Raw genomic sequence first — 57,671 nt, 5'->3', positions numbered from 1 at the left:
CCTTCTTGTTGCCAATGAGCGATTTTTCGCAACATAGAAGGAGGTGCAATTAAAATAGATGGATTTATTTCATTTAGTCCAGCGATATGTTGATGAAACGAATCTAGTAAATCAAAAAAATGAAACGAAATTCGCTTGTTTTTGGTCGCCTCATATAAATTGCTGTTCGCTCGTAAGAAAAAAGCGATCGTATGTTTATGTAGAATGCTAGAAGGAAGCACTTTACCGATAATAGAACCGGCCCACATCGTTTGTTCTTCCTGAGAAACGAGAAAAACTCCGCGATTTCCACTAGTGCCTGATGATAGCCCAACAGTTATATTACGAATAGTTGGAGAAAAATTTCGGGTTTTTTCCGCTTCAAATGCTACATGAAAGGCTTCCTTTTTTGAAATAGAAGCTGTATTTAATGTATCAAAGTTCTCCATCATTACTTCTTTATTAATGATAGGGAGTGAAGCCCAGTCCCCGTTTTCGATTTCTTTTAAAAAAGGTGTGTATAATTGACGATAGAAAGGTGACTGATCTATAGCAAACAAAAGATGTTTTGTTATTTGTTGCTTATGAAATTGTTCTAATTGCTCACGAGTTGAAAATCGTAAGCGATATTTTGTTTTTAAATATTGCTGGAGAATCCGAAACTTATTCATAGTATACCCCTGCTTTAATTTGATTCCATGTGCGTTCGCAATGAGTTGGAAGAATTTCAATTTTTGGTGATATTTGCGATAAATGATGTAACTTTTCAATGTTGTGGCGATAAGATTTTGCATCCCCGGTTAAAAGGCTGACGATCTTACTTGGAAAGACAAGGTTTTCATACGTTTTACTGAGCCACACTGCGTCTGCACAAAGAAAAACAATTTTATCACTATGTAAATGGACGAATAGGCCAAATTGTCCAATTGCATGCCCCGTTAAATCAACAGCGAGTAATGAACCATCACCAAATACATCATATCCCTCTTCAAATTTTCCATATGTAGGAGATAAACTAAGCGATGGAGTTTGATCAATAAATGTCATCCGTTGTTCTAAATCAATTGGTAATGTATCTTTTAAGCAACCTTTTAATAGGGCACCAAATTTACTTCTCTTTTTAATATCTTCATAAGCTTTCGAGAAGGTTAATACTTTTGCTTTTGGAAAGTCGGGCAGTCCTGCTGTATGGTCACCATGAAAATGAGAAAGAATAATATACTTAATCTTTTCTGGTTGAATACCATCAAGAAGTAGTTGCTGTTTAATAGATTGCTCTTCTGTAAAGTGAACAGGAGTAAGTTTAGCATATACAGAGTAAGGAAATTTTCTTGTCGCTTCTATAAAGTGCCGGGCATATCCGGTATCAAATAAAATATAGCCTAGGATTGGATGTTGAAGTAATCCCACTGTAGCTGGAAAGGAAATTTGTTTCCAACTGCCTTTGGAATATGCAATTTTTTCAGGATGTGTGCAATATCCTGTATCGTAAAGCTTTAAAGATTTAATTTTCATTGTGTTTCCCACCATTCCACAAATTTTGTGATTCCTTCTTCTATGCTAATATTTGGAATATAGCCTAGTTCTCTTTGAGCTTTATCAATACTTAAAGTCTGGCTTTTTGAAAGTACACTAACAGTATATTTTGTGAGAATAGGTTCTTTTCCAAATAAGATAGTTTTTGAAATCCCCTCTAGTATCGCGGCAATTGTAAAAGCAGTTTTGTAGGAAGTTTTTTTATATTGTACCTCCTTGCCAAGGCATTTCATTACATTTTCAATGACTTCATATAAATTTACACGTTCCCCATTTGTTATATTGTATTTTTGGCCTAATGTATGTTTAGGTGAATGCATACAAAGAAGCAGGGCATCTACAACATTCTCGACATATGTAATATCGATAAGTACATCTTTTGTACCGATTCTTGGTAGGGCGCCTTTTTCACATACTTTAATAAGGCGTGGAAGAATAGCGTTATCTCCTGGACCAAATAAAGCACGTGGACGTATCGTGATAACTGGTAAACCATGATTGAACGCTTGATCAATAGCTTGTTCCGCCATATATTTTGTTTTTGCATAATGGTTTACAAATGTATCAGGAAGTTTTGCGTTTTCGACTACATCTTGTCGCTCATCATAATAGAAATAAATACTCGGTGTCGATACATGGATAAGGCGTTTTATGCCAGACTTTTGACTTCCTTCAATAATATGCCTTGTTCCTAACACATTCGCGTTGTAAAAATCTTTGTATTTGCCCCAAGGAGAAGAAAGGGCGCCGCTATGAAAGATATAATCTTTATCTTTACAAACTTGTAGAACACGATGTCTATCTTCAAGAGGACAATGTACAAATTCAATGCCATTTTGTTCTAATAATTTGCCAGTTGTTTTATTTCTCCCGGTTGCTGTTACTTCATAGCCTATACTCGCTAATCGAAAAGCAAGTTTTTGTCCTAGAAAACCAGTTCCACCAGTTACTAGCATTCTCATCAATTTTCACCGTCCCATGATATGTCATATGTTGTTTGCTCCAAAATAGTCCGTTCATTTTTATCACTTTCACGCCATAATTTATACATGCTATAAAACTGATAAAAAAATGGTTTCCAATCAGAGTGACTATAAATGATATCTGGATAGGAACATAGAACTTTCAGCCATTGCTTACGTGTTTGTTTGCTTTTTAAATAAGGAGGTCCATATAAAAGCATTGCTAATCGAATTGCACACTCCGAATTTGGTTTGGGAATTAGCGTATGGTTCACCTTTGTATCAAAAAAAGCTGATAATATTTCCTCATCGAATAAATGTAACCCACTTGTAGTACGTGGATTACATTCAATCGGAATAGCATCTCCGTCCTCTGTAATGATAAAATCAAAGGCAATTTGCCCAGAGAAATTTAGCTCCTTTACGATATGCCCAACAAACTCGTCAATTTTTGGGAGATTAATATGCTCAAACGCAATGGTAGCGCCTAAACCCGCCGTGAATTCTGTTTTATAGACAGAGTGAGCTAACACTTTTCCAGATTGTACAATACTGTAGGAGCAATGCTGTGTTCCTTGTATAAACTCTTGGATGATATAATTTGGCTTGTCCACCATGATGCCCTTTTCAACATCTTCTTTTGTAATAAACGCCACTTTGTCAGAAAAACGAGAGAAAATTGGCTTTAGTACAAAAGGAGTAGTGGCCGATGTTTGGTGAATCATTGCCTGTATGGCTTGTTCGTTATTTGTTTTATACGTTGCAGGAACTTGCCAGCCTAAATTCGTTACGAACTGAATAAATTCCCACTTATTATGAAGTAATGAAAGTTTATGAAATTCGTCTACTAATACATGGCAAAATCGGCTTAATTTTTCTTTATACCTAGATATATAAAATACTTCTTCACAAGTAGGGATAAGTAAATCGACATCATGTTTTTGAATAATTGATTGTAGTGCATCAATACTCTCATTTGTGTTCCATTTTGGAGAAGGAATTTCATAAAAATAATCAATGTTCGTTGAAGCTTTACTTAATGGATAGGAAATACTATCTGCAATAATGACGGTATGTCCGCTTTTCTTGAACAATCTGCATAAATGTAATGCTGCTGGTGCGCGTGCCCCTGTAATTAATACTGTTTTCTTAGTACTCAAGAAGAATGCCTCCAATAGAAAGCCCTGCAGACGTACCCAGTAACAATATTTTATCTCCGCGCTGCACTTTGTTTTGTTTAATTGCTTCGAAAAGAGCGACCGGAATAGATGCAGAAATCATATTCCCGTAGTCTTCAAAAATAGTCATAAAGCGATCCTCATCGACCCCTAATTTTTTACGAATCAGCTTCATAGCTGGTCCACTTGCTTGATGAGGAATAATTAAATCAATATCATCTAGGGAATAACCAGTATGTATAAGTAGTTTCTCGATAAAATTTAACATATATTTAGAAGACAATTTGAAAATAGCTCTGCCATTCATATCGAACAAGAAGTCTTCTTTTCGTTCTTCACTATATTCTCTAGGATGAATCATTGTTCCACCGCCGCGAATTTCTGATAGATGCGCACCAGAGCTATACGTTTCCATATGGGAAGCAATAATAGAAGAAGTGTGATCACTTTTTGTTACCACAACAGCTGCTGCACCATCGCCGAATAAAATACTACTTTCATTTTGTCCCCAATTTAATCCTACAGAAGAAATTTCAGAAGAAATGATGACAACATTTTTGTATCTCCCGCATTCAACTGCGTAAGAAATTGTATCAAGTGCTGTTACGAAGCTTAAGCATGTTGAGTTGATATCAAAACATGGAATACCAGAATGCTGTAGTCCAAGTTGTTCTTGAATAAGTGATGCAGTAGAAGGGATTGCCTGCTGGATTGTTCCACTTCCGCAGATGATACAATCGATATCGTCCCATGTTAGATTAGCATCTGCTATAGCTTTTTTAGCAGCTTCAGCTCCCATATAAGAAGATGTTTCATCATCAACAAAGTATCGTGTTTTCACTCCAGCTTTTTTTAATGTCCAGCCTTCTTGGGCACCTAACATACGATCTATTTCAAAAGAATCTACTTTTCGTTTTGGAACATATACACCAATACCTTTTATTTTAATATATCTTTTCATCCCATATCGCCTCTTAATCTTATTATAAATTTATAAAATTCTATCATATATATATTATTATTATAGAAAAAATAGGGAAAAAAGTTTTTTGTGAAATTTAGTATTTTTATAAATTATCTTCATATTAATTTATGGGGTTGTAAGAAAAGATAGTACGGAATTTATCCTTAAGAGATGTATCGAAAATTTATCCCGCACTAACGGTCAGTAATACTCCCACCTCAAAATTCGGTGGGAGATAAACTGCCCGTAAAGGCCCGATTGGTTCAACTAATAATTAGTGGGGGATGAGGAAAACCCCCACTGATTAAAGTTTCACTTTATGAAGATTCAAAGGAAATAGCAGTTGGAAATGTTTCGGTGCAGATTCAAAAGGGTGAATTTTACTCTAGAAAGAAGGGGAATATATGAAACGAATTCTTGTGATAAGTGATATTCATGGAGAAATGGAGAAGTTTGAAAAGCTGTTAGTAGAGGCAAAATACAATGCGAAAGAGGATCAATTAATTTTAATGGGGGATTATGTAGATCGTGGGTCGAGTGCAAAGGCTGTAATTGAAAAAGTGATGCAATTAAAAGAAGAAGGTGCTTTTGTTTTAAAAGGGAATCATGAAGATATGATGATTAAAGCATTAACGACTAATGAAGAAAGATCGTGGAATCATTGGGTGAAGAGAAATGGCGGGAATAAAACGTTATATAGCTATGGTTTTTCAGAGAGCGATATTGCTATAAATAAAGAAGTATTTAAAAAACCAGTTTTAAAGTCTGATATATTAGAAAAACATTTAAAGTTTATACAAGAACTAGATCATTATATTGAAACAGACGATTACATATTTGTTCATGCAGGTGTAGAACCAACAAAACCAGTTGCTGAATCTGAGCCATACACGTTAATGTGGATACGGAATGAGTTTCATCATGGATACAATGGTGAAAAAACTGTTGTATTTGGGCATACAGAAACCAAAACACTCCATGGCGACGAGGAGAATTGTAATGTGTATTTTGGAAGTAATCGAATTATCGGAATCGATGGGGGAGCTGTATATGGTGGCCAGTTAAACTGTTTAGAATTACCAAGTCAAAATGTATATGTAGTGAAAGAATAATATAAAAAGAGATAAGGGATCAAAACAAAGATCAAACCTTATCTCTTTTATTTGTTTACATAATTTGTGAAATCATTACTGCGATTCATTATCGATTTAACTCCATTGCAACTTGTTTCCCATTTACGAAAACCTCTATCACCGCTACTACAACTTCAATCATTTTTTTCATCTCTTATCTCTCCTTTGTTTATTGTCTCATTTCTTACTTTAAGTATAACGAGCAGCAAGTATTGTAACTATCGAATTAGATGACATGAGGATTACAGTGTTGTAAGAATACAATTTGTATGTTTTTAATGCTTTTTTATTAAGGGGAAGTTAAGAAATAAATTTCATAATAAAGCCCATATGCAGAACGATAAATAGTGAAATTATTAAGGGAATGAAGAATCTAGATAGAAAAAGATATATAAGTCGAATGGATTCGTACACAAGACGGACAAGTATGTCGAGTGCTCTTTTTTTGTTATTATGAAAATGAATATAGGTGAATAGAAAAGATTTTTATGTTGGATGAAAGGTGGGAAAGTGATATGCGCTTATTAGTTGTAGAAGATAATGCACCTTTATTAGAATCAATTACACAAATTTTACTTGATGAGTTTGAAATTGATACAGCGATGAATGGAGAAGACGGATTATTTTTGGCACTGCAAAATATTTATGATGCGATTCTTCTTGATGTAATGTTGCCAGGGATGGATGGGTTTGAAGTAATTCAAAGAATACGGAACGAAAAAATTGAAACACCTGTTTTATTTTTGACTGCTAAAGATTCTTTGGAGGACCGTGTGAAAGGATTAGATTTTGGTGGAGATGATTATTTAATAAAACCATTTCAAGCACCTGAGTTAAAAGCAAGAATTCGTGCCTTATTACGAAGAAGTGGTAGTTTAACAACAAAACAGACGATTCAGTATCGCGGGATTGAATTGTTTGGAAAAGACAAAGACATTCAAGTAGATGGAGAAGCAATGAAATTAACATTAAAGCAATATGAACTTTTAGAATATCTTATTCAAAACAGTGGGAAAATTTTAATGCGTGAGCAAATTTTTGATCGTATATGGGGATTTGATTCGGATACAACGGTAGCTATTGTTGAAGTGTATGTTCATCATTTACGAAAAAAATTAGAGCCATTTGGCTATCAAAAAGATATTCAAACCGTTCGCGGAATTGGATATATATTAAAAGAACAATGAAGAGGGGAAGTATGTTTCAAAAAACACGCATTCGTCTTACAATTTTAAATTCATTAGTGTTTATTATATTAATTGGAGTTCTAGGGAGCATTATCTATGGCTATACATATAATCGCATTTATAGTGGAGTAGATAATTCGCTAGAGATGTTTAAAGCAAAAGAGAAGAAACATTCTAAGTCTAATCCAAAAGGATCCGTTAAGGATATCCGTATTGGAGATCCGAGGATTACTGTACTGTTATGGCATGGAAAAAAAGTAGCCTTAATAGATAAGAATCCTAAATTTATTGATCCTGTTTTTGAAGAAAATCCATTAGCGTTTTTTCCAGAACAATTAGAAGGTTTTCAGAATATTGAAATTAAAGGGAAGAGTTTTCGAGCGTTGGCTTTTCAGCGTAATACTGAATTTGGACAAATGACAGTTCAATTTGTACGCGATACAACGGCAGAAAGGGATATGTTGCATACGTTATTGCTAATTCTTATAGTGGGGTGTAGTGTAGGAAGTTTATGCGCAATTGGGATGGGATTTTTCTTAGCTGGAAGAGCTCTTGTACCAATTCACAATTCTTGGGAAAAGCAGCAACAGTTTGTTTCCGATGCATCCCATGAATTACGAACGCCACTAGCGGTTATTCAATCGAAAACAGATGTACTATTTCAGTCTCCTTCCGCCACGATAGAGGAAAAGGCAATTGATATTTCTACAATTTCCAAGGAGTGTAGAAGGTTATCAAAGCTCGTTGCTAATTTATTATTATTAGCTCGTTCGGATTCGAATCAAATTGAAATGGATAAAAAGGAATTTGCATTAGATGAATTATTAACGGAAGTAGTAGAGCCGTATGCAGAAATTGCTGCATATCAAGAGAAAAAGATGACACTAGAAATCGAGTCTCAAGTATCTTTTATTGGTGATCGGGAGCGAATTCATCAAATGATTGTGATTTTGTTAGACAATGCGATGAAATACACTGACGTTGGTGGAATAATCCAAGTAGCATGTATGCAAACAAATAGTTCAATTATGATTCAAGTAAAGGATAATGGAATTGGAATAAAAGAGGAAAATATTCCAAAGTTGTTTGACCGTTTTTATCAAGGAGATAAAGCAAGAGCGAAATCAGAAGGTGCTGGATTAGGGCTTTCAATTGCGAATTGGATTGCAGAAAAGCATTATGGGAGAATAAAAGTAGAGAGCAAAATAAATGAAGGTGCTTCTTTTGAAGTGACTTTACCTAAAAATCAAAGAGTATAAAGAATTTAGAGACGATCTTGTTTTTACAAGGTCGTCTTTTTTAAGGGAAAGTTAAGAAATGTTTTTCATAATAGAGTTTACACAGAATAAGAAGGGCAAAAGAGAGAAAAGGAAATCACTGTGCATTCTTGTTAAGAATAGCTAGATAGTTGTATTCACAGATGACTCTAATAAGAAATGAATTGAGCATATCTTCTACGATAATGTGGGGGAAATAGAAGAGAAAACAAGTGAAGGCAATTACAATGTCCAAAATGTAAAGGGGAGATGAAATTTGGAAAAGAAAAAGATAGCATCATTATTTGTTATTGGAATGGTGAGCTTAAGTATAATGAGAGGGGCATCCCCTTCTACAATGTCAAAAGGAAAAACTGATTTTGCTCAGTGCAGTAAAGAACAACTTAATGATGGGAAAATGCATGCGGCACAGACAGAGAAAAAAGCAAAGAAACTAGGAATTGCAACAGATGGTAAAGAGCAAATTACGTTAGAAAAAGAAATTCATGAAACAGAAGTTGATCAAGAGGCGAAGCAGCTAGGGATTTCTACTGAGGGAAAAGATGTAGGGACTCTTTCAGAAGAAATCTATGAAACAAAAGTAAAACAAGAAGCAGTGAATCTAGGAATAAAAATAGATCATGCATCTATTGTGGATTTAATAAAGCAAATTAATAAAATTAAAATCAATGATGAAGCAGATAAACTAGGGGTTTCAACAGAAGGAAAAGAAATAGATGAGATTGCGACCGAGATTTATGGAACGAAAGTAAAGGAGGAAGCGGAAAAGCTAGGTATTTCTCAAAAAGGGAAAGATATAGAAAATTTGGCGCAAGAGGTATATGAAGGGAAAATTCAAGATGAAGCAAAAAAACTGCATATTGATTTATATGGTAAAGATATTTACCAAGTGCTAAAAGAAATAAATGAACAGAAAGTCATACAAATTGCAGACGAGCTTGGTATAGATAGTGCAAATTTAAATATTCAACAATTGAAAGAGAAAATAAAAAAGGAACAGCCTAAAAAGGAAAAGGAACTTGTCTTTTTACCTATGGTTCAAACAGATGCGGATGCATTTTATTCGTATTTAACGAAGTAAAAAGGGCGCAGAAACTTTGAACCAGGCATGGGTGCAGTTGGGGAGTCAAGCAATTAGTTATGTACAAAATTCAAATTGAACTAGGAATGAAACTACATATATTTTATATATCGAGTAACAAAATAAGAGAGATAAGGGATCAAAACAATGATGAAACCTTATCTCTTTTTATTGTCTTTTACGGTTTATCATGAATTTTTTTTGTTTCATTATTTGTTTAACTCCATTGCTATTTGTTTTCCATTTACAAAAACTTCTGCTACTGCTACAACTACTTCCATCACTTTTTTCATCTCTTATCTCTCCTTGTTTTTTGTTTCATTCCTTACTTTTAGTATAAGGGAGAGAGGGAGTGGCAACTATCGAAGTAGATGACATGAGAATTACATTGTTGTAAGAATAAAAAATGGATAGAAAATTTTGTGAAAGAATGAATTAAGATAGATGTACTTATTTTGTGAAATGGTTGTATTCCTAAAAAAGAATAAGTAAGATAGATTTCGCGTGTAGTAAAGAGGAAATAAGGGAGACAATAAAGGGATGAGAAAAAGAAAAAAATTGTTAAGTTTATGGAAAACGATTACATTGCTGGTGTGTACTGTTATTGTACTTTCTTTAGTTGTAACAGATATATTAATTAGTCATAATGTCGAACGCACGACCGAAGAAAGCCAAGCTGAAAAAGCAAAAACAATTGCGAGTATTGTAGCGAATTCACCACTTGTCATTGATGCTTTAGCAGGAAGAAAAGATATATCTGAAATTCAAACATATACAAATCGATTGTTAAAAAATACAGATGTACAATTTATTGTAGTCATGGATATGAATGGTATTCGAAAATCTCACCCTGATCCTACAAAAATCGGTCATCATTTTGTAGGAGGAGATGAAGGAATAGCTTTGAAAGGGAAAGAACATGTATCGATGGCAGAAGGGACATTGGGAATCTCTATGCGAGTGTTTGTACCTATTTTTTCTGAAACGAGAGAACAAATGGGAGTTGTGGCTGTCGGTATTTCAGCTGATAATGTGTATGAGAGGGTAAAAGAGAGTAGGCACATTATTTATATTGGTATCGGTGTTGGAATCTTAGTTGGAATTATAGGTGCTATTTTATTAGCTAGACATATTAAGAAAATTTTATTTAATCTTGAACCTAGCGAAATTGCAAAAATTTTAGAAGAACGGAATACGATGTTACAATCTGTTAAAGAAGGAATCATTGCTGTTGATAAAAACGCGAGAGTTACTTTAATCAATAACGAAGCAAAACGGTTGTTTAAGAAAAGTGGTCTCGAAGAAGATTTTATTGGCAAAGATGTTGAGAAGTATATGCCTAACTCATGTATAAAAGAAGTGTTACAAACGGGGGAAGCTCAATTGTATGAGGAACAAAATCTTTATGGAATTACCATTGTTACAAACAGAGTTCCTTTATATGTTAAAGGAGAAATTGTTGGTGCAATTGCAACATTTCGTGATAAAACAGAGATTAGGCAATTAGCAGAACAATTAACGGATATTCGACTTTATGCAGAAGCGCTTAGAGCACAATCTCATGAGTTTATGAATAAGATGCACGTTGTATTAGGGCTTACACATATGAAGCATTATGAACAATTAGAGACATATATTAGTAACATGGTTTCGGAGCATCAATATGAAATTGGTGGTGTGATGCGAAAAATAAAAAATCCTGTATTTGCAGGGTTTATGCTTGGTAAACTTAGTTACGCAAGGGAAAAGAATATACAACTTATTGTAAGCGAGAATTCTTACTTACCAGAGCCATATGACGAACGTATTATTCATGAACTCATTACAATTGTGGGAAATTTAATCGACAATGCATTAGATGCGGTTATGAATTGTGAATATAAGCGAGTAGATATTTCTATTCAATATCAGGATACGTTAATTATCACAGTTAAAGATACAGGAATTGGAATCCAGCAAGAAGAAATTGACAAAGTATTTGTCAAAGGGTATTCCACAAAGGGAGAGAATCGAGGATATGGCTTATATCTTGTAAAGGATAGTTTAAAGCAAATAAATGGGAACATGCAAGTTGATTCATTGTTAGGGAAGGGAACGACCATAACCATTGAAATACCATACAAAAGTAGGGATGAGATAGGGACATGATCAAAGTTTTGATTGTAGAAGATGATCCAATGGTAGCGATGTTAAATAAGCATTATTTAGAGCAAGTAGGAGGGTTTGAACTTGTTCATATAGCAAATTCTGTGGGCGAAGCAGTAGAGATATTAAAGGAATCGTCTATAGATTTCATATTACTTGATATCTTTATGCCTGGTGATACAGGTTTTGACTTGTTAATGCATATTCGGAATCAAGAAAAAGAAATTGATGTTATCATGATTTCAGCTGTGCATGATATGGGGAGTATAAAAAAGGCGCTGCAATATGGAGTCGTTGATTATTTAATTAAACCATTTACATTTGAACGGTTTAAGGAAGCATTAACGGCATATCGCGAGAAATTTATGTTCATGAAAGAACAACAAAATATTAGTCAATCTGAATTAGATACGTTGATTTTACAAAAAGAAAAAGTAGAAACTCATATAAATAAAGAACTGCCCAAAGGGCTAACAAAGCAAACATTACAGTTAATTTGGAAACAAATAGAATCACTTCATGGACAAGTGTTTACAACAGATGAAATGGCGCAATTAGTTGGAATTTCAAGGGTTTCTATTCGAAAGTATGTCATGTTTTTAACTGAAATAGGAGTTTTAGAAAATGAAATGGTCTATCAACATGTGGGGAGACCAGTAAGTAAATTACGATGCATCGATGAAAGGAAAATACGTTTTTATGTATAAGCGGCTTATGTAAGCCGCTTATACTTTTTTTAATTACAAAATCAGTTACAAAACTTACAAAAACTATTTTTAATGTTGAAAGCGTTTTAATATTAAAAACAAGAATATAAGGGGGTGCCTATATGGGGATTCGAAATAATGTGGAAGCGGTATCAATTGCGGAAACAGCAGAGTTAGAACAAAAATCTTTTGTTTCAAAAATCATGAATATTAAAATTGGTGTTATACCTTTACCGTTATATATCGTATTAGCAGCTATTATTTATGGAGCATCTGTATATAACAAGTTACCAGCTGATATGATTGGCGGATTTGCAGTCATTATGATTATGGGGATTTTCTTAGGGGATATTGGGATGCGGATCCCGATTTTAAAAAATATTGGTGGACCAGCAATTCTCTCATTATTTATTCCATCATTACTTGTATTTTTTAATTGGATGAACCCTGCTTCAATGGAAGCTGCTACTGCATTAATGAAAAAGTCGAATTTTTTATATTTATATATTTCTTGTTTAGTAGTCGGAAGTGTTTTAGGAATGAACCGTAAAGTGTTAGTACAAGGGTTTGTTCGCATGTTTATCCCGTTAGTTGTAGGGACATTAGCATCAGTAGTAGTCGGCTTGTTAGTTGGCTCATTATTTGGATTTGAAATGAAGCAAACATTCTTCTTTATCATTGTACCAATTGTGAGCGGTGGTATAGGAGAAGGGATTTTACCACTTTCTTTAGCCTACAGTGACATTCTAAATGAATCTTCTGCGACATTTGTATCACAGCTCATTCCAGCAGCTATTATTGGAAATATGTTTGCGATTGTAAGCGCAGGATATATGAAACGTCTAGGTGAGAAAAGACCCGAGCTTAGTGGTAATGGCGTATTAGTAAAAACAGATAATCAAGCAGAGTTATTAAAAGAACAAAATACAGAAAAACCAATTGATTTCTCATTAATGGGAGCAGGTTTATTAATTGCATGTACATTCTTTATCTTTGGCGGATTTGCTTCTAAATTTATTGGTATCCCAGGAGCAATCATTATGATCTTCTCTGCAGCAATCGTGAAGTACTTTAAACTAATGCCAGCAAAAATGGAGCAAGGAGCATATCATTTATACAAATTTATTTCGAAAAACTTAACATGGCCATTAATGGTTGGATTAGGATTGTTATATATTCCGTTAAAAGATGTAGCAGCTGTTCTTTCAGTTGGATATGTTGTGGTCTGTGCGTCAGTAGTATTAACAATGATAGCGACTGGTTTTCTTGTTGGGAAAGTTATGAAAATGTACCCAGTTGAATCTGCGATTGTAACAGGATGTCATAGTGGATTAGGTGGAACTGGTGACGTTGCGATTTTATCAGCTTCAAACCGAATGGAATTGATGCCATTTGCGCAAATTTCCACGCGTTTGGGCGGTGCCGCAATGGTCGTAACAGCAACGATTTTATTAAAAATGTTTTCTTAAATTACTTACTATCAAACAAGCTAGCTATATAAAGATGTAGCTAGCTTGTCAAATTAAAGGGAGATTGTAACTATGTTAGAAAGTCAAATTAATGAGCGTTCATTACTACTTCACAAAGAATTGGTTGGAAAAATTGAAATTACAAGTAAGGTAGAAGTTAATTCAGCAGATGATTTAAGTTTGACATATACACCTGGAGTAGCTGAGTCTTGTAAAGCGATTGCAGCAGATGAAGAAACAGCTTATGACTATACAGCACGTGGTAATATGGTTGCAGTTGTTTCGGATGGAACAGCCGTACTTGGGTTAGGTGATATTGGTCCGAAAGCAGCTATGCCGGTTATGGAAGGGAAAAGTATTTTATTTAAAAAGTTTGCGAATGTAGATGCATTTCCGCTTTGTCTTGGAACGACTGATGTAGATGAAATCGTAACCATTGTTAAAAATTTAGAACCTACATTTGCAGGTATTAATTTAGAAGATATTGCCGCGCCGCGCTGTTTTGAAATTGAAAAGCGTTTAAAAGAAGAAACAAATATTCCAGTGTTCCATGATGATCAGCACGGAACAGCAATTGTTGTTTTAGCTGCAGTTATTAATGCTTTAAAAGTTGTAAGCAAACAGATGGATGAAGTGAAGATTGTCATTAATGGTGCCGGTTCTGCAGGGATTGCAATTGGTAAATTGTTATTAAAAGCAGGAGCACAGCATATGACGTTAGTAAGTTTAGAAGGCATCGTTTGTGAAGGAGAATCATGGATGAACCCGGCACAAATCGAGATTGCGAAAGAAACAAATCGTGAATTTGTACGTGGAACATTAAAAGAAGCGATTGACGGTGCAGATATTTTTATCGGTGTATCTGCTCCTAACGTACTAACAAAAGAACTTGTGAAGACAATGAATGAAAAACCAATTGTGTTTGCAATGGCCAATCCAATTCCGGAAATATTCCCAGAAGATGCACTACAGGCCGGGGCAGCTGTTGTTGGAACAGGACGTTCTGATTTTCCAAACCAGGTAAATAATGTGTTAGCGTTCCCTGGAATATTCCGCGGTGCATTGGATGTACGTGCAACTGATGTCACAGAAGAAATGAAGTTAGCTGCAGCATATGGAATCGCTAACATCATTACTGATGAAGAACGGAATGAGAACTATGTCATTCCAAATCCGCTAGATAAAAGGGTTGTTCCAAGTGTTGCTGCTGCAGTAGCGAAGGCAGCAATTGAATCAGGTGTGGCACAAGTGAAAAAGGCGCCAAGTTATTTAAAATAGTAAAAAAACAGTACCTTTTCAAAAAAAGATACTGTCTCTCTGAGGAGATAAGGGATCAAAACAGTAATGAAACCTTATCTCTTTTTATGTGATTAGACAATTCATAATAAATATTCCTCGTTTCATTATTTGTTTAACTCCACTGCTACTTGTTTCCCATTTACAAAAACCTCTGCTACTGCTACAACTACTTCCATCACTTTTTTCATCTCTCATCTCTCCTTGTTGTTTTGTTTCATTTCTTACTTTTAGTATAAGGGAGAGAGGGAATTGCAACTATCGAAGTAGATGACATGAGAATTACATTGTTGTAAGGAAGAAGTTAAGCCTTGTCACTTTTTTCTACATGAATAACAATTTGCTCATAATATTTCTCATCAATATATATATTGAATACCCATAATCCAGGAGAAGGCAGTGACATAAGAAAAGGGAGCTCTTTTGTGCTTGCATGAATGGAAGTAGGAGCAGTCCAAGTTTGTTCGGAAGTTTCATCTTGGAAGAGTACGGGAGTGGGTGTTGTAGATCCTTGTTTTAGAGCAATAATAGATAGTTTTCCAGATGGTATTTGTGGATCGAGGAAGAACCACATCTGTTTATTTTTCTCACCAGCAATGAAAGTACCATCTGCAATTGCAATTTTCCCTTCAATGCCTCTTAACGGTGTTTTTCCATCAACAAAGAGAGGACTTTCTTCCCAGTTAACATCTTTTAAGACGCTTAAATGAAAAAATGAGGGTACATTTGTTTGAGGATTTGAAGCCTCTATTATTTCTGTTCTTGGTGCTTTGGAATCTTGCCCGATTGAGGTACATCCAGTGATGAGACAGGAGAAAAGTAGCGCAGTTCCAATTTTTTTCATCTTGCCACACTCCTATTTTTCATTGTTAGTGTAATTGTATTTGCTAGAAGAGCGGACAATTCCTTTTCATTCATAAAAAAGAGGTCATAAGTTTAGTATGACCTCTTTTGACATTTTGTACTATATTTGTTCAGTGGTGAGTGTGGGCTCTGCTTCTTTTTCTGGCATTGTTAAGAAAATAACAGCAACGACGATACATACACCACCTAGTAATTGGTATGCTCCGAAAGATTCTTTTAGCCAAGCGATAGAAACAACAGCTGCTACAAGCGGTTCAATACTAGATAAAATACTGGTCTCTGTTGCTGATAAATATTTTAGGCTGCCAATGTAAAGAAGAAAAGAAAGTGTTCCACTTATAATAATTAAAATTAGCATAGAGAATGTTTGTAACGTAAAGGTTTGCGAAAGTTGTTTCCATTCAAAAGAGCGATTATAAATGAATAGTGCAATACCTCCGATTAGCATCCCCCAACCAATAATAAGAGTCGTCCCCCATTGTTTAATAAGGGAAGCTGGATGAAGTGTGTAAAAGGCAAAACCAATTGCTGTTAATAGGCCAAATAAAATCGCTTCTTTTGATAAAACAATATTTTGTACGGATCCATTTGTAATGATAAAGTATGTGCCTGTCAGGGCAGCGACAATTGCTAATACTTGCATAGTGGAAGGAAGTTGTTTATGCTGCACTGCAACATAAATAGTAATGAGAACCGGCCCTAAAAATTGGAATAGAGTAGCCGTAACAGCGTTGCTAATATGCACTGTTTCGATAAAAGCATACTGTGCGCCAAGCATTCCAAGGATAGAGAAAATAATCAGTTGCAAAAGATGACGCGGTTGTTGCCAAATACGAAATATATTTTGTCTTTTTATTAGTAAGAAAGATAAAATAAAGACCCCAGCAAGCAATAGACGAATGACTAAAAAGTCGATAGATGATACTTTCGTATGTTGAAAAAGCCACTGAATCATTGGACCTGATAATCCCCATAGAGTAGCTCCTGTAATAATCATTATGAGGCCGAGTCGTCTGTTATTGTTCATCATGATGCTCCTTTCTAGGATTGATTTTTTAAGATTTACATGATAAAAGGAATTATATATAACTTCTGGTACTGTAAAAAGTATCAATAATGTATTTTGTAAAGGGGTCAGATTTTATGTTAGAGTTAACACCAAATTTGAATATGGAGGGAAAAATCCCACTGTATGTACAGTTATACGAGTATATAAAATCAGAAATAAGAAGTGGAAAAATCCCTCCTTTTACGAAGCTCCCAGCAAAAAGAAAGTTAGCGACATATTTAGAAGTGAGTAAAAACACAGTGGAATCGGCATATGAACAGCTTCTCGCAGAGGGATACATTGAATCAGTGTCACGCACAGGTTATTTTGTATGTGAAATAGAACAAATGACACATACAGTGAAAAGAAGAGAAATCGTGAAGGAAGTATTGTACAGGGAAGAAAAATATAAATATGATTTCACTCAAACAGGTGTAGATGCAAATGCATTTCCATTCTCTATATATCGAAAGATTTCAAACGAGGTATGGCAACTAGAAAATAAGGATTTATTATTTCTTGGTCATCCTCAAGGAGAAGCGTGTTTACGTGAAGAGATTGCGAAATATTTATATGAATCAAGAGGTGTGGGATGTTCAGCAAGTCAAATTGTAATCGGAGCTGGGACACAGTTTTTAATAAGGATGTTGTTTCAGTTGTTAAAAGGAAGTTATTTTGCAGTTGAAAATCCAGGTTATCACCGGAAAATGGTTGCTTTTGAGAAAGGGGAAGAAAATGTTCAGATGCTCTCGCTTGATGAGGATGGGATTTGTATTTCAGATTTAGAAGATAGTCATGCAAATGTTGTGTTCGTTACCCCGTCTCATCAATTTCCGTGTGGAATGATTATGCCAATTAAAAGAAGGATGCAACTATTACAATGGGCACAAGGAGAGAGTGGGCGTTATATTATTGAAGATGATTATGATAGTGAGTTTCGTTACTCTGGAAAGCCGATTCCAGCACTGCAGGGTCTTGATACAGAAGGAAAGGTAATTTATATGGGAACACTTTCAAAAGCTTTGCTTCCATCATTACGGATGAGCTACATGGTACTGCCAAAACAGCTAATTGAGTTGTATCAAACGCAATATTTATTTTATACACAAAGTGTTTCAAGAATCGACCAAGAAATCATTAGAAGATTTTTAAACGAGGGTCATTGGGAAAAGCATATTCATAAGATGCGAGTTGTTTATCGAAAAAAAAGAGATGCTCTTGTCTCAGCGGTAGAAAGGTACTTTTCTAATAAGGCGGAGGTAATTGGAGAAGATTCTGGCTTACATATTTTATTAAAAGTTCACAATGGAATGTTAGAAGAAGCATTAATAAAGAGGGCAGCTGAAAACGGTATAAAAGTATATCCGGTTTCTACGTATTATAAAGAAGGGACTGCTTCAAAAAATACAGTTTTGCTTGGGTTTGCTATTTTATCTGAGGAAGAGATTAAAGAAGCGGTTCAATTGTTATATCAGGCATGGTTTTTGAAGTAGTTTGTTTCGCATGTACATATTTTGTTGGGCAACGAATAGATTTTTAACATGTAATTTGTCGAACGATCGATATATTTGCAGAATCGCCGATAAAATTTTATTTACCGTTTTAAACGAAGACCCTATTTTGCGATGCTTCGCACAATTTTCTTATCATGATTCTTTTCTCTACAAAATGAAAAACATCCTCATGCATGTGAGGATGTTTTAATTATTTCTCTTCATCTAAGAATAAAACCATATGTTCTTCATCCCAGTACTGACCGTTATACTTTAAAGAACGCTCTTGTACACCAAATGTTTTAAATCCTAATGATTCATAAAGTTTTTTTGCACCATCATTTCCGACCACAACATCAAGCATAACTTGTTCTACTTCTAATGTTTTTGCAAGTTCAATACACTCTTTAATAAGAGATTTTCCTGCTCCAAGTCCACGTGCTTTTGGCGATACATATACTGAACCAATCTTTGCTTTATGTTCTTGTTTTACGTATGGTTTCGTTTCCAGGGTTGCAACCCCAATTAATGTACCGTCTTTAAATGCACCTAGTGTATAGTTTTCATCTTGTGCTAGCTTTTGTGCTTTATACTCAATCGGGCATTCTTTATTAATAATATCTTCATAAGAAGAACTGAAAGCCTCAGGATTTTGCTTTAATCCTTCTACGCGAAGTTCTAGATAAATTTCTGCTTCATCCTTTGTTAATACATGGATATCCAATTATATCACCCTCCAAATCTTTGACAGATGTATTTATATTTTATATTGAAATAAGAATAATTTCAAAAAGCTAGCTTTTGTTAGTAGCATGTTACTCCGTTTGCAAATAAAATTTCAATAAATAATAGCTCTTAACACAATATCACCAGCAGCTTCTTCATAAAGATACTACTGGTGATAGACGAACAATTATATTATTCGATTGGTAATTCAATAATAAATTCAGTTCCAATTCCGAGCTTGCTTTTCACTTGTATGGAACCGCTATGTAACTCAACGATTTCTTTTACAACAGCTAGACCGATTCCTTTACCACCCGTAGCTCGAGCTCTTGATTTATCAACACGATAAAAACGATCAAAAATATGTGGAATATCTTCTTGCGGAATCCCTTCTCCTTCATCTTGCACACTTATAGAAAAAGTATTCCCATTTTGATAGGCGCGTACAGTAATAATTGACTGTTCATAAGAATGCTGATAGGCGTTGTGTAATAAGTTGAGCATTACTTGTTCCATTCGGCGTTCATCTATACAGACATTAGGGTTATCTGTGCAGTAAAATTTAATTTTCATTAGTTTTTTAGCAAGTGCTGGTTTAGTTTTTTCAATCATGCGTTCTAGAAAAGGCTGTAAAGGAATCTTTTGTTTTTTAATAATAAATTGATGCTGTTCAAGTTGCGCTAGATCAAATAAGTCTTGAACGAGTTCGGTTACACTATCTGTCTCATCTTCAATAATTTGTAAATATTCTTCACGCTCTTCTTTAGAGAGAGAATCTCTTTTAGCAACTTTTGCATAACCTTTCATATAGGTAAGTGGTGTGAGCAGTTCGTGGGCTACACTTGCAAGAAATTCATTTCTTTCTTTTTTCATGTAGGTTAATTCACTAGATAATTCTTCAATGGTTTTGGCCAAACTACCGAGTTCATCATTGCGCTTAATTCCTAATTTAATTGGTTTATTTAGTTTTAACATTTTTTCTGTTGCACGTTTCATTTTAATAAGAGGATCGGTAATGACACGAGAAAAGATAAATACAGAAATTGTTGTTAAAACAAGAGTTAATACACCAATAATAATAAATTGATGTGCTAAGCGAAGAAGCATTTTTTCTAAAAATGCTGTATCTAAAAACATATGTACATACCCAGTGATTTGTTTATGAATGATAATGGGCGTTGCTGTTGAAATATATTTCGATGTTTTCCAATTTTTCTCAACCATAGTTCCATCTATTGAAGTACAACGTATTTTGTTAGCAAGTTGCTTTTTCATTTCCGGTGTTACTGGATCAGAAGAAGAAAGGATTTGCCCATTGGTGTCTGTTATGACTAACTTTGTATCTGAAATAGAATGTGATTCCATTGCTGTAGCATGTTCGAAAGCTCGTGGACCATAACGTCTTGAAATAAATTTACTATAGCGCTTCCCTTTTTCTAAAAGAGCAGATTTTTCTTCCTCGATACGCATGTTCGACAAACTTGTATAAAAAGATACAAAAGCAATTGTTTCAATACATAGAGCTAATATTAAAAAGTATGTACCGACCTTGAGAGAAAGTTTATTCATTTTTTACCACACCTTTATTTCACATTAATAGCTAGAGGGAGGTATCTCACCACTTATCAAATCTTGTCCCCTATTCTCGGGCGGTAAGCCTCCTACCTTAAAGTACAGCGAATAGGGGGATAAAAAATGTTTGCTAATCAAAGTTTCACTATACTATTTGCTTTTATTCACTTTTCCACTTATATCCCACTTTATAGATGGTTTCTAAGTATCTTTCAACAGGAAAGTCTTTTTTTCGTAATTTATCACGGATATTGCGGATATGTGAGTCGACAGTACGGTATTCAATATCGGTTTGATATCCCCATATTTTTTCGATTAAATCATCACGGCTATATGCTCGATTTGTATTTTGTAAAAACAGTCCTAGTAACGAAAACTCGATAGGTGTAAGTGGAATTTTTTCGTCGTAAACAGTGACAGTATGTTTGGTTTTATCCCATTCAATACCATTGAAGCTGATAAAACCGTCCTTTTTTGTTCGGCGCAGTACAGCTTCAATTCGTGCAACTAGTATTTGTTCGTCAAAAGGTTTTGTAATATAGTCATCGGCCCCCATTGTGAGTCCTTTAACCATATCGTAGTTTTGATTACGAGCTGTTAACATTATGATTGGAATATTGCTGATTTGGCGGATTTGGTAACATGTATCCCATCCATCCATATTTGGCATCATGACATCTAACAAAATAATATCGAAGTTTTTTTGCTGAATTAGTTCAAGAGCTTCTATGCCAGACGTAGCTTTCATACAAAAATAACCACGTGGGCTTAAAAATAAGTCTAATAATCGTAACATGCGTTCTTCATTGTCTACTAATAAGATTTTTATCATAGTCTTGTACACCTCAAAACATTCATTTCTACTTTGTATAGTTTACATGAAAATAATAAAAAACTCTGTTTATGTGATTGAATTGTAGTGTATTTTTTCTACTAAAGCAATTGACATAAAAAATGCACTACTTTTGCACAACTCTTTTTTATAATAAAAGGCGTAGCGACACAAATACCCTATGTTGCGACATAACGTCATGTCATTTTATTTATAAAATGACAATTCCATTCTATTGTGTATGTGAGATAGTGAGAAATTTCGTATTCACCTCGCATCGGATAAGGAAAATTTCCTATCTCACACTTTTTTTATAAAGGGGACTATACACATGAGTAAAAAAGAAGAACGTTTTCAAAAGGATAAACAAGATCGCAATGCTGTTGTAATGTGTGTTGCTGTATCTATGCTAATCATTGTGAAGTGTGCGAATAAATTTTTCGGAATTCTATAATAGATGTATGAGCTCGTTGTTTCGTTTGGAGAAACAATGAGCTTTTTTATTTGTATGTAAAAATCCCGCGTATGCTATGTACGGGGGAGTTTTGTCTAGGAAGGCGAAAGAATTAAAAAATGATAGAAGTGTTATACAATAAACCAAGGAAGAATTGCCAGTCCTGAAGTGACAATTATTGTACCGCAAATTAAAAAAATAGGATGTTTGTGCTGTTTCATATTTGTTGTTCCTCCAATTACCGATTTTATGCTATTACTTCTATTGTTTCTTTAGCGCTCATTTCTTTTAATTGTGATTTCGTACTTTTAGTATAGTAAAGAGGAGGGGAGAGAACCATTTAATTAGATGACATAAATATTACATTGTTGTAAGAAAAAAGCACCTTTGTATCAAAAGGTACTTTTGTGAAAAGCTATAATTAATTATTCAAAAATAAAACCATATGTTCCTCATCCCAATACTGTCCATTATGCTTTAAGGCACGCTCTTGTACACCATATGTCTGAAAGCCAAGTGAATCATACAATTTTTTTGCAGCTACATTTCCGACAACAACATCAAGCATGAGTTGTTCTACATGTAGTTTATGTGCATTTTCAATAATGGCTTTGATCAACGCACGTCCAGCACCGAGACCACGTGCTTTTGGAGAGATATAAACAGAGCCGATTTTTGCTTTATGTTCTTGTTTTATAAATGGCTTAGTTTCTAAAGTAGCAATTCCGATTAAACCGTTATCTTTAAAGACACCGAGTGTATATTTATCTGGATTAGCTAAACGCTTTGCCATTGCAGCCACAGGATCCTCATGTTTTAGTACATCTTCATAAGAAGAACTAAAGGCTTCGGGATTTTGTGTTAATCCTTCCATACAAACTTTTAAGTAAATTTCTGCATCTTCTTTTGTTAATAAACGAATTTCCATATCGAGAACCTCCTTAGTTTATCTCACTCTATAGGAAAATGGGGGATCCGTAAGAGTATGATGATTATATTAATAGAACATCTACTGTGTATTCATAAACATATTCTTTACGTGCTCGTTCTTAATTTGTAAAAGAATAAGTAGATATATGCGAGAAAAACATGTGTCTTCTTTTGTTTTTATTACTTTATGTAATGAAATTATATATTAACTTTATTAACTATTCAACAATTAAATATATTACATTTTTATAACTAAAAAATGATTCCTTTGCTAGGAATCATTTTTTTCTGTTATATATCCTTCAATTCGTTCTGGGTGAGTATAAATATTACAAGAATCATTACGAATAAACCCGACTACTGTAATGCCTAAATCATGAGCAAGCTGCAAAGCTAATTTTGTTGGCGCTGATTTAGAAAGAACAATTTCACAGCCGATTTTAGAAACTTTTAACAAAATTTCAGATGAAACTCGACCACTGAATACAATGATTTTTCCTTTGATTGGGATATGATTGCGTAAACAATAGCCATATATTTTATCTAATGCATTATGCCTTCCGATGTCCATTCTTGATATGAGAACGTTGTTTCGATCACAAAGAGCGGTATTATGAACGCCACCAGTTTGCTGAAATGTAGTAGAAGATTGCTGTAAGGTATTCATTAAATTAAAACATTCTTTCGGAGTAACTGTTACATGTATATCATGTAAAGTTTTTGCTTTTGCTGCATCATTTACAAAAACAAAACCTTGTCTACTTTTTCCGCAGCAAGAAGTGACATATCGTTTGTTATATAGTGTTTGATAGAGAGGATTGATTTGTGATGTTTTTACATGGACAACCCCTTTGTCTTTCTGTATCCATAGCTCATCAATCCCTTCATAAGAAGCAATAATTCCTTCAGAAATTAAAAAACCTATTACCATATCTTCAATATAATTTGGAGTACATACAACTGTTACATATTCCTCCCCATTTAATTTAATTGTTACAGGATATTCTGTGACAATTTCATCTTTTTGTTCAGAAAAAACGCCGCCTTGATAACGTATCATTTTATAGGTTTCTTGGACATGCCCCATACTATTTTCCCCTTTGTATGTATTTGTCTTTCTATTTATCATAAAACATTGAAAATATAAAAGCATCTGTTAGCTATGATATAGAAGATTATTTGGTTATCATTGTATATGTGAGATATAATAGAGTAGTAGAATAGTGTCATTTTTTATACCTTATAGCATCAAGAATCGACTTCTAAGATAAGATTTCAACAGAGCGTTTCAAAAAATGTACAACAATATAATTTTGAAAACGGATTCAAAATTATATTGTACAGTTAGTTATAAGGAGAGGGGAACTATGGCAGAGCAAACGGTTCGTGTAACCGTAGATGGAAAGGAATTTCTTTCATCTGGTGAAAAGACGATACTGCAATTATTTAACGAAAGTAATGTAGAGCATCCACAAATTTGTCATGTACCGGAAGTAGATCCAATTCAAACTTGTGATACATGTATTGTAGAGGTAGATGGAAAATTACTGCGTGCTTGTTCAACGAAATTAGAAAATGGTATGCATATCGAAAGACAATCAGCGCGCGCAAAAGAAGCACAAACGGAAGCGATGGATCGAATATTAGAGAATCACTTATTGTATTGTACAGTATGTGATAATAATAACGGGAACTGTAAAGTTCATAATACGGTACATATGATGGGAATTGAAGAGCAAAAATACCCATATGAACCGAAAGTTAGTTCAAAAGAAGTAGACATGACTCATCCATTTTATCGTTACGATCCGAATCAATGTATTGCTTGTGGGCAATGTGTAGAAGTGTGTCAGAATTTACAGGTAAACGAAACATTATCAATTGATTGGAATTTAGATCGTCCTCGTGTAATTTGGGATAGCGGCGTAAGTATTAATGATTCATCTTGCGTTAGTTGCGGGCAATGTGTAACGGTGTGTCCTTGTAACGCATTAATGGAAAAATCAATGCTTGGAGAAGCAGGGTTCATGACCGGACTAAAACAAGATGTGTTAGACCCAATGATTGATTTTGTAAAAGATGTAGAGCCTGGATATAGTAGTATTTTAGCAGTTTCAGAAGTGGAATCTGCGATGCGAAAAACGAAGATTAACAAGACGAAAACAGTTTGTACATTTTGCGGTGTAGGTTGTTCGTTCGAGGTGTGGACGAAAGACCGTCAAATTTTAAAAGTACAACCTGTATCAGACGCGCCAGTAAACGGAATTTCTACATGTGTAAAAGGAAAGTTCGGTTGGGACTTTGTAAATAGCGAGGACCGTATTACAAAACCGTTGATTCGTCAGGGAGATATGTTCGTTGAAGCGTCATGGGAAGAAGCTTTAGAAGTTGTGGCATCCAATATGCAGCATATTAAATCTGAATATGGTAGCGATGCATTTGGATTTATTTCTTCTTCAAAAGTAACAAATGAAGAAAACTATTTAATGCAAAAGTTAGCTCGTCAAATATATGGAACAAATAATGTAGATAACTGTTCCCGTTATTGTCAATCCCCAGCAAGTGATGGTTTAACAAAAACCGTCGGTATAGGTGGAGACGCAGGGACAGTGAAAGATATTGCGGAAGCTGGCCTTGTTATTATTGTGGGAGCGAATCCAACGGAAGGACACCCTGTACTTGCTACTCGTGTGAAACGTGCCCATAAATTACATGAGCAAAAACTGATTGTATCAGACCTTCGTAAACATGAAATGGCAGAGCGTGCTGACCTATTTGTTCATCCGCGTCAAGGAACGGATTACGTATGGCTTGCTGGAATAACAAAATATATTATTGATCAAGGTTGGCATGATAAGAAATTCTTAGATGAAAATGTGAAGAACTTTGATGAATATAGCAAAATGTTAGAGAAATACACACTTGATTATACAGAAAATATTACAGGTATTTCTAAAGATACATTAAAAGAAATGGCTCGCATGGTATACGAAGCAGATGGTACTTGTGTACTTTGGGGTATGGGCGTTACGCAAAATACAGGAGGAAGTACGACGTCTGCAGCGATTTCTAACTTACTTCTTATAACTGGTAACTACCGTCGCCCTGGTGCAGGTGCATATCCACTCCGTGGGCATAATAATGTGCAAGGTGCTTGTGATATGGCGACATTACCGAACTGGCTTCCAGGCTACCAAGCAGTGTCGGATGATACACTTCGTGCGAAATTTGAAAAAGCATATGGTACTAAAATTCCGAAAGAGCCAGGGCTGAATAACATTGCAATGCTTGCGGCTGCAGAGGAAGGGAAACTACGTGGTATGTATGTAATGGGAGAAGAAATGGCGTTAGTCGATTCCAATGCGAATCATGTGCAACACATTTTAAGTAATCTCGACTTCCTTGTAGTTCAAGACATATTCTTATCAAAAACAGCTCGTTTTGCTGATGTTATTTTACCGGCAGCACCAAGTCTAGAAAAAGAAGGAACATTTACGAATACAGAGCGTCGTATTCAGCGTTTATATGAAGTTATGAAACCGCTCGGTGATTCGAAACCAGATTGGTGGATCCTGCAAAAAGTAGCTCGTGCCCTTGGTGGTGATTGGAATTATGAAAGCCCAAGTGAAATTATGGATGAAATCGCATCACTCGCGCCGTATTATTCACAAGCGACATATGATCGTTTAGAAGGATGGAATAGTTTATGTTGGGGTAGCCGCGATGGTAGTGACACACCATTATTATATGTGGATGGCTTTAATTTCCCTGACAAAAAAGCTCGTCTATCACTAGATGAATGGATTCCGCCAGTTGAAGCGCCAGAAGACTATGATCTATTACTAAATAACGGTCGTTTGCTCGAACATTTCCATGAAGGGAATATGACAAATAAATCAGTTGGGATTTTATCCAAAATTTCTGAAGTGTTTGTTGAGATTTCGCCTGAGCTTGCCACTGAACGAAATGTGAAAGATGGCGGACTTGTAGAGCTAGCATCACCGTTTGGTAAAATTAAGGTGCAGGCACTTATTACAGATCGTGTGACTGGAAACGAGCTATATTTACCGATGCACGCGACAGTCAATGAAGAAGCGGTTAATATTTTAACAGGAACAGCGACAGACCTTTATACTTGTACACCTGCTTATAAACAAACGATGGTAAAAATGCGTGTATTACGTGAAAAAGGTAATCGTCCGCTTCCTGCTTCAAACCCGAGAGATAAAAAACGTCATCCGCAAAATGGTGTTGAAATTCAGCAGAAATGGCAGCGAAAACAATACGTATCACTTGTGGATCAAAACTAGGGGGCGAAGAAAGTGGCAAAAGAGATTACTTTGATTCAGAAAAAGGTAGTTACAGAAGAAGAAAAGAAACAACAGTTATCAGATGAACTGTTAACACAATTAGCAGAGAATCGTGAGGCGGTAGAAGAGACGATGCAGTTGTTAGCAGGATTGCAGCAAGCGGGTATTTTAGATGCAGCAATCAGTCTACTTGCTGCGAAAGAAGATGTTTCTAAAATCGCTGTCGAGCAATTAAACCGTGAACCAGTAAAAAATGCATTAAATAATATGATGGGGGCAGGAGAGGCTTTGTCTTCAGTCGACCCAGAAATGACAAAACAGATTACATCTAGTTTAGTTACAGGATTACAGTTTGCAACAGATGAATTGAACAAAGGAAAGAAAACAAAAGTAATGGACTTTTTTAAAGTACTGAAAGACCCGGATATTAACAGAGCCATTACTTTTGGATTTAGCTTTTTAAAAGCGTTTGGACAAGGATTAGAGAAAAAATAAAGAACGAAAGAGTGATGGGGAAGTACCCATCACTCTTTTTTGTGCACGTATAAGAGTGTTCATGTTAAGCGGAATATATTATTATAAAAAGATGACTGTGAAATGGAATCCATTTCAAATCTAGTTTTGGAATTTGGAGGAATTTATGCTACACCGTAAAAGACTATCTATACCAGGGGTCATGAAACAGTCTTTCCAAACGGTACAATTTGCTTTTTGGAATGTGTTGGCGTTTCAACTCTTTTATAAACTATTAGCGGCTATTGTATTTATTCCGCTATTCGGTATGATCTTTAATAAGTTGTTGTACTGGGGTGGTTATGCAAATGCGACAAATGATGAATTACTTGCTTTTTTGAAAACTCCATATGGCATCGCAGCTATATTAATTTTATCGCTATTGGCACTTTTTCTTATTTTTACGGAGTTCGCGGTGCTTATTATTATTTCGTACTTTGCACATAAAAGGCAAAAAGTAAAGTTACGCCCAATTTTGTATAAGACGGTAACGTATTTACCTTCTCTTTTTACATATTGTTTGCCAGGGTTTATCTTGTATGCCGTTGTATTGTTACCTCTGTTAAATTTGGGATATAAATCTGCGCTAATCCCAGAAATTCAAATTCCAAATTTTATTACAGGTGAATTGTTTAAAACAACAATGGGACAAGTAGGTTATTACACGTTCTTTGCTGTGGTTGCATACTTGAATCTTCGATGGATCTTCGTTTTACCTATCATTGTTTTAGAAGAAAAACCATTCCGCATAGCTGCACGTAAAAGTGCAAATTTAGTAAAAGAAAGCTTTTTTAAAGTTTTGTTCTTTTTAATTGGATTTTTTATCTCAATCGGGATTGTTTTTGTTTTATTAATGGGAATGTACTTATTGGTTCTATGGGGTGTATATGAATTTACGAATCCAGAAGGGACATTCGCGCTATTAGCAGAATCTACTCTATCGGTATTTTTGACGAGTACATTGTATTTATTTAGCTTTATTATGACTCCATTTTATATTATGGCATTAACAAGACTTTACTTACAAAAGGTTTCGGTTGAAGATGTTTTATTAGAAGAGGGCTTAGATTATTCAAAAACAAAAGCCGATAAATGCTTCTTTAAAAAGCATCGCTTGAAATTTATAGGTGTATATGTTGTCGGTGTCATAACAGTAGGTATGGTAGTTGCATTTATTGTGACGTTTATTACGAATTCATATAAAGAGCCCGTTATTATGGCGCATCGTGGATATGTTTCTAAAGGAGTAGAAAATACGAAAGAGGCCTTGCAAGGTGCGATTGATGCAAAAGCGGATTATGCTGAAATTGATGTATTACAAACAAAAGATGGTGAATTGGCAGTGATACACGATTTAAAGCTGAAGCGTCTTGCAAATGCGAATGTACAAGTGTCAGATTTAACAATGGAAGAATTGAGAAAGCTTACTCTACAACAAGATGGACATACCGGACAAATTAGTACATTGGATGAGATGATCAAGCTTGCCAAAAATAAGATCAAGCTCAATATCGAAGTGAAATTACACGGAAATGAAAAGGATTTTGTAAAGAAAGTATTAAAAACAATAAAGGATAATGATTTTGAAAAACAATGTGTGATTCAAACGTTGCATTATCCGCTTATTAAAGAGTTTAAGCGTGCAAATCCGGATATAAAAGTAGGATATATATTATATGCCAGCAGGGCCAATTTAAAATATGTGCAGGCCGATTTCTATGTTGCAGAAGAATATATGTTAAATAAAGCTTTAGTAAAATCAGCAAGAAAATTAAATAAACCAATCTATGTATGGACTGTAAATGATATGGAGAATTTAAGGAAGTATTATAAACTCAATGTAGATGGAATTATTACAGACTACCCTGTGGATGCAAAAGAAACGATCAAGATGATGCAAGAGCAAGAAGAAAGTGAAACAGATGTGTTTGATAAGATTACAGAAACGACGGAAGATTTGTTTTCAAAGTTATTTATAAGTTATCCAGCTGCCGGTTAAATATCGGCGGCTGTTTTTTTCTATATAATTTGCCTTTTAGATGAAATTATTGATTAGTTACACTATACTTTAAGAGAAGCAGAATAGAAAAAAATGGTTTCATACTGCTAGAAATGGTGTCTTTTAAAGGTGTTTTTCTAGTCTTTATAAGGATTTTTAAGAGTTGTATATTTTGTGTAATACGAAGAGGTGTTAATGAAATGAAATCCTATACACAATTTGAACGAAGAAAATACATATTGGGTGAGTTAGAAAAATACAATCGAGTGATGGTAAATGATTTAGCTAAGGTGTTAAATGTTACGACAGAAACAATTCGAAGAGATTTAGATATGATGCACAAGGAAGGTAAGCTTACGAAAATACATGGTGGTGCGATTAAGAAAAAAGATCATACTATTGAATTTTATTTTGATAAACGTCGATCTGAGAATATTGAAGAAAAACGAAACATTGCAATGGAAGCAAGTAAATTGGTAGAAGATAATGATATTATCGCAATTGAAATTGGGACGACTACGATGCAAGTTTTGGATTTTATACATGATAAAAAGAATTTGACGATCCTAACGAATTCGATACCAGCTGTTAATAAAATTATTGAGCTTAAAGAACAGTATGATTCATTTGATTGTAAATTAATAGTCTTTGGTGGAATGCTAAATTCTAATTCATTAGCACTGTCTGGAGACATGATGCTAAACTATCTTGACCACTTCACTGTCAATAAATTATTTGCTTCGTGTGATGGAATTTCTTTAGAAAAAGAACTGACATGTTCATATATGGAAGACGCGCAAGTTTTTCAGCAGTTAAAGAAAAATGCAAAACAAGTTGTGATGATGGTAGATGAGTCGAAATTTAATTTAACAAAGTTTTATAAAAGCGGAGATTTTGATGATATAGATGCATTATATACAAATGCTAAACTCGATGAAGTATGGCAAAATGTCCTAATAAGTAAAGGGATTGAAGTGATAATAGTATAGAAAGAAAATATTAAAGTAGACTATTTCTTAGTGAGATGAGAAAGGGTCTTTTTTTTATTGTTTTTTTGTTTATATGTTGTTTTTTGTTGTTAATATGTTGAATTTACAATTCATTAACATAATAACAACATTGTGTTAATAATGTGCTCGTACAATATGAATTAGGAGGTGACAAGAATGCAAATAAAATTATCAAAAGCTGTGTTCTTTTTATTACCGGTTGGAATACCTCTAATATTATTTTGGATCATTCCGAATTTATTTAGTTTAGGTATTAGTTTTACAGACTGGGATTTCATGACTAGTGACTTTAATTTTGTTGGTTTAGATAACTATATTAATTTGTTTACACAGGATTCTTTTATACAGGCATTGTTAAATACTCTTTATTTCGGAATTGGGACAGTCGTTCCAACGATTGCGTTAGGTTTGGGTTTTGCGTTGTTCTTCCGAAACAAATTCAGAGGCTCTGCAATTTATCAATTATTGATTTTTTCACCTTGGGTAACGCCAACGGTAGCTGTATCGATTGTATGGTCACTTCTATATGAACCTCAATATGGAGCAATCAATAAGATGCTAGAATTTTTCGGGATTCCGGGTTTGGACTGGCTGAAGAGTAGTGATACAGCGATGCTAGCGGTCATCATTGTAACGGTATGGAAACTAGTTGGATGGACGATGCTTTTCTATATCGGTGCACTAGAGAAAGTACCAGATAGCTTGTATGAAGCTGCTAGTATTGATGGAGCAAGTTCATGGCAGAAATTTCGAAATGTAACATTACCGATGGTTTCACCAACAACTTTCTTTTTAGTTGTTGTCAATATAATTACTTCAGTGCAGGCTTATGATCAAATTAAAATTTTAACACAAGGTGGACCGAGTGGTTCGACACGAACGTTACTTTATTTATTCTTCCAACAAGCGTTTGAACAGTTTGATATGGGATCTGCAACGGCAATCGCATTTATTATATTAATCATTACAATCCTACTATCCGTTATAAACAAGATAATAGGTGACAAGTGGGTGAACTATTAAGATGAATGATAAGAAAAAGACACCATTAATTCTAAAGCATATCTTTTTGGCTTTATCAAGTATCTTGTTTGTCTTTCCGTTCATATGGATGGTACTTGGTTCGTTTAAAACATCCAGTGAAGTATTACAAGGAGGTTTTTGGCCTACACAATTTCACTGGGAGAATTATCGTCAAGTATTAGACACTCTTCCGTTTGGCACGTATATATTTAATAGTTTTTATACCTCTTTCCTTATCACTATATATGTACTTGTTTCATCTGCGCTCTTTGCTTATATGTTGGCATTTTATAAGTTCAAAGGGAAGAATTTCACATTTAGTATTGTCATGGCAACGTACATGATTCCTGGAGCTGTATCGTATGTTCCGGTATATGTGATGTTAGGGAAAATGGGCTTACTTAATTCGCATTTTGGATACGTTATTACTATGGCTGTTAGTGTATTCGGTATTTTCTACTTAAAACAGTCATTCCACAAGGTTGGTTATGAAACCGTAGAAGCAGCCAAAATTGATGGAGCAAGTGATTGGCGTATTCTTTGGAAGATTATTTTTCCAATGACGAAATCATCATTTGTAACACTAGGTTTAGTTACATTTATTGGGGATTATAATAATTATATTTGGCCAGCTCTTATATTGAATGATGGCAGCCAAAAATTAATTACGAACGGAATTGCTGATTATTTCATTAATAGTTCCTTAGGCCGAGATTGGTCGCACATTATGGTTGCAAGTACAATCGCTACAGTGCCGCTCTTAATCGTATTTTTAGTTTTACAAAAATGGCTCCTTTCAGGTGTTACTGATTCAGGAATAAAAGGCTAACTAAATATAAAGGGGAAATTCGGGATGAGAAAATTATTAATGCTTTTAACGATTTTGTCATTATTTGTTGGTGCGCTTGCAGGCTGTTCAGGCGGAAAAGGAAATACTGTCAAAGCAAGTAAAGAAGGGGATAAGATTGTTGTTCCGTTTATTAATGGCGTAGGTGGTTCACTTGCAGACCAAGTAGATAAGATTGTAGAGGAATACAATAAAAGTCAAGACAAGTATGTAGTGAAGACAACAAAAGCAGGTAACTACGATGAGTCTTATCAAAAGCTTCAAAGTGGATTTGCAGCGAATAACCAAGAGGCAGTTGCATTGTTAGGTTCAGACGTCATTCAAGAATATGCGAAGAAAAAATTAATTGTACCTATGGATGAGTATGTTAAAAACGATAATAATTTTAAAAAAAAAGAGTATGGAAAAGGTTTTATGGATCAAGCAACCATTGACGGAAAATTATATGGTATTCCTTTTTACGGTACCACTCAAGTCTTTTATTACAATAAAAAAGTGTTAGCGGAAAATGGCTTTACACCTGACGATTTAAAGACATGGGAAGGTGTAGAAAAAGTAGCGGAAAAATTAGCAAAACGTGACGCAAATGGAAATGTCACATATGCAGGTTGGATGCCAATGTGGGGTACGTCAAACTTAATTGACGCAGTTCGCAGTGCTGGTGGAAGTGTTTTAAGTGAAGATGGAACAAAAGTATTAATCAATGATGATACTTGGGTTACAGTATGGGAAAAATTCCGTACATGGCTTAATGAAGATAAAATTATGAAGATTCATTCAGGTGGAACTGGATGGGAATATTGGGATAAAACAATCATTGATTTAGTTGAAGGTAGAACGTTAGGATATACGGGCTCATCTGGTGACCAAGGATTTGTTTTTAAATCGTTAGGTAAAGGAATGACTGAGCAAGAACGCCTTGACACATTTGGAGCGGCACCACAACCAGCTTGGGGTAATAATAAACCAGCACCAAAATTAGAAAGTTATTTATTCACATTAACGAGAAATGTTGATCCAGAAGTAGCAAAAGGTGCATATGAATTTATGAAATTTGCTACAAGCACTGAGAAAACGGCTGAATGGTCAATGGGAACAGGATATATCCCTGTTCGTAACAATGTAACAGAGTATGGCCCTTATGCTGAATTTGTGAAAAAACAACCGCAAGCATTAGTTCCATTAGAGCAAGCGAATAAATATGGAGTTGCACCATTTACGGATCCAACAGGCGGTAAAATCAATGACGCGTTAAATGTAGCGAAGGATAAAGTAGAAATCGAAGGGGTTTCTGCTAAAAAAGCGCTAGATGAAGCAGCTAAAATTGCACAAGAAGAATTAGATAAAGTGTTGAAAAAGAAGAAATAAACCTGTTCATGTATTATTTTGAAGAGAAACGAGAGGTGCTTTTGAACGAAAGAAGTACCTCTAAGATTCTATCATTAAAATATAAAAAAGGTGTGAGAATCATGATTGAAATGAAAGGTACCTTGACTCTTTCTCCATTTGTAAAAAATAAACACTCTTTTCTAATGGATTCAGTTGATATTTTTAATTGTACATTAACTATCGATCAAGGAGTCGGTCGGAAAATCCCGCTCTTACTAATCTTACGAGACTCTAAAGGGTATGTACGTATACAGTATCAAACACCAATTGTTGACGAAAAACTAGTTGTTGCCAAAGATCAAAAGTTTTGTTCAGCTGGCTGCGTTGGAGGGGAAATAACGCCTGGTGAGTGGGAATTAGAAGTCGTATATATTCCTCATTGTGCAGATAAAGCAGTAAAATTTACTGGAAGAAAAGTTGATTACACATTAAATATATCAGTGAATGACGAGTTAGAACGAGAGTATAATCGAGAGCATTTTTGTAAAGAAAATGTCTTTATTCATGAAAACAATTTTGAAAAAGTAGTGAATGAAGAGCATCGTTGGTATAAAGGAGATTTTCATGTTCATACAGATTTAACAGACGGCGAGATCGATGACGAACTGGCAATGAGCGTATGTGAAAAACAAGAGTTAGATTTTTTATACGCAACAGAACACAACATTGTCATGCCATCTTATCAAAAAGGAAGCACATTAATCATACCATCTATGGAACTTACAACACCGTATGGTCATTACAATATATTTGGTATGAAGGAATACGTTGATTTTACAGATTGTCTCGGTGAATCGTTTCACGCTAAAAGCATGAATGACTTATTTGCTCTTATGAATGAAAAAGGCTACTTAATTAGCGTGAATCATCCGTTCATGAAGCCTTGGGCGAACCAAATTGATATTAACTTAGAAAATGTTCATACAATGGAAATTATGTGTGATCCGACTTATAAAAAAAGCAAACCTTCTACTTTAGAAGCTTTACAGTTCTTCGATCAAATGTGGCTAAATGGTCTGAAAGTATGGGGGATAGGGGGAAGTGATTCGCACTTACATCCATCTAAAACGTTCCCAGGATCTAAAGACCCGTCGATTTATGGTGACCCTGGCACATATGTATTATGTAATGGGTTATCTATTCAAAATTTAAAGAGTGCTATCGAAAGAGGCCGCATTTATTTCTCACGCTTTAGAAAACTAGAGATTGATATTCAAAATGAAGGGAAACCGATTTATGTTGGCGATGAGGCTAAAGGAAGTGTTCATTACAACATTCATACAGATAAATCTTGCGAGTGGAGATTGATTGTGAATGGAAAAATTGTTGAAAAAGACTTTGGCAGCCACGTAACCTTCGATTTTTATTTAAATGAAGGAGCATATGCAAGAGTTGAGGGTTGGGAAGATGATGAATTAGTAGCGTTTATAAATCCGATTCATAATAACGTTACGCATAAGAATATTAAAACATGGTATGAAGTTTTAGGGGGACTAGAAGATGAATAAAGGAATTATTTTTGATAAAGATGGAACACTAATACAGCTAGACTCTGTTTGGTACAAAATTGTTCATTGTGTGCTAGATGATATATTTCAAATGTATCCAGATGAAACAAGTAAACGAAATGAATACCTAAAGATTATTGGTATGGGTGATAACGATTTTGAGAGTACCAGTTTACTAGCTTGTCAAACCAATTACTTTATCGCAGCTGCATGGTTTTCGTTATTAGAAAATCACAATGTGAATAAAGAGAACTTTATTCATGATGTATGTGCATTATTTAAAAAACATTCTACAGCAGATGATCTCGTATTTACAGAAGTGGAAGGTGCAAAGGAAACATTAAAATATTTAAAAGACCATGAATACGTAATTGGAGTTGTTACAGCGGATGACGTTGATGCAGCTATTCATTCACTTAAAATGACAGGATTATATGATTATGTTGATTTTTTAGGTGCAGATGATGGGGTCAATAAAACAAAACCTGAGAGTGATTTTTATCATATGTTCAAAGAAAAATTTTCACTGGCTGAAGAAGATGTGTTCATGGTAGGTGATACATTAACAGACGTTAAATTTGCAAGAAATAGTAACATTAAAGTAGTGGGTGTCCTGTCAGGTGCGAGTAAGAAGGAAGATTTAGAAGGAGAAGCAGATTATATTTTAGACAGTATGAAGGATATTGCTCAAATTTTATAAAACAATTGTGTGATTCAAATTGTCGATAACAGTATCTTTAAAAATAGCTAAAATTATAGGAGGCAATTATGGCTCAGCTATCATTCAAAAATATTTATAAGAAATATGATCATGATATGACAATCGTAAAAGATTTTAATCTAGAAGTGAATGATGGAGAATTTATCGTTTTGGTTGGACCTTCAGGATGTGGAAAGTCGACGACATTACGTATGATTGCAGGACTTGAGGAGATTTCTGAGGGAGACTTTTATATTGATGGAAAGCGTGTGAATGATGTTACACCGAAAGATCGAGATATAGCAATGGTTTTTCAAAACTACGCTCTTTATCCACATATGAGTGTTTATGATAATATGGCGTTCGGTTTAAAACTACGAAAATATAGTAAAGCGGAAATTGATCAACGTGTGAAACATGCAGCACAAATCCTTGGTCTTGAGAAATATTTAGATCGAAAGCCAAAAGCACTTTCAGGTGGACAGCGTCAGCGTGTTGCTTTAGGGCGAGCGATTGTTCGGAATGCGAAAGTGTTCTTAATGGACGAGCCGTTGTCAAACTTAGATGCAAAACTACGCGTTCAAATGCGTGCTGAGATTACAAAATTACATCAGCAGTTGCAAACAACAACTGTATATGTCACGCATGATCAAATAGAAGCGATGACGATGGCGACACGCTTAGTTGTGTTAAAGGATGGTATCATCCAACAAGTTGGTACACCTAAAGAAGTCTATGATAAACCAGAGAATGTATTTGTCGGAGGGTTTATTGGATCTCCTGGAATGAACTTTTTTAAAGGAACAGTAACAGAAAGTGCTGTTATGATTGATAAATGGAGCATTGAAGTTCCGGAAGAGAAGATGAAAAGCTTACGAGACAAAGGGTATATTAATAAAGAAATCATCATAGGAATACGCCCAGAAGACTTTTATTATGGAAAAGCAATTTCATCCTTACCTTATGATGCAAAAGTAACGGTAACGATTGATGTAGCAGAATTAATGGGATCAGAAACCTATCTTTATTCTAATATCAATGGTCAATCCTTTGTTGCGCGTGTTAACTCCTCAGTTGATGTGCATAGTCAACATGAGATGGATCTAGCTTTAAATATGGACAAAGTTCATTATTTTGATTCTGAAACTGAAAAACGAATTGTTCTATAGACTATTCGATTATTAAGTCAGCGATACTTTGATGGAATGAATTTCATTGGGCTTATCCAAAACAGGGATAGGCCTTTTTTGTTGGACTTTTTCACCAGGTTTGTTTTATCCCGCTATTTGCTGGCAGTAAGACCTCCACTGATTTTATATAAATACAAGTTGAAAAAATGACATGAAATCCATTTCTGTTAGGTGGATGAGAGCATCTAACATGCCTAGAAACGGACAGAGCCTTTTCCTGCATCATGCCATGTTAAAACAGAGAGAGAAAACGAGTGCAGGCCACGTTCTCTTCGTTGTGATAGTGTCTTATATACTTGGAAAACAAAATGGATGTATATAAAAAGAATATATTTCTAAAATATTACAGGGGATAAAAGATGTATATGTATACGCTCTTTGTTAATTTCTCGCATTGTTATATTATTGTCAAATAATAAATGATGAATGTGTAGTTTCCATGGTTATAATAAGAATAGATAGTAAAAAATATAAAACAACCTTGTGAAGTAAAGTTCTCTATTTTTACACTATTCTAAATATAAAAACTTTTAAAATTTGGTATGTTAGCGTTTTCATAATTTAGAAATTATGCTAGAATAAGGACATAAGTTATTAATTATTATAAAAAGAAAAAAGAATTCCTTTTTTCTGTTAATTATAAGGGGGCATTTCATTATGCGTATTGGGGTACCAACAGAAATCAAAAACAACGAAAACCGTGTGGCAATGACACCAGCTGGTGTTGTGCATTTAGTTCGTAACAATCATGAAGTATTCATTCAAAAGGGTGCGGGTTTAGGATCTGGCTTTACAGATGCTGAGTATATTGAAGCAGGTGCGAAAATCGTTGAAACAGCTGAAGAAGCTTGGAACATGGATATGGTAATGAAAGTTAAGGAACCAATTGAAAGCGAATACAAGCACTTCAGCGAAGGTTTAATCTTATTCACATACTTACACTTAGCTCCAGAACCAGAATTAACAAAAGCTTTAATTGAAAAGAAAGTTGTAGCTATCGCTTACGAAACCGTACAATTAGAAAATCGTTCTTTACCATTACTTGCACCTATGAGTGAAGTAGCTGGTCGTATGGCAGCACAAATTGGTGCGCAATTCCTTGAGAAAAACAAAGGCGGTAAAGGTATCTTACTTGCAGGTGTTCCAGGGGTGAAACGCGGTAAAGTAACAATCATCGGTGGTGGACAAGCTGGTACAAATGCTGCTAAAATTGCAGTTGGACTAGGTGCGGATGTTACAATCATCGACTTAAGTGCAGAACGTCTTCGTCAATTAGATGACATTTTCGGTAACCAAGTGAAAACTTTAATGTCTAATCCATACAATATTGCAGAAGCTGTAAAAGAGTCTGATCTTGTAATCGGTGCGGTATTAATTCCAGGTGCAAAAGCGCCAAAACTTGTAACAGAAGAAATGATTCAATCAATGGAACCAGGTTCTGTTGTAGTAGATATCGCAATTGACCAAGGTGGTATTTTCGAAACAACTGACCGCATTACAACTCATGATAACCCAACTTACGAAAAACACGGTGTTGTTCATTATGCAGTTGCAAACATGCCAGGTGCGGTTCCACGTACATCAACTCTTGCATTAACAAACGTAACAGTGCCATATGCAGTACAAATTGCAAACAAAGGCTACAAAGAAGCTTGCCTAAGCAACTCTGCATTATTAAAAGGTATTAATACATTAGATGGCTATGTAACATTCGAAGCAGTTGCAGAAGCTCACGGTGTAGAATACAAAGGTGCAAAAGAATTATTAGAAGCAGAAACTGTATCTTGCTAATTGAAGCATAATACAAACTAAAAATCGAACAATATCTAATACAACATGATAAGAGCTAAGAGAGAAGACCTCTTAGCTCTTCTTAGTAAAAGGGGGCATACATCGTGGCCAACCTATTTAAAAAGAAATCCGTTACGCAATTGTTAGGGGAAAGTAAAAGTAAGACTTTGTCTAAAACTTTAGGGGCATTCGACCTAACAATGCTAGGAATTGGTGCGATAATCGGTACAGGAGTTCTAGTATTAACTGGATTAGTAGCAGCGAGAGATGCTGGTCCAGCAGTTATTTTTTCATTTATGATTGCAGCAATTGTTTGTGGATTTGCAGCATTATGTTATGCCGAAGTTGCTTCTACACTTCCTGTTTCAGGTAGTGTATACACATACTCTTATGCAACAATCGGTGAGTTTGTAGCCCATTTAATGGGATGGACATTATTATCAGTATACGTTGTAACAACAGCAGCAGTAGCTGGTGGATGGACAGGTTATTTCAATAACTTGGTAAGTGGATTTGGATTAGAAATTCCAAAAGAGTTGTTAACGATTCCATCTCAAGGTGGTATTGTGAATTTACCAGCAGTAATTATCACGCTCGTATTAACATGGTTGTTATCACGTGGTACAAAAGAGAGTAAGCGTGTCAATAACGCAATGGTATTAATTAAAATTGTTATTGTTGTCTTATTTATTGCAGTTGGTGTATTCTACGTAAAACCAGAAAACTGGGTGCCGTTCGCACCGTACGGTTTAAGTGGAGTCTTTGCTGGAGGAGCAGCAGTATTCTTTGCTTTCCTAGGTTTTGATGCATTAGCAACTTCAGCAGAAGAAGTAAAAAACCCACAGCGTGATCTTCCGATTGGTATCATTGCTTCGTTAGTTATTTGTACGATCATTTACGTTGCAGTTTGTCTTGTTATGACTGGTATGGTTTCTTATAAAGAATTAGATGTACCAGAAGCGATGGCTTATGTACTAGAAGTTGTCGGACAAGATAAAGTAGCTGGTGTAATTGCTATTGGAGCTGTAATTGGTATTATGGCTGTAATTTTTGCTTATATTTACGCAACAACACGTGTATTCTTTGCAATGAGTCGTGACGGTTTATTGCCAAAATCTTTTGCGAAAATTAATCAAAAGACAGAAGCACCAACATTTTCAACTTGGTTAACAGGGATTGGTAGTGCTTTAATTGCCGGATTTATCGATTTAAAAGAATTGTCAAATTTAGCGAATATTGGAGCGTTATTAACATTTGCAATGGTTGGTGTAACTGTTATCATTCTTCGTAAAACACATCCGAAGTTACAGCGTGGATTTATGGTACCACTTGTACCAACTTTACCGATTATTTCAATCGTATGCTGTCTATTCTTAATGGTAAACTTACCACTAACGACATGGATATACTTCGGTGCTTGGTTAGCAATTGGAGTAGTCGTATACTTTGTTTATTCGAAAAAGCATAGTCATCTAAAAGAAGATGAAAGTTCGCAAGATAGCTTAGAAGAAGCTAATTAAAGGGATATAATAAATTGTAAGCCTTGTGCGTTTAGGGAGCGCGCAAGGCTTTTTCTTTTGATAAAAGGATGTACGAAAGGATGGAAACTTTCGTACATCCTTTTTGTATGAAGAAGATAGCGGATGCAGAGAATAAGTGATGTGTTTTGAAATGTGAACGAAATGTTCGGAAAATTCATTGCGGATTTTATTGACACATATGAATAGACGCTCATATAATAAAGGTATAAGATATATGAATGATTGTTCATATGTTCAAATAAAGAGGTGAGCTATAATGGCTGAAAATAAAGTGGAAGCATGTCAAGAATCATGTTCTCAAACAATTATCCATGAAGAAGTTGTGGATCAAGTAAAACAAACAATTCCAAATGATGAAAGTTTAAGTAAAGTAGCGGAGTTATTTAAGGTATTAGGTGATCGGACGCGTACACGTATTTTACACGCTCTATTCGAAGCGGAAATGTGCGTATGCGATTTAGCTTATTTACTCGGTATGACACAATCCTCTATTTCTCATCAACTTCGTGTATTAAAGCAAGCGAAACTTGTGAAAAACCGTAAAGAGGGAAAAGTCGTTTATTATTCATTGGCGGACCATCACGTAATCGGTATTTTTGAGCAAGCATTCGAACACGTAAACGAGGAAGAATAGAAAAGCACAAGGAGGGAGAAAGATGGCGGAAGCACTAGTGAAACGAAAACTTGTGTTAGAAGGATTGGATTGTGCGAATTGTGCGATGAAAATTGAAAGAGGCGTTAGCGGGTTAGAAGGTGTGTCCTCTTGTTCTGTGAACTTTGCAACAAAGACAATGGTTTTAGAAACAGAGAAAAATCGAGAAAATAAAGTTGTTACTGAAGTGAAACAACTTGTCACAAAACTAGAACCGCATATTAAAGTACAGGAAGAACAAAAAACAAAAACTGCAAAAGAAGTATTTCTATTAGAAGGATTAGATTGCGCAAATTGTGCAATGAAGATTGAAACAAAGGTAAAGGAATTTCCTTCTGTCTCAAACGCGACTGTTGATTTTGTATCGAAGAAATTAAAAATAGAAGTGGCAAATAAAAAAGAGCTTGAAACGACGGTGCAAGATATAAAAAATATTGTTCAAAAGTTAGAACCAGATGTAAAAGTTGTCCGTGAAGAAAAAGCGGGACATGATCATGGCCATAGCCGCGATTATGGTGAAGGAAATGTGAAGAAAATGATATGGCGCTTAGCGATTGGCGGTGTCTTAACGGGAATTGCTGCACTTGCAGGATTACCACAAATGATGACTATTTCACTTTTCGTTATCGCATATTTACTAATTGGTGGAGAAATTGTTTGGCGAGCTGTGAGAAATATAACACGCGGCCAAGTATTTGATGAAAACTTTTTAATGGCGATTGCTACACTTGGAGCATTTGCAATCGGACAATATTCAGAAGCGGTTGCTGTTATGCTCTTTTACCAAGTAGGTGAGTTATTCCAAAGTATCGCTGTAAATCGTTCTCGAAAATCAATTACCTCGTTAATGGATATCCGTCCTGATTATGCGAACGTGAAAGTTGGAAACGAAACAAAACAAGTTTCACCAGAAGAAGTAAAAATCGGTGATTATATTATTGTGAAACCGGGTGAGAAAGTACCATTAGATGGGAAAATAATTGAAGGAACGTCAATGGTAGACACGTCAGCATTAACGGGTGAATCTGTACCTCGTGAAGTAGAAGTTGGGAATGATGTATTAAGTGGTTTTGTGAACCAAAATGGTGTGTTAACAATTGAAGTAACGAAAGAGTTTGGTGAATCAACTGTATCTAAAATTTTAGATTTAGTCCAAAATGCAAGTAGCCGAAAAGCGCCAACAGAAAACTTTATTACAAAATTTGCTCGTTACTACACTCCGGTTGTTGTTATTACAGCGGCAGTATTAGCGTTTATTCCACCTCTTATTCTAGAAGGTGCTACATTCTCAGAGTGGATTTATCGAGCTTTAGTATTCCTTGTTATTTCTTGTCCTTGTGCATTAGTCGTATCCATTCCGCTTGGATTTTTTGGTGGTATAGGTGGAGCATCTAAGAGTGGTATCTTGATCAAAGGAAGTAATTATTTAGAAGCGCTAAATGATGTGAAACATATCGTCTTTGATAAAACAGGAACATTAACAAAAGGTGTCTTCAAAGTAACAAAGATGGAGCCAAATGGAACAACGACAAAAGAAGAGCTTCTAGAGTATGCAGCATTTGCAGAAGTATATTCAAATCATCCAATCGCACAATCTATCCGAAGCGCATATGGAAAAGCAATTGATGAAAATATCATTGAAGATTACAGTGAAATTTCTGGTCATGGTACAGTTGTAAAAGTACAAGGGAAAGAAATTTTCGCAGGTAATGCAAAATTAATGAAAAAAGAAAATATTGCATTCCAGCAGCCGCAAACAGTAGGGACACTTGTTCATGTTGCTGTAGATGGTGCGTATGCAGGATATATCGTTATTTCAGATGAAGTGAAAGAGGATTCAAAACAAGCGATTCAAAAATTAAAAGAACTTGGTATTAAGAAAACAGTTATGCTAACAGGTGATGCAAAGTTAGTTGGAGAAGCTGTTGGTAAAGAGCTTGGTTTAGATGAAGTTCATGCTGAATTATTGCCACAGCAAAAAGTAGAAGAAATCGAAAAAATTGATGCTGCAAAACAAGCAAAAGAAAAAGTTGCATTCGTTGGTGATGGTATTAATGATACACCGGTATTAGCAAGAGCAGATGTTGGGATTGCGATGGGCGGTTTAGGGTCTGATGCAGCGATTGAAGCAGCAGATATCGTAATCATGACAGATGAACCTTCTAAAATTGCAACGGCTGTTAAAATTGCCAAACGTACACGCAATATTGTATGGCAGAATATTATCTTTGCACTTGGTGTAAAAGGACTTGTCTTATTACTTGGTGCATTTGGAATTGCAACAATGTGGGAAGCGGTGTTCTCAGATGTAGGTGTTACATTAATCGCGGTATTGAATGCAATGCGTGTATTACGAGTGAAAGACTTGTAAAAAAACTATACTAAGCCTTTTTATCAGAAAAATAAACGCGTTATCTTATGATTAATAAAGCTTTGGAAACTTGTTTTATCCCGCATGACTTTCTCGTAACAGCCCGATTGGTGAGAGTTAATGATCAGTGGGGGATGAAGAAAACCCTCACTGATTAAAGTTTCGCTTTATTGGAAGTTCATGCGACATGTCCAAACCATATGGTTTTGTTTAGCATATGCTATATGAGATATATATGTATAGTTTGCCTTATACGTACAAACATTTCCACTCTACATGGTATCAATATTCGAACAAGCTTCCAATCTTGGGGGCATTAGAACCTTTCTCATTTACGAGAAAGGTTTTTTTACTTGGTATAAAAATCAACACGACTCGAACTGTACTACTAATAAAAGACTCTAACATATTAGTCATATATAATATGTTAGAGTCTTTTATTTTTTTACATTTTTAAAATTAGATCTTGATAACAATTGTTTTTCTTTTTATTTTTGAATATTATTTGAAACTTGATTCCGCACAGTTTGAATATAATTCATTTTATGATCCCAGCATTCTTGGCTTAAATCGACTGGGTATTCTTCAGGATTAAGAGTTCGTTTATATTCTTCCCAGAATACATTTAAACTATCATGTGCATACCGCTGGATATTTTGTATTTCAGGCAGTTTATATGTACGTTTACCTTTTACAAAAATATTATGATGTAGTTCTTTTGCTTCAAAATTTGTGACAAATTTACTGATGTATGTATGGACAGGATGGAACATTTTCAAACGTTCCTCTTGCTCTGGCACTTCAGTTTCTAGCGCAATATAATCCCCTTCGGAGTGTCCGTTGACGCGATTAATAATGCGATATACGCGTTTTAACCCAGGTGTTGTAATCTTTTCAGGATTGGAAGAAATTTTGATTGTATCGTTTAGCGTCTCATTCTCATCTTCAATCGCAACTAATTTATAAACAGCACCTAATGCAGGTTGTTCAAAGGAAGTGATGAGCTTTGTTCCAACGCCCCATACATCAATTTTTGCTCCTTGGGATTTTAAATGCATAATTGTATATTCATCTAAATCGCTAGAAGCGATAATTTTTGTATTGGTAAATCCAGCTGCGTCAAGTAGTTTTCGTGCCTCTTTTGATAAATAAGCCATATCACCGCTATCAAGACGAATACCATAAAAATCAATGCGGTCGCCGAATTCTTTAGCAACGCGAATCGCATTTGGTACACCGGATTTTAACGTATCATATGTATCAACGAGAAAAACACATTTCTTATGCGTTTCGGCGTATTTTTTAAATGCAACATATTCATCACGATAAGCTTGGACAAAGGAATGAGCATGCGTCCCAGCAACAGGAATACCAAATCGTTTTCCAGCACGGACGTTGCTAGTAGAAGAAAAACCACCAATAAAGGCTGCGCGTGTACCCCAAAGGGCAGCGTCGAATTCGTGAGCACGACGAGTGCCAAATTCTAATAGTTCATCATTGTCTGCTGCATGTTTCATACGAGCGGCTTTTGTAGCGATTAATGTTTGGTAATTCACAATGTTTAACAAAGCAGTTTCGATAATTTGAGCTTCACCAAGAGGGGCGTCAACACGCAATAATGGTTCGTTATTAAAAACAACCTCTCCTTCTTGCATACTGCGAATTGTTCCCGTAAACTTCATGCTTTGCAAATAATGCAGAAATTCCTCCTCAAACCCCAGTTCTTTTAAATAAGCGATATCACTATCAGTAAAACGAAAATCCTCTATATATTCAATGATTTTCTCAAGGCCAGCAAAAATGGCATAACCATTTTTAAAAGGGAGCTTCCGGAAGTATAAATCAAAAACAGAGCGGCGCTTATGAATACCGTCTTTCCAATATGTATAAGCCATGTTGATTTGATATAAATCTGTATGTAAGGCGTAACTATCGTCTTTATAATGATTCATTGCGAAAACACCTCCGTAATTTTGTTATAGTATAACGATTTTTACTAGTTTATGCCAAATGAGAAGATCTTAATAAAAAGAAAGTGTTCTCTCATTTGTTATATTAGAAAGATAAATAATGATTACTGAACGGATAAAATTTAAAGATAAAGTAGTTCAAAAGTCTTTTCTAACATAAAAATTAACTGTTGAAAGCAGGATGAAAATAGTAAATGGAAAATTCTTTAGAAAATTTACATTTATTAATTTATATTTTCCTGATTTTTATGTATTATTAAAGTAGTGAGGGTAAATGAGAATGGAGGAGGGCAATGCAACAAACACTAGAGAAAATTGGCAAACAAGTTTTTTATAAGCGATTACAGCAAAAAATGACACAAGAAGAATTATGTCAGGGCATTTGTTCCGTCTCATATTTAAGTAAGATTGAAAATGGAAAGATAGAAGCATCGGAAGAAATTTTGCAGTTGCTCTGTGCGAGGCTAGAGATTGCTGTTTCAGATTTGAGAGATGTAGAAGAAGAAGTGAAAGCGAAGTTAGATGAATGGTTAAATGCGTTGGTTCATTTGGACAAGCAACAGGTAGAACGTATATACAATGAGTTGCAAGCTGAAATGAAGCATGTTTTAGATTTTGAAATTATAAATTATTATAATCTGCTATACACGCGTTATTTAATTATGAAAAGAGATCTTCCTGCGCTTGAAGAAGAACTAGAGAAATTAAAGAAGATGTATAAGAAGTATTCTCCGTTTCAGAAGTTGCTGTATACGTATAGTAGGGCGTTAATGTATTTCATGAAGCATAGATATAAGGATTCGCTTGAATATTTAACCCAAACAGAGTTAATGGCAAAAGAACAAGGATATTATGAGACTGGAATTTATTATAATTTAGCACTTGTATATCGTCATTTAGAAATTGAACATATGGCATTATATTTTGCTAATGTGGCATTAGAAGGATTTCGTAATGAATATAAATTCCGAAACGTAATAAATTGTCAGCTTCTCATTGCTTTTAGCTATATACGTAAAAAACAGTATAGTGAAGCTATGAAGATTTATAATAATATTTTAAGAGAAGCAAATTCTTTTGCTGATAAAGAGACAATTATAGCAATTGTTTTAAATAATATAGGACTTCTGCATTATTGCCAACATAATTACGCTGTGGCAAAAGAATATTATTTAAAAGGTTTACAGTACAAAAAGGAAGAAGATTTAAATTATATTGACGCTATATATGAGATTTCTCTACAGTGTGTTCAATTGGAAGAGTTTGAAGAAGCGAGAGATTGGATTGAAAAAGGCATTAGAGTTGCAATAAAAGATGAAAAATATAAAAGTAAGTTGCACTTATTATTGATTCTTAAATATAAATACTTTGAAAAAAAAGATGCATATAAGAGGTTTTTAGAGACGGAAGCGGTACCGTTCTTTAAGACTGAAGAAAATGTAAAACATTTGAAAAAGGTCTACTTAGAACTAGCAGAATACTTTGAAGGATTATTAGAATTTCAAGAGAGCAATCGTTATTATAAATTAGCGCTTGCTCTATCAGAAGAAGGAGGATATTAATATGAAAAAACTAATTATTAGTGCATTTGCAGTTACGGGAATTTTGGCGGCGGTATTCGGGCCTCAATATGGTTCAGTACCAGATATGTATGGTCAAGAAAAGAACACGGCAGAAACAGTAAACGTATAAGAAATACCAAGAAAGGCCCTTTCCAAAACGGAAAGGGCCTTTCTCAATATTTGTTCGCCAAAATTCTACAAAACTTGAGAAAGTAATTATTTGAATTTTTAGTATATTAATAGTGGAAATCTAATGCTAATATAAAACTACTCTTTTTCAAAAAAAATTTTATTAGGGGGAAGGTTATATGAAAAAGAAGAGTTTAGCATTTGTATTAGCGGCAGGAATGGCAGTTACAACGTTTGGAGGGACAAGCTCTGCATTTGCAGATTCTAAGAATGTGCTCTCTACGAAAAAGTACAACGAAGCAGTACAGTCACCTGAATTTATATCTGGTGATTTAACGGGAGCAACTGGAAAGAAAGCAGAATCTGTTGTATTTGATTATTTAAATGCAGCAAAAGGAGAGTATAAGTTAGGGGAAAAGAGTGCAGAAGATTCATTCAAAGTGAAACAAGTGAAAAAAGATTCTGTAACGAATGCAACAGTGGTACGTATGCAACAAATGTATGAAGGTACACCGGTATGGGGGTCTACTCAACTAGCTCATGTTAGTAAAGACGGTTCACTGAAAGTATTATCTGGAACGGTTGTACCTGATTTAGATAAAAAGGAAAAATTAAAAAATAAAAATAAGATTGAAGGTAAAAAAGCAATTGAAATTGCACAGCAAGATCTAGGATTAACACCAAAGTATGAGGTAGAGCCATCAGCAGATTTATATGTATATCAAAACGGTGATGACGCAACTTATGCATATGTTGTGAAATTAAACTTTTTAGAGCCAAAACCAGGAAACTATTATTACTTCATTGAAGCAGATAGCGGTAAAGTGCTAAATAAATACAACACAATTGACCATGTAACAGGTGAGGATAAAGCACCTCTTAATAAAGAAGCTGTAAAACAAGAAGGGAAAGCGGTTATAAAACCTGTTACAGGAACAAACAAAGTTGGGACAGGTAAAGGGGTATTAGGAGATACAAAATCTATTAATACGACGTTATCTGGATCTTCTTATTATTTACAAGATAATACGCGTGGAGCGCAGATTTTCACATATGATGCGAAGAACCGGACTACATTACCAGGCACATTATGGGCAGATACAGATAACGTTTTCAATGCAAGCCGTGATGCAGCAGCAGTAGATGCTCATTATTATGCAGGAGTAACATATGATTATTATAAAAAGACGTTTAATCGCAATTCATTTAATGACGCTGGAGCGCCGCTAAAATCAACAGTTCATTACAGTAGTGGATATAATAATGCATTCTGGAATGGCTCACAAATGGTATATGGAGACGGAGATGGATATACATTTACCGCCTTATCCGGTGCGTTAGACGTAATTGGGCATGAATTAACACATGCTGTTACAGAATATAGTTCGAACCTTATTTATCAATATGAATCAGGTGCATTAAATGAAGCGATTTCTGATATTTTTGGTACGTTAGTAGAATACCATGATAATCGTAATCCAGATTGGGAAGTAGGAGAAGATATTTATACGCCTGGTCAAGCAGGGGATGCCCTTCGTTCTATGAGTAATCCGGCGAAATATGGTGATCCAGATCACTATTCTAAACGTTATACTGGTTCAAGTGATAACGGCGGTGTTCATACGAACAGTGGAATTATTAATAAAGCAGCTTATTTACTAGCAAATGGTGGTACACATTATGGTGTAACAGTAAACGGTATTGGTAAAGATAAGGTAGGGGCAATCTATTATCGTGCAAATACACAGTACTTCACTGAATCTACTACATTTAGTCAAGCTCGTGCTGGTTTAGTACAAGCAGCAGCGGATTTATATGGTGCAAGTTCTGCTGAGGTTACAGCGGTGAAACAATCGTATGATGCGGTTGGTGTAAAATAAGATTTCTTCATTAATATAAAAAATAAAACAGGGAGCGAATGCTCCCTGTTTTATTTTTTCTTCCACTTTCTCCATAGGTACAATAACCCGATACAACCTGCGATTGTTATAATCCACTTTGCTTCACTTGTTCCATTCATAACGTGATATGCCGAGTACACTTCAATAAGTAACGATGGGATTTTTCCTAGTGTACTGGCAATACTGAAAGAGAGTAGGGACATTTTCCCTAAAGCTGCGAATAAAGTAACAATACTTGATGGGATAAAGGGAATGAAACGGAATGATAAAACGAGTAAAAAAGCTTCTTTTCCTTGAACATAAAGGAGCCGTTCGACCTTTGGATAATGATTTATCTTGTTTTGTGCGAATTTCTGAAGACCTAATCGATAGAAATAAAAAGAAATAATGGCCCCTAATGCCTCGCCTGTGATCGAAATGACTGTTCCATCTGTTAAACCGAAAAGTTGTATGTTGATAGCTGTTAAAAAGATGCTTGGAATAAATCCTGCCAAGCTGATGATGATATTAAATAAAATACTGAGTGGAATCGCTAGCGTGTAATGTTCTGTGAGTACATCACGAATCAGTTCTTGCATATCGTTATAGTCCTTTGTCTTTTTTAGCATTACACCATATTTAATTAATATAGGCAAGCGTAGATTTTAGCTTAAAATGAATGCTTTTATCCCGCATTAACGGGCAGTAAGACCCCCACCTCAAGATTCAGAGAGAAACGAGGAAGATAGGTGGGGATCAACTGCCCGTAAAAGCCCGATTGGTTCAACTAATAATCAGTGGGGGATGAAGAAAACCCCCACTGATTAAAGTGTCACTTTATCTCGCTATTTTAGGACAGTAACATGCTAGCTTCAAAGTGCAGTAAAAATGAAGACATGTAAAAGTTTAATCCGTGGAGAACGGAGAAAATATGGATTTAATTTACATCTATTGATGAAAATGTACCTTTATACCCTTTGTGGGTATGCGGTATATGAAAATAGGGGTATATTTACAACGAATAAATGTTATTAAAATAAGGTTTTTGTTCAATTTATTAAATATACCCCTTTTAATAAAAGGTTTATTGCATAGATTATGGTTCTCAGTCAGAGAAAATGGTTCTGTGATCGGATTGCAATACGAAAAAAATAAGAAAAAGTATGTAGAATTTTAGAATGCTACACGCTTTTTCTTATCTAAAATTGACTTTTGATGAAGTTCCTATAATAATCATGAAAGAGGTGATATGATGAAACGATTATGGAGTATTTTCTTGAGCAGCTTACTTGCGATGATTCTTGTTTTAAGTGGGTGTGCAGAACAAGAGCAGAAAAAAGAAAGTTCGAAAGAAAGCAATTCAACATCAGTAGAAAAAATTAGCGATAACATTTTAGACGAAATGGAAGGGCCACCGAAAAATGGTCATACGATAGAACGCCATGTTGGGAAAAAAGAAGAGGATTTGAAGAAGCGATTGCAGACAGATAAAGTATCAGCAGCAAGTACATACTACGATAAAGAAGTGGCAACTACAGCTGTTAAAGATAGCTTAAAGCAACATGAGAAGGAAATTGAAAATTGGTTAAAGAATTCTAAAGAGAATCGTCTCGTGTTAAATACGAAACATTCATTTCCTGTTGGGAAAACAGTATTAAAGAAAGATATGAGTGTAAAAGATAAGCTGATGAATACAGTCACTGTTTTAGCACGAGATAAGTCAGGAGAATTAGGATTTAAAATCATTACTTCCTATCCATCTGATAAATAAGAAAGGGGGAGTAGCATGTATCCGACATTTCAATATTTCCTAAAAGCATATTGTACGTTAAGTGTACATGAGGAAGAGATTATAGATGTAATGACGGAGTTTTTAGAGCAAGAGGACCAAGAAACGATTGCAAAATTGCAACATGAGTTATTACATATACAGAAAGAAAATTCTTGGGAAGACGGTTGTTTATTGGCAGCCCAACAAGGCAGTCGTATATGGTCGTTAGAAGAGACAAGAGAACATATAGAGGCATTTATACGTTTGCTTCAAAACAAAAAGGCGTGAATGATCACGCCTTTTTGTATACACTTTTTGAAATTTGGCCATTTGAGATGACTTGACCGTTTTGTGTTACTTTTTTATATGTGACAGCTGTAATTTTAGTTTCAGTATTGCTAATTACTTTTGATGAAACTTCTACATTCTTGCCAGTAGGTGTACCGAAAATACGTGTAGTTATACTACTACCATTAGAAAATGCTTGAATGTAAATATGTTTGCCAGTATTATTCTTGAATTTTAAATCGGGACCATAATCTGCTACAGCAGCATCTTGACCCAGTGGTAAATAGTTAACAGGCATAGAATGGTTACTACGAGCAACAACTCCTAAGTCAGCGCGTAATGCTGCTCCATATAGAGTACTACTCACTTGGCAAACGCCGCCCCCAGCACTTTGGATCACTTTACCTTGTGAAAATACAGCAGCAGATTTATAACCATGGGCTGCATCGGTAATACCGACGCGTCCATTAAAGCTAAATGTTTCATCGGGTGCCACGATTGCACCACTTAAAGTATTTGCAGACTTGTTTACATTAAAGGATTGGTTGCCATTTCGACCAGCCATAGGAGTAGAATATTCAGCAATAACCTCTGTAATTCCCATGTTTTGAATATCTTCTGTAGAGCGTTCTGGCTTTATGGAGACAATCGGGAGCTGAATGTCTTGTGTACCAGTAGTAATTGCTTTTGCTGTTAATTCTTTTAATTTTTCTTTATCAACTTTTTCTCCATTTTGGCTTTGACTAATATTTACTGTTGTTCCTGAAACACTTAATTCAGCATTTACAGATTCTTTTAAAGTTGCGTTATATTTTTCTTTTATAAAGGCTTCATAAGCTGTTGTATTTAACTGTGGTGTTAATTTATATTCACGTTTCAGCTCACCATTTTCAGCTTGTTTTCGCATTTTATAGCGATCAATCGGGTTTCCTTTTTGTTCTTTAAAGATTTTTTTGATAATGTCTTGTTCTTTATATTCAATGCCTAAATCTTTCCACGTATAAGTTTGTGTCTTACCTTGGAATGCATAGTTAAGAGATTTTTTATTGGCCTCATCAATTTTTTGTTGAAGAATTTTTTGGACATCTTTTTTACTTTTACCATCAAGAGAAGTGCCTTCAAATGTAGTATACGGTAATACATTTGTATCGAGCTGTTTATTTAATTTAGAAACGTATTGATAACCACCAATCCCACCTGCACATAGTAATATTCCACCAGTGACAGCAGAACCAATAAGTAATTTACGTAGCTTCATTTACTTCCCCCCAAAAAGTTAATGTATAAGGTCATATGTATTCGTTTTTTATGTATGAATGATAAAAATAGTATTATGTATGTACTAGTATACTATTATTTTCCTTATCGGCGTAATATTTTTATAAAAAACGTTACAATTTTGTAACAATTGTCTCTTTTTGTCATTATTTGCGTAAGAAAATGGAAGTATTTTGTTGAAAAATATAATAAAAAGGCTGCTCAGAAAATCCTAGCAGCCTTTTTATTATAATTTTTTATGTTCTGTTTTATTCGTGACACCGAGATGTTGTTGTAATGTTGTAGTGATGTCTTGTACATTCTTTTCATCAGGAATGTAGTAGTAGATGCCATCAATATATTCATCGGTACCTTTTACTTGAAGTTTATCCATCTTTAAGTCGGAGCCCATTGTGTTCTTCGAAATTGTCATCATGTCATCAAATGTTAAGTTTGTTTTTAAATCATTCTCAACAGCATCTAATAAGCTACCAATTTTATTAATGGAATTTATAGATAACGCTTTTTGAGCAATTGCTTCTAAAACAAGCTGTTGACGCTGACCGCGCATATAATCGCTATCGATATGACGAGTTCTTGCTAAAGCAAGTGCTTCTTCACCATTTAAATGCTGACGCCCTTTTTTTAGATGGATTGCGCCTGCTTCATCTTTACTATTTTGCTCTGTAAATTCAACAGGGACGTCTACATCGATACCACCAAGAGAATCGACAATTTTTATAAAGGATTTAAAGTTAAATTTCACATAGTAGTCAACAGGGACATCTAAAAAATTCTCAACTGTATCAATTGTACTATCCACGCCTCCAAATACATGGGCATGTGTAATTTTATCTTGTTTATCGCGTGATTTTATATAAACACGGGAGTCACGTGGAATGCTAACAAGCTTTACTGATTTATCATTTTTATTGATTGTGGCAAGTAATAATGCATCTGTACGTGTTGCTTTACCGTAAGATTTTTCGCGAAGATCACTTTCGTCCACACCCATAATAAGGACAGAAACATTATCAGTCATTGGCTTAACAGCTTTTTCTCGTTTATCGGATTTATCGCCTCTATCTAGTTTAGCATAGGCATTATTTAAAATTGATTTTGCTTTACTATATATGTGGAAAGAGTAGCCCCCACCTCCAAGTGTTACAATGAGCAGTGGAATGAGAATAAACCATAGTAGGCGTCTTTTCTTAAATCGCCTCTTTGAGGTTCTGTTATTGTTTTCTACATCTGAGTTCATTATTTAGTTCTCCTTTAAATCATTCAATTTGTATATTGCTCTATAATGTGTAAATGAGACACATAAGAGATATTGTACGTTACATATACATTGTTGTACATGTATAAAAAATAGATGTCTCAATTATTTATGAGACATCTATTCGTATTGTATATAAAAAGGATGAATAAGAAAAGGATTAAATTTTACCTTCTTATAGCATAATACTTACAATAATTGAGGATAAAATGCTGGCGAGTGTCGCGCCGTACAACAGCTTTAAACCGAAACGAGCAACGACATTTCCTTGTTCTTCATTTAATCCTTTAACAGCACCAGAAATAATTCCGATAGAAGAGAAGTTTGCAAAGGATACAAGAAAAATTGAAATAATGCCTACTGTACGAGGAGCGAGGCTGTTTGCAAGCTTGCTGAGATCCATCATGGCAACGAATTCATTCGTTACAAGCTTTGTAGCCATAATACCTCCAGCTGTGACAATTTCGTTACTTGGCACACCAATAAGAAAAGCGATAGGTGAGAAAACATAACCAAGTAACTGCTGAAATGTAATTCCAAAAATAAGATGGAATAAATCATTAATACAGCTAATTAAGGCGACAAAGCCAATCAACATGGCACCGACTACAATAGCAATACGAAATCCATCTAGAATATATTCTCCAAGCATTTCAAAGAAGGTTTGTTTTTCGCCTTTAATTTCTAGAATGTCTTCTTCTTCTTTAACATCATATGGATTAATAATGAGTACGATAATAAAGCCGCTAAATAAATTTAAGACAAGAGCGGTTACTACATATTTAGGCTCAATCATTGTCATATAAGCACCGACGATTGACATTGATACGGTCGACATGGCGGAGGCGCACATTGTATAGAGACGATGTTTTGGAATTTGGGCAAGCTGTTTTTTTACGGTGATAAATACTTCGGATTGTCCCACAATGGCAGAAGCAACAGCGTTATAAGATTCTAGCTTACCAAGTCCATTTATTTTGCTGAGAAAAAAACCAATCCAGCGAATACAAAACGGGAGTATCTTGAAATGCTGTAAGATACCAATTAAGACGGAAATGAAGACAATTGGTAAAAGTACATTGATGAAAAACGGCATTGCTCCTTCGTTTGTAATCCCGCCAAATACAAAGTTTACTCCAGATGCAGCGTAGTCCAATAATTTCGTAAACAAATTAGAAATCATGGTTACAAGTACGAGGCCAATTTCCGTATTTAATAGTAAGTAAGTTAAAATTAACTGTATAATAAGCATTATGAAAATCGGTTTGAATTTAATATGCTTTTTATTGTTACTTGCAATGAAGGCAAGAAAGAAAACGACAGCAAGACCGAGAAAAAAAGTAACAAATTTCATAATAAGCCTCCTTATGAGATGTTCTGTTACATAGGTTTTTCATTTCAAGAGAGAATATACATGTTTGGTAAAGAGAGGAATGAAATAGAACGTGATTATATCTAAAGTGCATCATATTGCAATTATTTGTTCTAAATATAAAATATCTAAAGAATTTTATACGAAGATTTTAGGATTTGAAGTAGTAAATGAGCTATACAGGAAAGAAAGAAATTCTTATAAATTAGATTTGCGTGTAGGGAAACAATATCAGATTGAGTTATTTTCATTTCCAAATCCACCAAAGCGCCAAAGTTTCCCTGAAGCAGCTGGTCTGAGACATTTAGCATTTGCTGTTACGGATATACAAGAGGCAGTTAGACATTTAAATCAATGTGGAGTAGATACGGAACCAATACGTGTTGATGAAATAACAGGAAGACGATTTGTGTTTTTCCAAGATCCGGATTGTTTACCATTAGAATTATATGAGGATTGAAAATTGGGGAATTTTATATAGGTTTGCTTTTTGACAAATGAAGAAAATAAGAACAAAGTGAAGCTTCCATCCGTTTTCCATTCAATCAGCTACTTTGAGGGAGAGAAAACTTCTTTTAAAAAGGAGGTGTAACTTTAGCTAAGAAAAAGCTAAAGGTGTTCTTTGGAAATTGCTAAATTAATCATGGTTGTTATTCTCATTGCATTAACTGGTTTTTTTGTGGCAGTTGAATTTGCGATTATAAAAGTCCGTAGTAGTCGTATTGATCAGCTTGTAGGAGAAAAAAAACGAGGGGCACTAGCAGCTAAGAAAGTGATTTCCAATTTAGACGAATATTTATCAGCATGTCAGCTTGGAATTACAATTACAGCGCTAGGACTAGGGTGGTTAGGTGAACCAACGATAAAGCATTTATTGGAACCGTTATTTTTAAAGTTTGAAATTTCACCGGTAATTGCAAGCACTATATCGTTTATTATTGCATTTGCCGTGATTACATTTTTGCATGTTGTAATCGGAGAGTTAGCGCCAAAAACATTTGCCATTCAAAAAGCAGAGCAAGTAAGCTTGTTATTAGCTCAGCCGCTCATTTATTTTTATCGTATTATGTATCCGTTTATTTGGGCCCTAAATGGATCAGCTCGTCTTGTGACTGGCCTATTTGGATTACATCCGGCTTCTGAGCATGAAGTTGCACATTCAGAAGAGGAATTAAGACTTATTTTATCAGAGAGTTATGAAAGCGGAGAAATTAATCAGGCTGAGTTTAAATATGTAAATAATATTTTTGAATTCGATAACCGAATAGCAAAAGAAATTATGGTCCCGCGTACTGAAATTGTTGGTTTATATGAAGATGAACCGTTTGAGACACATATTAAAGTGATTGGTCAAGAAAAGTATACAAGATATCCTGTATTTGGAGAAGATAAAGATGAAATTATTGGGATGGTTAATGTAAAGGATTTATTTATTCGTTATATGGACGGTGGTCGAAATGAAGAATGCTCCATTGTTCCTTATACAAGACCTGTTATTGAAGTGTTGGAAAATATCCCAATTCATGATTTGTTATTGCAAATGCAAAAAAGACGTATTCCGCTTGCAATTTTATATGATGAATATGGAGGAACGGCAGGAATTGTTACACTTGAAGATATTTTAGAGGAGATTGTTGGTGAAATCCGCGATGAGTATGATGAAGATGAACATCCGCCTATCGAGCATAGAAGTGACACATATAAAATTGTAGACGGAAAAGTACTCATTAGTGAAGTAAATGACTTGCTCGGTTTACATTTAATTGCTGATGATGTAGACACAATCGGTGGTTGGATTATGATGCAAAAACAAATCATTACTGAGGGAGATATTATTGAGACAAATGGTTGGATATTCAAAGTTCTCGAAAAAGATATGCATCAAATTAAACGGGTGGAAATAAAGAAAGTTGAAGCAGAAGATACAGCAATTGCCTAACTTTTATAAATCAGTGGGAAGGGGGAACTCCCACCGGTTAAAATTTTAATAGGTGATTTTGTAGAAACGTAATAATGTTTGCGCTTTCAAGAGAGGTACACTATAGTGAAGAAAGATATGAAAATATATATCTTACAAAAATCATATTTTCATAGAAAAGGTTTTTAGGTCATCGATTAGAATGAAAAGTATAGGTGATGAAAAATGATAGCAACGAAAAACGTACGTATAGAAAAAGATTTTTTAGGTGAAAAAGAAGTGCCTAATGCAGCTTATTATGGTGTTCAAACATTACGTGCTGTAGAGAACTTTCCGATTACAGGATATCGTATTCATGGGTCATTAATTCAAGCAATGGCAATGGTTAAAAAAGCTGCGGCACTTGCAAATATGGAGACAGGTTATTTGCAAGAGAATATTGGGAAAGAAATTGTAGAAGCAGCTCAGGAAATTATTGACGGAAAGTTTTATGAGCAGTTTATTGTAGATCCGATTCAAGGCGGTGCAGGAACTTCCATTAATATGAATACAAATGAAGTTATTGCAA

The 57,671-nt window shown here is 34.9% G+C and carries 49 protein-coding genes (2 of these 49 running past the window's edge); 32 read left to right on the top strand and 17 right to left on the bottom strand.

Annotation, left to right across the window (positions count from 1 at the left end):
• The 5 genes in view from HRG09_RS08435 to HRG09_RS08415 are tightly spaced (each overlapping or abutting the next) and all read right to left on the bottom strand, a layout consistent with a single transcriptional unit that may run on beyond the window.
• Window positions 1–650: the 5' portion of a F390 synthetase-related protein gene (locus tag HRG09_RS08435; protein ID WP_174100367.1), read on the bottom strand. Its footprint begins 688 nt before the window's first position; 650 of the gene's 1,338 nt are visible here — the first part of the coding sequence; it begins with the start codon at window positions 648–650; its stop codon lies beyond the left edge, outside the window.
• A complete protein-coding gene (locus tag HRG09_RS08430) occupies window positions 643–1,494 on the bottom strand; it encodes an MBL fold metallo-hydrolase (RefSeq protein WP_174100366.1) in 852 nt (283 codons plus the stop codon). Before HRG09_RS08430 ends, HRG09_RS08435 begins: the two co-directional genes overlap by 8 nt.
• On the bottom strand, window positions 1,491–2,477 hold the full coding sequence (locus tag HRG09_RS08425) for an NAD-dependent epimerase/dehydratase family protein (protein WP_174100378.1): 987 nt from the start codon (window positions 2,475–2,477) through the stop codon (window positions 1,491–1,493). The genes HRG09_RS08430 and HRG09_RS08425 overlap by 4 nt, the downstream gene beginning before the upstream one ends.
• Window positions 2,477–3,637 (bottom strand): ATP-grasp domain-containing protein, encoded by a 1,161-nt coding sequence (locus HRG09_RS08420; protein ID WP_174100365.1) that lies wholly within the window; start codon window positions 3,635–3,637, stop codon window positions 2,477–2,479. The genes HRG09_RS08425 and HRG09_RS08420 overlap by 1 nt, the downstream gene beginning before the upstream one ends.
• Window positions 3,627–4,616 (bottom strand): beta-ketoacyl-ACP synthase III, encoded by a 990-nt coding sequence (locus HRG09_RS08415; protein ID WP_174100364.1) that lies wholly within the window; start codon window positions 4,614–4,616, stop codon window positions 3,627–3,629. The genes HRG09_RS08420 and HRG09_RS08415 overlap by 11 nt, the downstream gene beginning before the upstream one ends.
• A 407-nt stretch (window positions 4,617–5,023) precedes the next feature.
• Between HRG09_RS08415 and HRG09_RS08410 the strand changes: the two genes are divergently transcribed.
• From HRG09_RS08410 to HRG09_RS08375, 8 genes are all read left to right on the top strand, one after another.
• Window positions 5,024–5,731, top strand: coding sequence for a metallophosphoesterase family protein (locus HRG09_RS08410; RefSeq protein ID WP_174100363.1), 708 nt, complete (start codon window positions 5,024–5,026; stop codon window positions 5,729–5,731).
• A 536-nt stretch (window positions 5,732–6,267) separates the two neighbouring features.
• Entirely contained in the window at window positions 6,268–6,939 is a 672-nt protein-coding gene (locus HRG09_RS08405) for a response regulator transcription factor (RefSeq protein WP_174100362.1), read from the top strand.
• Window positions 6,936–8,198 carry a sensor histidine kinase gene (locus HRG09_RS08400; RefSeq protein WP_174100361.1) on the top strand — a complete coding sequence of 421 codons (1,263 nt, stop codon included), beginning with the start codon at window positions 6,936–6,938 and terminating at the stop codon, window positions 8,196–8,198. The genes HRG09_RS08405 and HRG09_RS08400 overlap by 4 nt, the downstream gene beginning before the upstream one ends.
• 313 nt (window positions 8,199–8,511) lie before the next feature.
• On the top strand, window positions 8,512–9,297 hold the full coding sequence (locus tag HRG09_RS08395) for a transporter (protein WP_174100377.1): 786 nt from the start codon (window positions 8,512–8,514) through the stop codon (window positions 9,295–9,297).
• A gap of 540 nt (window positions 9,298–9,837) precedes the next feature.
• Window positions 9,838–11,445: a sensor histidine kinase gene (locus tag HRG09_RS08390; RefSeq protein ID WP_174100360.1), complete on the top strand. Its 1,608-nt coding sequence runs from the start codon at window positions 9,838–9,840 to the stop codon at window positions 11,443–11,445.
• The gene (locus tag HRG09_RS08385; RefSeq protein WP_174100359.1) at window positions 11,442–12,149 is read left to right on the top strand and encodes a response regulator; all 708 of its coding nucleotides are present in this window, start codon (window positions 11,442–11,444) and stop codon (window positions 12,147–12,149) included. The genes HRG09_RS08390 and HRG09_RS08385 overlap by 4 nt, the downstream gene beginning before the upstream one ends.
• A gap of 122 nt (window positions 12,150–12,271) precedes the next feature.
• Window positions 12,272–13,618, top strand: coding sequence for a 2-hydroxycarboxylate transporter family protein (locus tag HRG09_RS08380; protein ID WP_174100358.1), 1,347 nt, complete (start codon window positions 12,272–12,274; stop codon window positions 13,616–13,618).
• Between the two features lie 72 nt (window positions 13,619–13,690).
• On the top strand, window positions 13,691–14,896 hold the full coding sequence (locus HRG09_RS08375; protein WP_174100357.1) for an NAD(P)-dependent malic enzyme: 1,206 nt from the start codon (window positions 13,691–13,693) through the stop codon (window positions 14,894–14,896).
• Window positions 14,897–15,218: 322 nt separating this feature from the next.
• Here the strand turns inward: HRG09_RS08375 and HRG09_RS08370 are convergent, their stop codons facing one another.
• Entirely contained in the window at window positions 15,219–15,758 is a 540-nt protein-coding gene (locus HRG09_RS08370) for a DUF4871 domain-containing protein (RefSeq protein ID WP_174100356.1), read from the bottom strand.
• Window positions 15,759–15,878: 120 nt separating this feature from the next.
• The gene (locus HRG09_RS08365) at window positions 15,879–16,805 is read right to left on the bottom strand and encodes a DMT family transporter (protein WP_174100355.1); all 927 of its coding nucleotides are present in this window, start codon (window positions 16,803–16,805) and stop codon (window positions 15,879–15,881) included.
• Window positions 16,806–16,921: 116 nt separating this feature from the next.
• Between HRG09_RS08365 and pdxR the strand changes: the two genes are divergently transcribed.
• A complete protein-coding gene (gene pdxR, locus HRG09_RS08360; RefSeq protein WP_174100354.1) occupies window positions 16,922–18,319 on the top strand; it encodes a MocR-like pyridoxine biosynthesis transcription factor PdxR in 1,398 nt (465 codons plus the stop codon).
• 211 nt (window positions 18,320–18,530) lie between these two features.
• On the opposite strand, the gene HRG09_RS08355 is transcribed toward pdxR, so the two are convergent.
• From HRG09_RS08355 to HRG09_RS08345, 3 genes are all read right to left on the bottom strand, one after another.
• On the bottom strand, window positions 18,531–19,043 hold the full coding sequence (locus HRG09_RS08355) for a GNAT family N-acetyltransferase (RefSeq protein ID WP_174100353.1): 513 nt from the start codon (window positions 19,041–19,043) through the stop codon (window positions 18,531–18,533).
• A 194-nt stretch (window positions 19,044–19,237) separates the two neighbouring features.
• Window positions 19,238–20,614, bottom strand: coding sequence for a sensor histidine kinase (locus tag HRG09_RS08350; RefSeq protein ID WP_174100352.1), 1,377 nt, complete (start codon window positions 20,612–20,614; stop codon window positions 19,238–19,240).
• 163 nt (window positions 20,615–20,777) lie between these two features.
• On the bottom strand, window positions 20,778–21,449 hold the full coding sequence (locus HRG09_RS08345; protein ID WP_174100351.1) for a response regulator transcription factor: 672 nt from the start codon (window positions 21,447–21,449) through the stop codon (window positions 20,778–20,780).
• A 331-nt stretch (window positions 21,450–21,780) separates the two neighbouring features.
• Between HRG09_RS08345 and HRG09_RS29365 the strand changes: the two genes are divergently transcribed.
• Complete coding sequence (locus tag HRG09_RS29365) at window positions 21,781–21,903, top strand: hypothetical protein (RefSeq protein WP_262386318.1); 123 nt, start codon at window positions 21,781–21,783, stop codon at window positions 21,901–21,903.
• 421 nt (window positions 21,904–22,324) lie between these two features.
• On the opposite strand, the gene HRG09_RS08340 is transcribed toward HRG09_RS29365, so the two are convergent.
• On the bottom strand, window positions 22,325–22,831 hold the full coding sequence (locus tag HRG09_RS08340) for a GNAT family N-acetyltransferase (protein WP_174100350.1): 507 nt from the start codon (window positions 22,829–22,831) through the stop codon (window positions 22,325–22,327).
• A 273-nt stretch (window positions 22,832–23,104) separates the two neighbouring features.
• Window positions 23,105–23,920 (bottom strand): formate dehydrogenase accessory sulfurtransferase FdhD, encoded by an 816-nt coding sequence (fdhD, locus tag HRG09_RS08335; RefSeq protein WP_254610044.1) that lies wholly within the window; start codon window positions 23,918–23,920, stop codon window positions 23,105–23,107.
• A 280-nt stretch (window positions 23,921–24,200) separates the two neighbouring features.
• On the opposite strand from fdhD, the gene fdhF reads away from it, so the two are divergent.
• The 14 genes from fdhF to HRG09_RS08265 all read left to right on the top strand — a co-directional run bounded on the left by fdhF (window position 24,201) and on the right by HRG09_RS08265 (window position 43,677).
• A complete protein-coding gene (fdhF, locus tag HRG09_RS08330) occupies window positions 24,201–27,143 on the top strand; it encodes a formate dehydrogenase subunit alpha (protein ID WP_174100348.1) in 2,943 nt (980 codons plus the stop codon).
• 12 nt (window positions 27,144–27,155) lie between these two features.
• Entirely contained in the window at window positions 27,156–27,638 is a 483-nt protein-coding gene (locus tag HRG09_RS08325; protein ID WP_174100347.1) for a helical membrane plugin domain-containing protein, read from the top strand.
• Window positions 27,639–27,783: 145 nt separating this feature from the next.
• Complete coding sequence (locus HRG09_RS08320; RefSeq protein WP_174100346.1) at window positions 27,784–29,655, top strand: glycerophosphoryl diester phosphodiesterase membrane domain-containing protein; 1,872 nt, start codon at window positions 27,784–27,786, stop codon at window positions 29,653–29,655.
• Window positions 29,656–29,855: 200 nt separating this feature from the next.
• A complete protein-coding gene (locus tag HRG09_RS08315; RefSeq protein ID WP_174100345.1) occupies window positions 29,856–30,644 on the top strand; it encodes a DeoR/GlpR family DNA-binding transcription regulator in 789 nt (262 codons plus the stop codon).
• A 177-nt stretch (window positions 30,645–30,821) separates the two neighbouring features.
• Window positions 30,822–31,688, top strand: coding sequence for a carbohydrate ABC transporter permease (locus tag HRG09_RS08310; protein WP_174100344.1), 867 nt, complete (start codon window positions 30,822–30,824; stop codon window positions 31,686–31,688).
• A 1-nt stretch (window position 31,689) separates the two neighbouring features.
• Complete coding sequence (locus HRG09_RS08305) at window positions 31,690–32,517, top strand: carbohydrate ABC transporter permease (protein WP_174100343.1); 828 nt, start codon at window positions 31,690–31,692, stop codon at window positions 32,515–32,517.
• A 24-nt stretch (window positions 32,518–32,541) separates the two neighbouring features.
• Entirely contained in the window at window positions 32,542–33,903 is a 1,362-nt protein-coding gene (locus tag HRG09_RS08300) for an ABC transporter substrate-binding protein (protein WP_174100342.1), read from the top strand.
• Between the two features lie 101 nt (window positions 33,904–34,004).
• Window positions 34,005–35,432 (top strand): CehA/McbA family metallohydrolase, encoded by a 1,428-nt coding sequence (locus HRG09_RS08295; RefSeq protein WP_174100341.1) that lies wholly within the window; start codon window positions 34,005–34,007, stop codon window positions 35,430–35,432.
• Window positions 35,425–36,132: an HAD family hydrolase gene (locus HRG09_RS08290; protein WP_174100340.1), complete on the top strand. Its 708-nt coding sequence runs from the start codon at window positions 35,425–35,427 to the stop codon at window positions 36,130–36,132. Before HRG09_RS08295 ends, HRG09_RS08290 begins: the two co-directional genes overlap by 8 nt.
• Window positions 36,133–36,200: 68 nt before the next feature.
• Window positions 36,201–37,301: an ABC transporter ATP-binding protein gene (locus HRG09_RS08285; protein WP_174100339.1), complete on the top strand. Its 1,101-nt coding sequence runs from the start codon at window positions 36,201–36,203 to the stop codon at window positions 37,299–37,301.
• A 678-nt stretch (window positions 37,302–37,979) separates the two neighbouring features.
• Window positions 37,980–39,113 carry an alanine dehydrogenase gene (gene ald, locus HRG09_RS08280; protein ID WP_174100338.1) on the top strand — a complete coding sequence of 378 codons (1,134 nt, stop codon included), beginning with the start codon at window positions 37,980–37,982 and terminating at the stop codon, window positions 39,111–39,113.
• A gap of 104 nt (window positions 39,114–39,217) precedes the next feature.
• Entirely contained in the window at window positions 39,218–40,633 is a 1,416-nt protein-coding gene (locus tag HRG09_RS08275; protein ID WP_174100337.1) for an amino acid permease, read from the top strand.
• A gap of 277 nt (window positions 40,634–40,910) precedes the next feature.
• Window positions 40,911–41,288 carry an ArsR/SmtB family transcription factor gene (locus tag HRG09_RS08270; RefSeq protein ID WP_174100336.1) on the top strand — a complete coding sequence of 126 codons (378 nt, stop codon included), beginning with the start codon at window positions 40,911–40,913 and terminating at the stop codon, window positions 41,286–41,288.
• 22 nt (window positions 41,289–41,310) lie between these two features.
• Window positions 41,311–43,677: a heavy metal translocating P-type ATPase gene (locus HRG09_RS08265; protein ID WP_174100335.1), complete on the top strand. Its 2,367-nt coding sequence runs from the start codon at window positions 41,311–41,313 to the stop codon at window positions 43,675–43,677.
• 488 nt (window positions 43,678–44,165) lie between these two features.
• On the opposite strand, the gene HRG09_RS08260 is transcribed toward HRG09_RS08265, so the two are convergent.
• Entirely contained in the window at window positions 44,166–45,629 is a 1,464-nt protein-coding gene (locus tag HRG09_RS08260) for a nicotinate phosphoribosyltransferase (RefSeq protein WP_174100334.1), read from the bottom strand.
• 311 nt (window positions 45,630–45,940) lie between these two features.
• On the opposite strand from HRG09_RS08260, the gene HRG09_RS08255 reads away from it, so the two are divergent.
• From HRG09_RS08255 to HRG09_RS08245, 3 genes are all read left to right on the top strand, one after another.
• Window positions 45,941–47,209 (top strand): helix-turn-helix domain-containing protein, encoded by a 1,269-nt coding sequence (locus tag HRG09_RS08255; protein ID WP_174100333.1) that lies wholly within the window; start codon window positions 45,941–45,943, stop codon window positions 47,207–47,209.
• A gap of 1 nt (window position 47,210) precedes the next feature.
• Window positions 47,211–47,339: an NprX family peptide pheromone gene (locus HRG09_RS08250; protein WP_174100332.1), complete on the top strand. Its 129-nt coding sequence runs from the start codon at window positions 47,211–47,213 to the stop codon at window positions 47,337–47,339.
• A 178-nt stretch (window positions 47,340–47,517) separates the two neighbouring features.
• Window positions 47,518–49,218, top strand: a complete 1,701-nt coding sequence (locus tag HRG09_RS08245; protein WP_174100331.1) for a M4 family metallopeptidase — start codon at window positions 47,518–47,520, stop codon at window positions 49,216–49,218.
• Window positions 49,219–49,268: 50 nt separating this feature from the next.
• Here the strand turns inward: HRG09_RS08245 and HRG09_RS08240 are convergent, their stop codons facing one another.
• Window positions 49,269–49,817, bottom strand: coding sequence for a TVP38/TMEM64 family protein (locus HRG09_RS08240; RefSeq protein WP_174100376.1), 549 nt, complete (start codon window positions 49,815–49,817; stop codon window positions 49,269–49,271).
• A 653-nt stretch (window positions 49,818–50,470) separates the two neighbouring features.
• On the opposite strand from HRG09_RS08240, the gene HRG09_RS08235 reads away from it, so the two are divergent.
• Together HRG09_RS08235 and HRG09_RS08230 are read left to right on the top strand one after the other, a co-directional pair.
• Window positions 50,471–50,989 (top strand): RNase A-like domain-containing lipoprotein, encoded by a 519-nt coding sequence (locus HRG09_RS08235; RefSeq protein ID WP_174100330.1) that lies wholly within the window; start codon window positions 50,471–50,473, stop codon window positions 50,987–50,989.
• A 15-nt stretch (window positions 50,990–51,004) separates the two neighbouring features.
• Entirely contained in the window at window positions 51,005–51,277 is a 273-nt protein-coding gene (locus tag HRG09_RS08230) for a hypothetical protein (protein ID WP_174100329.1), read from the top strand.
• Window positions 51,278–51,281: 4 nt separating this feature from the next.
• Here the strand turns inward: HRG09_RS08230 and HRG09_RS08225 are convergent, their stop codons facing one another.
• The 3 genes from HRG09_RS08225 to HRG09_RS08215 all read right to left on the bottom strand — a co-directional run bounded on the left by HRG09_RS08225 (window position 51,282) and on the right by HRG09_RS08215 (window position 55,167).
• The gene (locus HRG09_RS08225; RefSeq protein WP_174100328.1) at window positions 51,282–52,535 is read right to left on the bottom strand and encodes a VanW family protein; all 1,254 of its coding nucleotides are present in this window, start codon (window positions 52,533–52,535) and stop codon (window positions 51,282–51,284) included.
• A 246-nt stretch (window positions 52,536–52,781) separates the two neighbouring features.
• Window positions 52,782–53,798 (bottom strand): LCP family glycopolymer transferase, encoded by a 1,017-nt coding sequence (locus HRG09_RS08220; RefSeq protein WP_174100375.1) that lies wholly within the window; start codon window positions 53,796–53,798, stop codon window positions 52,782–52,784.
• A 190-nt stretch (window positions 53,799–53,988) separates the two neighbouring features.
• Window positions 53,989–55,167 carry a NupC/NupG family nucleoside CNT transporter gene (locus tag HRG09_RS08215; protein WP_174100327.1) on the bottom strand — a complete coding sequence of 393 codons (1,179 nt, stop codon included), beginning with the start codon at window positions 55,165–55,167 and terminating at the stop codon, window positions 53,989–53,991.
• 91 nt (window positions 55,168–55,258) lie between these two features.
• On the opposite strand from HRG09_RS08215, the gene gloA2 reads away from it, so the two are divergent.
• The 3 genes from gloA2 to aspA all read left to right on the top strand — a co-directional run.
• Window positions 55,259–55,645, top strand: a complete 387-nt coding sequence (gloA2, locus tag HRG09_RS08210) for an SMU1112c/YaeR family gloxylase I-like metalloprotein (protein WP_174100326.1) — start codon at window positions 55,259–55,261, stop codon at window positions 55,643–55,645.
• A 162-nt stretch (window positions 55,646–55,807) separates the two neighbouring features.
• Window positions 55,808–57,124, top strand: a complete 1,317-nt coding sequence (locus HRG09_RS08205; protein WP_174100325.1) for a hemolysin family protein — start codon at window positions 55,808–55,810, stop codon at window positions 57,122–57,124.
• A 204-nt stretch (window positions 57,125–57,328) separates the two neighbouring features.
• On the top strand, window positions 57,329–57,671 hold the start of the coding sequence (gene aspA, locus HRG09_RS08200) for an aspartate ammonia-lyase (RefSeq protein WP_174100324.1). Its footprint extends 1,091 nt past the window's final position; 343 of the gene's 1,434 nt are visible here — the first part of the coding sequence; the start codon lies at window positions 57,329–57,331; its stop codon lies beyond the right edge, outside the window.

Origin of the sequence: Bacillus sp. Xin1 (assembly GCF_013314535.1) — a bacterium.
Lineage (GTDB): Bacteria > Bacillota > Bacilli > Bacillales > Bacillaceae_G > Bacillus_A.
Note: the sequence above shows the minus strand (reverse complement) of the source record. Positions and strands in the feature narration are given on the sequence as shown.

What these genes read in the sequence shown, in the direction of transcription:
- ald (WP_174100338.1), top strand. Translation starts at nt 37,980, where the DNA reads ATGCGTATTGGGGTACCAACAGAAATCAAAAACAACGAAAACCGTGTG.
- HRG09_RS08405 (WP_174100362.1), top strand. Translation starts at nt 6,268, where the DNA reads ATGCGCTTATTAGTTGTAGAAGATAATGCACCTTTATTAGAATCAATT.
- HRG09_RS08270 (WP_174100336.1), top strand. Translation starts at nt 40,911, where the DNA reads ATGGCTGAAAATAAAGTGGAAGCATGTCAAGAATCATGTTCTCAAACA.
- HRG09_RS08395 (WP_174100377.1), top strand. Translation starts at nt 8,512, where the DNA reads ATGGTGAGCTTAAGTATAATGAGAGGGGCATCCCCTTCTACAATGTCA.
- HRG09_RS08385 (WP_174100359.1), top strand. Translation starts at nt 11,442, where the DNA reads ATGATCAAAGTTTTGATTGTAGAAGATGATCCAATGGTAGCGATGTTA.
- HRG09_RS08310 (WP_174100344.1), top strand. Translation starts at nt 30,822, where the DNA reads ATGCAAATAAAATTATCAAAAGCTGTGTTCTTTTTATTACCGGTTGGA.
- HRG09_RS08235 (WP_174100330.1), top strand. Translation starts at nt 50,471, where the DNA reads ATGAAACGATTATGGAGTATTTTCTTGAGCAGCTTACTTGCGATGATT.
- HRG09_RS08370 (WP_174100356.1), bottom strand. Translation starts at nt 15,758, where the DNA reads ATGAAAAAAATTGGAACTGCGCTACTTTTCTCCTGTCTCATCACTGGA.
- HRG09_RS08255 (WP_174100333.1), top strand. Translation starts at nt 45,941, where the DNA reads ATGCAACAAACACTAGAGAAAATTGGCAAACAAGTTTTTTATAAGCGA.
- HRG09_RS08305 (WP_174100343.1), top strand. Translation starts at nt 31,690, where the DNA reads ATGAATGATAAGAAAAAGACACCATTAATTCTAAAGCATATCTTTTTG.
- HRG09_RS08425 (WP_174100378.1), bottom strand. Translation starts at nt 2,477, where the DNA reads ATGAGAATGCTAGTAACTGGTGGAACTGGTTTTCTAGGACAAAAACTT.
- fdhD (WP_254610044.1), bottom strand. Translation starts at nt 23,920, where the DNA reads ATGGGGCATGTCCAAGAAACCTATAAAATGATACGTTATCAAGGCGGC.
- HRG09_RS08245 (WP_174100331.1), top strand. Translation starts at nt 47,518, where the DNA reads ATGAAAAAGAAGAGTTTAGCATTTGTATTAGCGGCAGGAATGGCAGTT.
- HRG09_RS08400 (WP_174100361.1), top strand. Translation starts at nt 6,936, where the DNA reads ATGAAGAGGGGAAGTATGTTTCAAAAAACACGCATTCGTCTTACAATT.
- HRG09_RS08375 (WP_174100357.1), top strand. Translation starts at nt 13,691, where the DNA reads ATGTTAGAAAGTCAAATTAATGAGCGTTCATTACTACTTCACAAAGAA.
- HRG09_RS08225 (WP_174100328.1), bottom strand. Translation starts at nt 52,535, where the DNA reads ATGAAGCTACGTAAATTACTTATTGGTTCTGCTGTCACTGGTGGAATA.
- HRG09_RS08230 (WP_174100329.1), top strand. Translation starts at nt 51,005, where the DNA reads ATGTATCCGACATTTCAATATTTCCTAAAAGCATATTGTACGTTAAGT.
- pdxR (WP_174100354.1), top strand. Translation starts at nt 16,922, where the DNA reads ATGTTAGAGTTAACACCAAATTTGAATATGGAGGGAAAAATCCCACTG.
- HRG09_RS08250 (WP_174100332.1), top strand. Translation starts at nt 47,211, where the DNA reads ATGAAAAAACTAATTATTAGTGCATTTGCAGTTACGGGAATTTTGGCG.
- HRG09_RS08295 (WP_174100341.1), top strand. Translation starts at nt 34,005, where the DNA reads ATGATTGAAATGAAAGGTACCTTGACTCTTTCTCCATTTGTAAAAAAT.
- HRG09_RS08365 (WP_174100355.1), bottom strand. Translation starts at nt 16,805, where the DNA reads ATGAACAATAACAGACGACTCGGCCTCATAATGATTATTACAGGAGCT.
- HRG09_RS08215 (WP_174100327.1), bottom strand. Translation starts at nt 55,167, where the DNA reads ATGAAATTTGTTACTTTTTTTCTCGGTCTTGCTGTCGTTTTCTTTCTT.
- HRG09_RS08340 (WP_174100350.1), bottom strand. Translation starts at nt 22,831, where the DNA reads ATGGAAATTCGTTTATTAACAAAAGAAGATGCAGAAATTTACTTAAAA.
- HRG09_RS08260 (WP_174100334.1), bottom strand. Translation starts at nt 45,629, where the DNA reads ATGAATCATTATAAAGACGATAGTTACGCCTTACATACAGATTTATAT.
- HRG09_RS08320 (WP_174100346.1), top strand. Translation starts at nt 27,784, where the DNA reads ATGCTACACCGTAAAAGACTATCTATACCAGGGGTCATGAAACAGTCT.
- HRG09_RS08285 (WP_174100339.1), top strand. Translation starts at nt 36,201, where the DNA reads ATGGCTCAGCTATCATTCAAAAATATTTATAAGAAATATGATCATGAT.
- HRG09_RS08390 (WP_174100360.1), top strand. Translation starts at nt 9,838, where the DNA reads ATGAGAAAAAGAAAAAAATTGTTAAGTTTATGGAAAACGATTACATTG.
- HRG09_RS08290 (WP_174100340.1), top strand. Translation starts at nt 35,425, where the DNA reads ATGAATAAAGGAATTATTTTTGATAAAGATGGAACACTAATACAGCTA.
- HRG09_RS08315 (WP_174100345.1), top strand. Translation starts at nt 29,856, where the DNA reads ATGAAATCCTATACACAATTTGAACGAAGAAAATACATATTGGGTGAG.
- HRG09_RS08410 (WP_174100363.1), top strand. Translation starts at nt 5,024, where the DNA reads ATGAAACGAATTCTTGTGATAAGTGATATTCATGGAGAAATGGAGAAG.
- HRG09_RS08265 (WP_174100335.1), top strand. Translation starts at nt 41,311, where the DNA reads ATGGCGGAAGCACTAGTGAAACGAAAACTTGTGTTAGAAGGATTGGAT.
- HRG09_RS08345 (WP_174100351.1), bottom strand. Translation starts at nt 21,449, where the DNA reads ATGATAAAAATCTTATTAGTAGACAATGAAGAACGCATGTTACGATTA.
- HRG09_RS08415 (WP_174100364.1), bottom strand. Translation starts at nt 4,616, where the DNA reads ATGAAAAGATATATTAAAATAAAAGGTATTGGTGTATATGTTCCAAAA.
- HRG09_RS08350 (WP_174100352.1), bottom strand. Translation starts at nt 20,614, where the DNA reads ATGAATAAACTTTCTCTCAAGGTCGGTACATACTTTTTAATATTAGCT.
- HRG09_RS08430 (WP_174100366.1), bottom strand. Translation starts at nt 1,494, where the DNA reads ATGAAAATTAAATCTTTAAAGCTTTACGATACAGGATATTGCACACAT.
- HRG09_RS08380 (WP_174100358.1), top strand. Translation starts at nt 12,272, where the DNA reads ATGGGGATTCGAAATAATGTGGAAGCGGTATCAATTGCGGAAACAGCA.
- HRG09_RS08240 (WP_174100376.1), bottom strand. Translation starts at nt 49,817, where the DNA reads ATGCAAGAACTGATTCGTGATGTACTCACAGAACATTACACGCTAGCG.
- HRG09_RS08300 (WP_174100342.1), top strand. Translation starts at nt 32,542, where the DNA reads ATGAGAAAATTATTAATGCTTTTAACGATTTTGTCATTATTTGTTGGT.
- HRG09_RS29365 (WP_262386318.1), top strand. Translation starts at nt 21,781, where the DNA reads ATGAGTAAAAAAGAAGAACGTTTTCAAAAGGATAAACAAGATCGCAAT.
- fdhF (WP_174100348.1), top strand. Translation starts at nt 24,201, where the DNA reads ATGGCAGAGCAAACGGTTCGTGTAACCGTAGATGGAAAGGAATTTCTT.